Annotated in this window: 16 protein-coding genes; 7 read left to right on the top strand and 9 right to left on the bottom strand. The window is 72.7% G+C overall.

Features of this window, described 5'->3' with window-relative positions; genetic code table 11:
- From ACFCV8_RS10645 to ACFCV8_RS10665, 5 genes are all read right to left on the bottom strand, one after another.
- On the bottom strand, positions 1-8,222 hold an 8,222-nt coding region (locus tag ACFCV8_RS10645; protein ID WP_376684933.1), incomplete at its 3' end, for an amino acid adenylation domain-containing protein.
- Between the two features lie 210 nt (positions 8,223-8,432).
- Positions 8,433-21,218: an amino acid adenylation domain-containing protein gene (locus ACFCV8_RS10650; protein ID WP_376684934.1), complete on the bottom strand. Its 12,786-nt coding sequence runs from the start codon at positions 21,216-21,218 to the stop codon at positions 8,433-8,435.
- A 55-nt stretch (positions 21,219-21,273) separates the two neighbouring features.
- On the bottom strand, positions 21,274-38,517 hold the full coding sequence (locus tag ACFCV8_RS10655; RefSeq protein ID WP_376684935.1) for a non-ribosomal peptide synthase/polyketide synthase: 17,244 nt from the start codon (positions 38,515-38,517) through the stop codon (positions 21,274-21,276).
- A 44-nt stretch (positions 38,518-38,561) separates the two neighbouring features.
- Complete coding sequence (locus ACFCV8_RS10660; RefSeq protein WP_376684936.1) at positions 38,562-39,980, bottom strand: serine hydrolase domain-containing protein; 1,419 nt, start codon at positions 39,978-39,980, stop codon at positions 38,562-38,564.
- Between the two features lie 396 nt (positions 39,981-40,376).
- On the bottom strand, positions 40,377-41,504 hold the full coding sequence (locus ACFCV8_RS10665; RefSeq protein ID WP_376684937.1) for a DUF1648 domain-containing protein: 1,128 nt from the start codon (positions 41,502-41,504) through the stop codon (positions 40,377-40,379).
- A 213-nt stretch (positions 41,505-41,717) separates the two neighbouring features.
- On the opposite strand from ACFCV8_RS10665, the gene ACFCV8_RS10670 reads away from it, so the two are divergent.
- Positions 41,718-42,836, top strand: a complete 1,119-nt coding sequence (locus ACFCV8_RS10670; protein WP_376684938.1) for a winged helix-turn-helix domain-containing protein — start codon at positions 41,718-41,720, stop codon at positions 42,834-42,836.
- Between the two features lie 43 nt (positions 42,837-42,879).
- Here ACFCV8_RS10670 and ACFCV8_RS10675 read toward each other — a convergent pair whose 3' ends face one another.
- On the bottom strand, positions 42,880-43,275 hold the full coding sequence (locus ACFCV8_RS10675) for a GntR family transcriptional regulator (RefSeq protein ID WP_376684939.1): 396 nt from the start codon (positions 43,273-43,275) through the stop codon (positions 42,880-42,882).
- 106 nt (positions 43,276-43,381) lie between these two features.
- Between ACFCV8_RS10675 and ACFCV8_RS10680 the strand changes: the two genes are divergently transcribed.
- Genes ACFCV8_RS10680 through ACFCV8_RS10690 form a run of 3 tightly spaced genes read left to right on the top strand, consistent with a single transcriptional unit; the run spans position 43,382 to position 45,530 of the window.
- Entirely contained in the window at positions 43,382-43,753 is a 372-nt protein-coding gene (locus ACFCV8_RS10680; protein WP_376684940.1) for a hypothetical protein, read from the top strand.
- Positions 43,750-44,736 (top strand): ABC transporter ATP-binding protein, encoded by a 987-nt coding sequence (locus tag ACFCV8_RS10685; protein ID WP_376684941.1) that lies wholly within the window; start codon positions 43,750-43,752, stop codon positions 44,734-44,736. The genes ACFCV8_RS10680 and ACFCV8_RS10685 overlap by 4 nt, the downstream gene beginning before the upstream one ends.
- A complete protein-coding gene (locus ACFCV8_RS10690; protein ID WP_376684942.1) occupies positions 44,733-45,530 on the top strand; it encodes an ABC transporter permease in 798 nt (265 codons plus the stop codon). Before ACFCV8_RS10685 ends, ACFCV8_RS10690 begins: the two co-directional genes overlap by 4 nt.
- A gap of 74 nt (positions 45,531-45,604) precedes the next feature.
- On the opposite strand, the gene ACFCV8_RS10695 is transcribed toward ACFCV8_RS10690, so the two are convergent.
- From ACFCV8_RS10695 to ACFCV8_RS10705, 3 genes are all read right to left on the bottom strand, one after another.
- Entirely contained in the window at positions 45,605-45,853 is a 249-nt protein-coding gene (locus tag ACFCV8_RS10695) for an MbtH family protein (RefSeq protein ID WP_376684943.1), read from the bottom strand.
- 127 nt (positions 45,854-45,980) lie between these two features.
- On the bottom strand, positions 45,981-46,790 hold the full coding sequence (locus ACFCV8_RS10700) for an alpha/beta fold hydrolase (RefSeq protein ID WP_376684944.1): 810 nt from the start codon (positions 46,788-46,790) through the stop codon (positions 45,981-45,983).
- A gap of 59 nt (positions 46,791-46,849) precedes the next feature.
- On the bottom strand, positions 46,850-48,262 hold the full coding sequence (locus ACFCV8_RS10705; RefSeq protein ID WP_376684945.1) for an aldehyde dehydrogenase family protein: 1,413 nt from the start codon (positions 48,260-48,262) through the stop codon (positions 46,850-46,852).
- A 439-nt stretch (positions 48,263-48,701) separates the two neighbouring features.
- On the opposite strand from ACFCV8_RS10705, the gene ACFCV8_RS10710 reads away from it, so the two are divergent.
- The 3 genes from ACFCV8_RS10710 (at position 48,702) to ACFCV8_RS10720 (ending at position 51,422) form a co-directional block, all read left to right on the top strand.
- Complete coding sequence (locus ACFCV8_RS10710) at positions 48,702-49,691, top strand: ArsR/SmtB family transcription factor (protein WP_376684946.1); 990 nt, start codon at positions 48,702-48,704, stop codon at positions 49,689-49,691.
- Positions 49,692-49,770: 79 nt separating this feature from the next.
- Positions 49,771-49,947 (top strand): hypothetical protein, encoded by a 177-nt coding sequence (locus ACFCV8_RS10715; protein WP_376684947.1) that lies wholly within the window; start codon positions 49,771-49,773, stop codon positions 49,945-49,947.
- A 194-nt stretch (positions 49,948-50,141) separates the two neighbouring features.
- Positions 50,142-51,422 carry a sensor histidine kinase gene (locus ACFCV8_RS10720; RefSeq protein ID WP_376684948.1) on the top strand — a complete coding sequence of 427 codons (1,281 nt, stop codon included), beginning with the start codon at positions 50,142-50,144 and terminating at the stop codon, positions 51,420-51,422.
- Positions 51,423-51,586 lie beyond the last annotated feature (164 nt).

Below are 51,586 nucleotides of genomic sequence, written 5' to 3' on the forward strand. Positions count from 1 at the left end.
TCCCACACACCATCCACCCGGAACACAAACTGCTCCAGATACGCCGGAGAACCCGGCTCCGCAAGCGCATGGAACAACATCCCCGCCTGAAGCGGCGTCAACGGATACACATCCTCCACACCACGACCATCCCCCACCAACCGATCAACCTCCGCCTGCCCCAGACCCACCAACGGGAAGTCCGACGGAGTACAACCACCCGCCCCCTCACCCACACAATGCGCCACACACGCCACCAACTCAGCAGCAAACGCCTCCGCCAACCCCCGCACCACACCCTCACCATGCACATCCACCGAGTACGCCCAGGAGAACACCAGGCGGCCGTCGGCGAGGCCGGCAGTGACGTCGATCAGGCTGGTGCGGCGCTCGTCGGGGCTGTGCTCGCCACCGGGGTTGAGGGCGGCGGAGCGGAACCAGCCGGCGTCCGCGTCCCCGCCGTCGGCGGTCGCCATGTCCAGGCGCCCGAGGTAGTTGAAGGTGATCTGCGGGTCGCCGTGAGCGGGCGCGGCCAGGCCGCCGCCGAGATAACGCAGCGCACCGTAACCGACACCCCGATCGGGAACCGCCCGCAACTGCTCCTTGACCGCCTTCAGATCACGGCCCCACGCATCAACCCCACCCAACACGTCACCCGACAGCCCCAGAGCCACCGGATACACCGACGTGAACCAACCCACCGTCCGCGTCAGATCCACACCCGCGAACAACTCCTCACGACCATGCCCCTCCAACAACACCGGCACACGATCACGACCAGTCCACCCACGCAACACACGCGCCAACGCCGTCAACAACACATCATTCACCTGCGTCCGATACACCCCCGGCACCCGCTGCAACAGAGCCTCGGTGTCAGCAACCGACAGGGAGCCGGACACGGCCCGGACCGAGCCGACCGTGTTCTCGTCGTCGCGGCCGTCGGCGGTCCTCGGCGCGAGGTCGCGCGGCAGGGCGGGGTCCGTCCCGTCGAGGACGGAGGTCCAGTAGCCGAGCTGGTCGTCGAAGCCGCCGTCCGCGGTGTGCGCGGCGAGGGTGTCGGCCCACTGGCGCACCGAGGTCGTCTTGGGGCCGAGGTCCGGGGTGCCGCCGGCGGCGGCCTGCTCGTACGCCGTGCGCAGGTCGTCGAGGAGGATGCGCCAGGTCACGCCGTCGACGAGCAGGTGGTGGGCGACGACGAGGAGCCGCAGGTGCCGGTCCGTGCCGCAGGAGCCCGCGAGGAAGTGGACCAGGGGGCCCTGTTCCAGGTCGAGGTTCGCCTGGGCCTCGGCGGTCAGGGCCGCCCAGGCGGCGTCCTGGTCGGCGGCGGCGGTCAGGTCGTGCACCGTGAAGCAGCGGTCGGTGTCGGCGCTCTCCGCGATCGTGCCGGTCCAGCCGTTCGTGTCGTCGGCCCGGCGGGCGAAGGTGGAACGCAGCGCGTCGTGCTGGGCCAGAACCGCGGCGACGGCGCGGCGCAGGACGGCGAGGTCGGTGGCGGCCGGCAGCTCGAGGTCCATGGCCATGTTGAAGTGGCCCGGGGCGACGGTGTGGGAGTCGAAGAACCAGGAGCGGATCGGCGTGGTGCCGACCTCGCCGGACACCGTGCCCTGCTCGGCGGCGCCGCCGTCGGCCGTGGTGCCGGTGGCGTCCGCGTGGGCGGCGAGGGCGGCGACGGTCTGCCGGGTGAAGATGTCGCGGGACGTGAGGTCGAGACCGGCCTGGCGGGCGCGGGTGACGACCTGGATGCTCAGGATGGAGTCCCCGCCGAGCGCGAAGAAGTTGTCCTCCACACCGACCTGCTCGATGCGGAGCACGTCGGCCCAGATGCCGCAGAGCACCCGCTCGGTGTCGGTGCGGGCCTCGACGTGACCGGTGTCGGGCCCGGCGTCGGGAGCCGGTAGCGCGCGGCGGTCGACCTTGCCACTGGAGTTGACCGGCATGTGGTCGAGGACGACGAAAGCCGACGGCACCATGTACGCCGGCAGTTCGGCGGCCGTGTGGGCGCGCAGGGCCTTGATGTCCAGGGCCTGCGGGCGCGGGGCGGCGTCGTCGGGCGTCAGGCCCGTGCCCGCTGCGTCCCCGTCCGTCGCGGGCGTCACGTAGGCGACGATCCGCTGGGCTCCCGGGCGGTCCTCGCGGACCATGGCAGTGGCCTGACCGACCTGCGGCGAACGGGCCAGAACCGCCTCGATCTCACCCAGCTCGATCCGCAGACCACGCAACTTCACCTGATCATCCGCCCGGCCCTGATACACCAACTGCCCATCAGCCCGCCAGGAAACCAGATCCCCCGTCCGGTACAACCGCCCACCCGACCCGGACGAATCCGCCACAAAACGCTCAGCCGTCAACCCCGCCCTACCGTGATAACCACGCGCAAGACCCGGACCCGACACATACAACTCACCCACCACACCCACCGGCACCGGACGCAGCCAACCATCCAGAACCACCACCCGCGCATCCGCGACCGGCTCACCGATCGGCGGCACACCCACACCCACAACCCCAGCATCCAGAGCCCGACTCATCGACGCCGCAATGGTCACCTCCGTCGGCCCGTACGCATTCACCATCCGCCGACCCGGCGCCCAACGCGCCACCAACTCCGCACCACACGCCTCACCACCCGTCGACACCACCCGCAGATCCGGCAACTCACCCACCGGCATCGTCCCCAGCACCGTCGGCGGAATCAACGTATGACTGATCCGCCGACCCACGAAGAACCGATACAGATCCTCACCCACCAACCCCCCCGACACCTCAGGAACCACCAACGCACCCCCACCACCGAAGGCCATCAGCACCTCCATCACCGACGCATCGAACCCCGCCGACGCCAACTGCACCACCCGCGCCCCCGACCCCACCTCAAGACGCTCCGCAACAGCAGCCGCAAAACCCGCAACACCACGATGCGACACCACAACACCCTTGGGACGCCCCGTCGAACCCGACGTATAAATCACATACGCAGCCGCATCGAGGGGGAGCCCCGGGCGGACCGGGTCAAAGGCCCCGCCGGTCCGGCCGGGGGTCTCGTCGAGTCGGACGACAGGGATGCCGCTGAGGCTGAGGACGTCGTCCGCGGAGCGGCCGTCCGGGCCGGGCTCGGCGGCGTCGTCCGCGACGGCGCGGAGCACGAGGCGGGCGTCGCAGTCCTGGAGGACGAACTCCAGGCGTTGCGCGGGCCAGGTCAGGTCCACGGGTACGTACACGCCGCCGGCGCGCATCACGCCGAGCAGGGCGGCGATCCAGTCGGCGGAGCGGGGCACCGCCACGGCGACGCGCGTCTCGGGGCGGACGCCGTGGGCGGTGAGGAGGGCGGCGACGCGGGCGGATGCGGCGTCGAGTTCGGCGTACGTGAGGGCGCTGTCGCCGTACTCGACGGCGAGGGCGTCCGGGGCCTCGGCGACACGCGCCGCGAACAGCGCGGGCAGCGTGGCCGGGGCGACACCGGCGCCGACGGTGGAGGTGCCCCAGGTGTCGGTGATGCGGCGCAGTTCGTCGTCCGCGACGTGCTGGACGGCCGCGAGGGTGCGGTGGGGGGCGTCGCACACGAGGCGGGCGAGGTCGAGCCACTGGCGGCAGAGGCGTTCGACGGTGGTGGAGTCGAACAGGTCGGTGCTGTACTCGGCGCCGGCGAGGAGCCTGCCGTCCTGCTCGGCGAAGGAGAAGGTGAGGTCGAACTGGGCGGAGTTGCGGACCGACTCGACGGCCTCGGCGCGCAGGCCGGGCAGGTCGAAGGCGGAGCGCGGGGTGTTCTGCAGGACGATCATGGCCTGGACGAGCGGAGTGCGGGAAGGGTCGCGCTCGGGGGCCAGCTCTTCGATGAGACGGCTGAAGGGGACGTCCTGGTGGGCGAAGGCGTCCAGGACGGTGCCGCGGGTCCGGTCCAGGAGCTGGGCGAAGGTCTCGCGCTCGTCGATCCGGTCGCGCAGGACGAGGGTGTTGACGAAGAACCCGACGAGGTCCTCGACCTGGGGCGACTGGCGGCCGGAGACACCGGTGCCGAGAGCGATGTCGGTCTGGCCGCTCTGCCGGGCGAGGAGGAGCTGGGTGACGGCGGTGAGGGCCATGAAGAGGCTCGCGCCGCGGTCCTGGCCGGTGCGGGCGAGGCGGGCGGTGAGGTCGGCGGGGACGTCGAAGGTGTGGAGGGCGCCGGCGGAGGTGCGAACGGCCGGCCTGGGCCGGTCGGTGGGGAGCTCCAGCGGCTCCAGGCCGTCGAGGCGCTCGCGCCAGTGACGGAGCTGGCCGTCCAGGGCGTCGCCGGCCAGGTGGGCGCGCTGGCTGACGGCGAAGTCCGGGTACTGGACAGCGAGTTCGGGCAGGTCGGCGGGAACGCCGCGTACGGCGGCGGTGTAGAAGGCGCTCAGTTCGCGGGTGATCACACCCATGGACCAGCCGTCGGTGACGATGTGGTGCATCGACAGGACGAGGACGTGCTCGTCGTCGGCGAGCCGGGCGAGCAGCACGCGCAGCAGCGGGCCGGTGCGCAGATCGAAGGCGGTGGCGGACTCGGCGGCGAGGAGCGTGTCGAGTTCTGCGGGGTGGTCGACGCGCACGGCACGGATCGGGACATGGGTGTCGGCGGCGGTGTGGACGTGCTGGACGCCGCGTCCGTCGACGGTGTCGAAGGTGGTGCGCAGCGATTCGTGGCGGGCGACGAGTCCGTCGACGGCGGTGCGCAGGGCCGTGGTGTCGAGGTCGCCGGTGAGGCGCAGGGTGCCGCTGACGTTGTACTCGACGGATCCGGGGGCGAAGTCCTCGAGGAACCAGAGGCGTTCCTGGGCGTAGGACAGCGGCAGCGGTCCGGTCCGGGGGGCCGGGGTGACGCGCAGGTCGGGGCCGGCGGGGACGTCGCCGCCGGCACGGGCGGTCAGGGCGGCGGCGTCGACGGCTGCCGCGAGGCCGGACAGGCGGGGGGTGTCGAACAGGTCCCGGACGGCGAGGGGGACGCCGAGCCGTTCGCGGACGCGGCTGACGACGCGGGTGGCGAGCAGGGAGTGGCCGCCGAGGGCGAAGAAGTCGTCGTCGGCGCCGACGCGTTCGATGCCGAGCACTTCGCACCACAGGGCGGCCAGGGCCTCCTCGGTGGGGGTGCGCGGGGCGACATAGGCGGCGGTCTCGGCCCAGACGGGGGTGGGCAGGGCGCGGCGGTCGAGCTTGCCGCTGGAGGTGGTGGGCAGCGCGTCGAGGACGACGAACACCGACGGCACCATGTAGTCGGGCAGGGTCTGCCGGACGAGGTCGCGCAGGGCTGCCGGGTCCGGGACGGTGCGGCCGGGGGCGGGCACGAGGTAGCCGGCGAGGCGGGGGGTGCCCTGGTGGTCGTCGCGGACGATCACGGCGGCGTCGGCGACGTCGGGGTGGCTGCGCAGGGCGGCGGTGATTTCGCCGGGTTCGATGCGGAAGCCGCGGACCTTCACCTGGTCGTCGGCGCGCCCGAGGTGTTCGAGGACGCCGTCGGCGGTCCAGCGGGCGAGGTCGCCGGTGCGGAAGAGGCGGCCGCCGCCCGAGGGGTCGGCGACGAAGCGCTCGGCGGTGAGGGCGGGGCGGTCGTCGTAGCCGCGGGCGAGGCCGGCGCCGGAGATGTACAGCTCGCCGCTGACGCCCTGCGGGACGGGGCGGAGCCGTTCGTCGAGGACATGGGCGCCGTTGTTCCACAGCGGGGCGCCGATGCGGGCGCCGGCCGGATCGGCGGCGCCGTCGGCGACGGCGACGGCGGCGACGCTGTCGGCGCTGATCTCGGAGGAGCCGTACAGGTTGAGCAGGGTGGCGTGCGGGAGCCGTTCGGCGAAGCGGGCGGCGAGGGCGCGGCTGAGGGGCTCGCCGCTGCTGATCCAGCAGTGGCAGGAGGCCAGCAGGGCCGGGTCGGCCTCGTCGAGAAGGACGGAGAGCAGGCTGGGTACGAGGGTGAGTCGCTCGACCCGGTGCCCGGCGACGAGGGCGGCGAGCGCCAGCGGGTCCTTGGCCTGCACGTCGTCGGCGAGGACGACCCGACCGCCGTGCAGGAGGGTGCCGAGGATCTCGGTGGCGCTGTCGAGGAAGCCGACGGAACTCTTCGCGCAGACGACGGACGCCCGCCACTTCGGGTAGGTCTCGGCGAACCAGGCCCAGCGGCCGAGGAGTCCGGCGTGCAGGCCCTGGACACCCTTGGGGCGACCGGTGGACCCGGAGGTGTAGATGACGTACGCGACGTTGTCGGGGCGCAGCGCGGCGACGGCGGCGGGCGCGGTGGCGGGGAGGACGGCGACGCGGTCGGTCACGTGGGGGTCGTCGACGACGACGGTGGCGACGGCGCGGTCGCCGAGGTCGGCTGCGCCGGTGACGAGGCCGACGAGGGACTGTTCGGTGACGGCCGTGCGCACGCGGCTCTCGCGGAGCATCCAGGAGACTCGGCTCGCGGGCAGGGCCGGGTCGACGGGCAGGTAGGTGCCGCCGGCCTTGAGGACGGCGAGGACGGCGACGACGAGCTCCGCACGGCGGGTGAGGCAGACGGCGACGGGTTCTTCGGTACGGATGCCGGAGGCGATCAGGTGGTGGGCCAGCCGGTTGGCGCGGGCGTCGAGTTCGCCGTACGTCAGGGTGCGGCCGCCGCTGGTGAGGGCGGGGGCGTCGGGGGTCCGGGCGGCCTGGACGGCGAACCGGGCGGGGATGGTGCCGTCGGCGGCGTCGGGGCGGTGCGCGCCGGTGCCGAGGGCGGTGACGGTGGCGCGCTCGTCGGCGTCGAGGAGGTCGTGTGCCGCGAGCGGGGTGTCGGGGGCGGCGGTGACGGCGCGGGCGAGAACGACGAGGTGACGGCCGAGGCGTTCGATCGTGGCCGGTTCGAAGAGGTCGGCGTCGTATTCGATCGCGCAGTGCAGGCCGGGACGCGGGCTGCCGGATTCCCGGCCGTCCGGCCGCTCCTGGAATTCCTCGAATTCCTCGAATTCCCAGCTGATGTCGTACGGGGCCTGGCGGCGGGCGAGGTTTCCGCGGGTGACGCGGAGTCCTTCGAATTCGACGGATTCGGCCGGGGTGTTCTGCAGGACGACCATGGACTGGATGAGCGGAGTGCGGGAGGTGTCCCGTTCCGGGGCGAGAATCTCCACGAGCCGCTCGAAAGGCACGTCCTGGTGCTCGAAGGCTTCCAGTACGTTTTCCCGGACGTGGTCGAGAAACGTGCCGAAGGAGGCGTTCGGGTCGACCGTGGAACGCAGGACGAGAATGTTGATGAAGAATCCGACGAGGTTCTCGACCTCGGCGCGTTCGCGTCCGGGTACGGCGGTGCCGACGGCGATGTCGTCCTGCCTGCTGTAGCGGGCGAGCAGCAGCTGCACGAGGCCGGTCAGGGAGACGAAGAGGCTGGTGGACCGGGCCCGGGAGAGGTCGTGCAGGGCGGCGGTGACGTCGGCGGGCAGCGTGAAGGTGTGCAGGGCGCCGACACCCCGGCGTACGGCGGGCCTGGGCCGGTCGGTGGGCAGCGCGAGCGGCTCGAGGCCGGCGAGGCGGCCGCGCCAGTGGTCGAGGTGGCGGGTGAAGGACGGGTCGGCGTGGCGGGCGCGCTGCCAGGCGGCGTAGTCGGCGTACTGGACGGGGAGCGGCGGGAGTTCGGCGTGCCCGCCGTGCAGGGCGGCGGCGTAGCCGAGCCGCAGTTCGCGGACGACGACCTCCATGGAGGCGCCGTCGGTGACGATGTGGTGCATCGCGAGGAGCAGCTGGTGCTCGTCCGGAGCGGTGCGGACGAGCAGGACGCGGAGGAGGGGGCCGGTACGCAGGTCGTAGAGCTCGTCCATGGCCTCGGCGAACAGCCGGTCGCAGGCGGCCTGCGGGTTCTGCTCACCGGTGTCGGTGGTGAGGTCGACGCGGCGGAAGGGGACGCGGGCGAGGGCGTCCGCGGCCGGCAGGACGATCTGCCGGGCGACGCCGTCCTCCGTGTCGAACACCGTCCGCAGCGTCTCGTGGCGGACGACGAGCGCGTCCACGGCGGTCTTCAGCGCGGCCGTGTCGAGGGGACCGGTGAGGCGGAGGGCGAGGCCGGAGTGGTTCTCGGTGGAGTCGGGTTCGTACTCCCCCTGGAACCAGAGCCGCTGCTGCGCGAAGGACAGCGGCAGCGGGCGGCCTTCGGCGCGGTCGACGGGCTCGATGCCCGTACGGCGGGTGGTGCCGGCGCGTCCGGCGAGCCGTTGCCGCAGCTTCTCCTGCAGGTGCTCCGGCAGCGAACCGATGCGACCCTCGCGCGACGACCCGGCGTCCATGGAAAGCTCCCTCATTCACGTCAAGCGTTGACAAAATGACATGCGAAATCCCGGCTTCTGGGCAGGGAGAGGTGCGTGTGCGCGACCGTCCGGATGAGGCGCTCGCTCGCCCGGTCGGCCGCGCACACGTGCCGCATGTGTCGTGGTGTTCCGTCCGCCGTCACGCCGGTGCGCGTGACGGCTTCTTTTTCTTACTGGGCCGTGCCCGGACTATTCCGGGTCGCCGCCCGCGTAGCCGGTGTCCCGTTCCTCCATGGCCATCGCTTCCTCGATCTCCGCGATGATCGTCTCCTCGATCTGGCGGGCGAGTTGCGCGATGGTCGGATGGTCGAACATGACACGGGCCGAGGGGTTGATGTCGAACACGGTTCGGACCTTAGCAACGACGCGAAGACTCAGAACCGAGTTTCCGCCCAGGCCGAAGAAGTCGTCCTCGACGCCGACTCGTTCGAGTCCGAGGACCTCCGACCAGATCTCGGCGAGCACCTCCTCCGTGGGGGTGCGCGGCGCGACGTGACCGGCCCGGCTGCCGTACTCGGGGGCCGGCAGCGCCCGGCGGTCGAGCTTGCCGTTGACGGTCAGCGGCAGCCGGCCGAGGGCGACGAACGCGGACGGGACCATGTAGTCGGGCAGCGCGGCGCCCAGGGCCTCGCGCAGCGGCCGGTCGTCGAACGTCGCCGGGTCCGGGGACGTGCCGGCCGCGGCGCCCGGGACGACGTAGGCGACGAGGCGGCGGTCGCCGGGCCGGTCCTCGCGGACGACGACGGCGCCCTGCGCGACCAGCGGGTGGCGCACGACCTGGGCCTCGATCTCGCCGAGTTCGATGCGGAAGCCGCGGATCTTCACCTGGTCGTCGCTGCGGCCCAGGTACTCCAGCATCCCGGCCGCGTTCCAGCGGGCCGTGTCACCGGTCCGGTACATGCGCAGCCCGGGAGTCGCGCCGTGCGGGTCGGCGACGAACCGCACCGCGCTGAGCCCGCGCCGCTCCAGGTAGCCGCGGGCCAGTCCGCCGCCGGCGATGTACAGCTCGCCGCGGACGCCGGTGGGCACGGGCCGCAGCGCGTCGTCCAGGACGTAGGCGCGCAGGTGCGGCATGGCCCGGCCGATGACGCTGCCGAAGCCCCCGCGGGCGAACGCGGCCTCGGCGGGCCGGCTGGTGACGTGCACGGTCGTCTCGGTGATGCCGTACATGTTGACCAGCCGGGGCCCGTCGACGCCGGAGCGTTCCGCCCAGGAGCCGATCCGTGTCCAGTCGAGCGCCTCCCCGCCGAATACGACGGTGCGCAGGGCCAGTCGCTCTCTCAGCCCGCCGCCGATCCGGTCGATCTCCTCGGCGAGCCGGTAGAACGCGGACGGCGTCTGGTTGAGGACGGTCACCCGTTCGCGGTCGAGGAGCCGGGCGAAGTCACCGGGCGAGCGGGCCACGTCCTTGTCGACGACGACGAGCCGGCCACCGTGCACGAGTGCGCCCCACAGTTCCCAGACGGTGAAGTCGAAGGCGTAGGAGTGGAACATCGTCCACACGTCGTCGGCGCCGAAGGCGAAGTCCTCGCGGGCGGCGGACATCAGGCGGGCCACGTTGCCGTGGGTGACGACGACGCCCTTGGGCCGGCCGGTGGAGCCGGAGGTGTAGATGACGTACGCGGCGGACTCGGGCGACAGCGGCCCGGCGGAACGGGCGGACGCGGCGGTGTCCGGTCCCTCGGCGTCGTCACCGAGGACCAGCAGTGGCCGGCCCGCGTCGGCGGGCAGCACGTCGCGGACGGCGGGGGCCGTGACGACGAGCTGCGCGGCGCTGTCCTCCATGATGTAGGCGATCCGGTCGGCCGGGGCCGCCGGGTCCACGGGCACATACGCGCCGCCCGCCTTCAGTACCGCCAGCACCGCCACGACCAGGTCGGCCGAACGCGGCAGCACCAGGCCGACCCGCGACTCGGGCCCGACGCCCAGGCCGACGAGCCGGGCGGCGAGCCGCTCGGCGCGGGCGTCCAGTTCCCCGTAGCCGATGGTGGTGTCCCCAAAGGTGACCGCCGGCGCGTCCGGTACGGCCCGGGCCCGCTCCTCGAACAGGCTGAGCGGGGACGGGGCGGGGACCCCGGGATCGCCGGTCTCGTTCCAGGTGTCGAGCAGCAGGAGCCGCTCGGCTTCGTCCAGGGGGTCGTGAGCGCGCAGCGACGCCTCGGGCCGGGCGGTGAGCCCCTCGGCGAGGGCCAGCCATCGGGCGGCCAGGCGGCGCGCGGTGGCCTGGTCGAAGAGGTCGCTGTGCACGAGGACGGCCTCCAGCCCGCCGTCCCGGCCCGGCTGGAACTCCAGGTGGAGGTCGAACTGGGCGGTGTCGCGCGGCGGCGCCAGCTCCGAGACACGCACTCCCGGCAGCGCGAGATCGGTCCGCGGGCCGTTCTGCAGGACCAGCATGGCCTGGACGAGCGGGGTGCGGGAGGTGTCGCGTTCGGGGGCCAGCTCCTCGATGAGCCGGCTGAACGGCACGTCCTGGTGGGCGAAGGCGTCGAGGACGGTGCCGCGCACGTCGGTGAGCAGGTCGTCGAAGCTCCGGCTCTCGTCGATCACCGTACGCAGGACGAGGGTGTTGGCGAAGAAGCCGACGAGGTGCTCCAGTTCGGCCCGTTCCCGTCCGGAGACGACGGTGCCGAGCGCGACGTCCCGGCGGCCGGCGAACCTGGACAGCAGGAGCTGGGTGACGGCGGTCAGCGCCATGAACAGGCTGGCCCCGCGCCGCTGCCCGGCCCGCGTGAGCCGTTCGGCCAGTCCGGCAGGGACGTCGAACGCGTGCAGGGCGCCGCCCGTGCCGCGGACCGCGGGCCGCGGCCGGTCGGTCGGCAGCTCCAGCGGCTCCAGTCCGTCGAGCCGGGTCTTCCAGTGGGCGAGGTCCTCGTCGAGGGCGCCGTCCGCCCCGAGGCGCTCCCGCTGCCAGACCGCGAAGTCCGGGTACTGCACCGGAGGCACGGGCAGGGCGGCGTCCTCGCCGCGTACGGCGGCGGTGTAGAGGGCGCTCAGTTCACGGGTGATCACGCCCATGGACCAGCCGTCGGTGACGATGTGGTGCATCGACAGGACGAGGACGTGCTCGTCGTCGGCGAGCCGGGCGAGCAGGACCCGGACCAGCGGGCCGGTGCCGAGGTCGAACGGTACGGACACGGCCCGGCGGAAGGCGTCGTCCAGGTCGGTCTCATGTACGGAGATCGGCAGGGCGCCCGGGGCGTGGACGATCTGGATGCCTCGGCCGTCGGCGGAGTCGAAGGTGGTGCGCAGCGCCTCGTGCCGGGTGACGAGCCCGTCGACGGCGGTCCGCAGCGCCGCGGTGTCGAGGTCGCCGGCGAGGCGGAGCGCGGTGACGACGTTGTATTCGACGCCGTCGCGGTCGTAGTCGTGCAGGAACCAGAGGCGTTCCTGGGCGAAGGACAGCGGCAGCGGTCCGGTGCGCGGGACCGGGACCACGCCCGTCTCGGCGGCCGGCTCATCGACGGTGACTTGCCCGGCGAGGGCGGCGACGGTCGGGTGGTCGAACAGGGCCCGCGGAGACAGCCCCGTGCCCAGCACGCCCCGGATACGGGAGACGACCTTCAAACTGGAGATCGAGTCACCGCCCAGCGCGAAAAAGTCGTCATGCACGCCGACCTGTTCGACGCCGAGAACATCGGCCCAGATACCGGCCAGGGCCTCCTCCACCGCCGTACGCGGAGCGACGTACTCCTCCACGGCCTCAACCTCGGGAGCCGGCAGCGCCCTGCGGTCCACCTTGCCGTTCACCGTCAGCGGCAGCTCGTCCAGCACGACGAACGCCGACGGAACCATGTACTCCGGCAGCAACGCAGCCGCGTGCTCCCGCAGAGCACCCAGATCCGTCTCCGCACCCTGCGTGGGAACCAGGTAGGCCACGAGGCGCTTCGTTCCGGGCCGGTCCTCACGGACCTGCACCGACACCACACCCACGGAAGCGTGACGGGCGAGAACGGTCTCGATCTCCGCGACCTCGATCCGGAAACCCCGGACCTTCACCTGACCATCACCCCGGCCCAGGAAGTCCAGCCGGCCGTCCGCACGCCACCGCACCAGGTCACCCGTGCGATAGAGGCGTCCGCCCCGTCCGAACGGATCGGCCACGAACCGCTCCGCCGTCAGATCAGCACGCCCGTCATAACCACGCGCCAGACCCGAACCACCCAGATACAACTCACCCGCAACACCCACACCCACCGGACGCATTGCCGCATCTAGAACATACGCACGGGTGTTGTCCATCACCTCACCCAACGGAACCCCGCCACCGGACACGTCCTGTCCGGCCAGCGGCCCGCACACGGCGAAGGTGGTGGACTCGGTCGGTCCGTAGCCGTTGACGAGGACCACACCGGGGCAGGTCTCCAACAAACGCTGAGCCGCCGCGGCGGGGACGGCGTCGCCGCCGGTCCAGACCTCGCGCAGACCCGCGAAACACCCCGGGTCCTCCTCGACCAGGACACCGAACAACGCAGCGGTCACCCACAACGCCGTCACACCCGACGCCACGGCATCCCGCACCACCGACGCACTCAACTCCGCCTCGGCAACCACCACCGTGCCACCGTTCAACAGCGGCACCCACACCTCGTACGTCGCCGCATCGAACGAATGCGGCGAATGGAACAACACCGAACCATGCGCACCCGACCGCCACCGACGATCGGACACCAGCGCCACGATGTCGTCATGCGTGACCGCCACACCCTTCGGCACACCCGTCGACCCCGACGTGAACATCACGTAGGCGAGCGCTTCGGCCGGGGCGGCCGGTGGCAGCGTCACGTCGTGCGCCGCCTCGTCCACGCATACGACCGGCACTCCGGCGAGCGCGGCGCGGTCCTTCGTCGCCGGGTCGCTCACGACGACTCGCGCGCCGCACTGGCCCAGCACCCGGCGCAGCCGCTCCTCCGGGTACGAGGAGTGCAGCGGGACGTACACACCGCCGGCCTTGAGTACGGCCAGCATCGCCACGACCACGTCCGCCGACCGCTCCAGGAGCAGCCCGACGCGGGACTCGGCCACGACACCGCGCGCGACCAGGGCGCACGCCAGCCGGTCGGAGGCGGCGTCCAGCTCGGCGTACGTCAGGGCGGTTCCGCCGCACCGGACGGCGACCGCGCGGGGGGCGGTACGGGCGCGCTCCGCGAAGGCGGCGGTCACCGAGCCGGGTACGGGGGCGGTGCCACCGCCGTCGCTCCACTCGTCGAGGACACGGCGCAGTTCGTCGTCGGAGTGCACCGCGAGGTCGCCGAGCCGGGTGTCGGGGTGCGAGCCGGTGAGCGCGTCGAGCAGGTGTTCCAGGTGGGCGGCGAGGCGCTCGGCGGTGTTCGCGTCGAAGCGGCCCGGGTCGTAGCCGAGGTCGAAGCTGAGCAGGTCGGCGGCGTAGGCGGTGAGGACGAGGGGGTAGGTGGTGGTCTCGGTGACCTGGATGTCGTGCAGGGCGAGGCCGAAGCGGCGGACGCCGTCGGTGTCGACGGGGTAGTTCTCGAAGACCAGCAGGCTCTCGAAGAGCGGTGCTCCCGCCGGGAGTTCGGTCGGAATGTCGCTGAGCGGGACGTCCTCGTGGCGGCGGGCCTCGGCGTGGGCGGCCTGGAGGGCGGTGAGCCAGGGGACGATCGCGCGGTCGTGGTCGATGCCGGCCCGGACCGGCTGGGTGTTGATGAAGAGGCCGAGGATGTCCTCGGCACCCGGCAGGTCGGCCGGGCGGCCGGACACGGTGGTGCCGAAGACGACGTCGCGGGTGCCCGCGTACTGGGAGAGGAGCAGGGCCCAGGCGCCCTGGACGACGGCGTTGACCGTGAGGTGGTGCCGCCGGGCGAAGGCTGTGACCTGCGCGGACAGCGGCCGGGAGGCGTCGCGGACGACGTGCGCGGTGGATCGGCCGTGACCGGTGGGGTGTTGCGGGGTCCGGTCGTGGGGAAGTGCGGTCGGCTCGGTGAACCCGGCGAGGGCGGCGCGCCAGTGGTCGAGGCCCGCGGCTCGCTGATCGGCCTTTCGGTGCAGGTGGGCGAGGTGGTCGCGGAACGGCGGCCGGGAAGTGACGGCGCCGGTGGCGTAGTGGGCGATGACGTCGTCGAGGAGGGCGGCGGTGCTCCAGCCGTCGAGGAGCAGGTGGTGGAAGGTCCACACGACGCGCACCTGATGCGGGGCGCAGCGGGCGAGGGTGAGCCGCATGAGCGGCGGGGCGGTCAGGTCGATGCCCCGGGCCCGGTCGGCGGCGAGCAGGTCGCGCAGGGCTTCGGTGCGACGCTGTTCGGCGTCGTCCGGCGTCTCACCCGCGGCATCGGTCCAGTCGAGGACGGTGACGGGCAGGGTGGCGTGTTCGTGGACGACCTGGACGGGGTGACGCGGTCCGTCCCAGACGGGGACGGCGCGCAGGGCGTCGGACCGGTCGACGGCGTGCTGCCAGGCGTCGGCGAGCGCGGTGGTGTCGACGGTGCGGCCGGCGGTTTCCTCCAGGAGGAAGGTGAACTGTTCGAGGTAGGCGGGCGAGTCGGGTTCGGCGAGGGCGTGGAAGACCATGCCTGCCTGGAGGGGGGTGAGGGGCAGGATCTCGGCGACGCCGGTGCGGCCGTTGCCTGCGATCCGGTCGACCTCCGCCTGGTCGAGTCCGGCGAGGGGGTGGTCGGAGGGGGTGTGTCCGCCGTGCGCGGGGTCGGCGCAGTGGCGGAGGTAGCCGCGCAGGTCGTCGGCGAGGGCGTGGGCGAGATCTGCGACCGTGGCGCGGTGGTGGCGGCCGGCGGAGTAGGTCCAGGTGAGGACGAGGCGGCCGTCGCGCACCTCTCCGATGACGTCGAGCTCGTGGGGGCGGGCTTCGTCGGGGGCGAACTCGCCGCCGGGGTTGAGGCGGGTGGACCGGATCCAGTCCTGATCGCTGCCGGCCGTGTCCATGCGGCCGAGGTAGTTGAAGCTGATCCGTGGGGCGGGCTGCCCGGTGAGGCGGGGGTCGGCGGCGAGGTGGCGCAGCGCGCCGTAGCCGATGCCGCGGTCCGGGACGGCGCGCAGCTGCTCCTTGACGGCCTTCACCGCGGCCCCGTGGTCGTCGCCCTCGGGCAGGGCGAGCGCGAGGGGGTGGATGGAGGTGAACCAGCCGACGGTCCGGGTCAGGTCGAGGTCCGCGAAGAGGTCCTCGCGTCCGTGGCCCTCGTAGTCGATCGCGGTGCGTTCGTGGCCCGTCCAGGTCCGCAGCACCCGGGCGAGGGAGGTGAGCAGGATGTCGTCGACGCGCGTGCGGTAGACGGACGGGACGCTGTGGAGCAGGGCGTCGGTCTCGTCGGCGTCGAGGGCGACGGTGACGGTCCGCTGCTGGGCGACGGTGTCGGTGCCGTCAGGGGTGTCGGCGGGGAGTGGTCCGGTGTGTGCGCCGGTGAGAACGGCGTCCCAGTACGCGCGTTGGTCGTCGAAGCCGCCGGCGGCGGTGTGGGCGGCGAGGCGGTCGGCCCACTGGCGCACGGAGCTGGTCCGGGCGCCGAGGCCGGCGGGATGTCCCTCGTCGATGCGGGCGTATGCGGTGGTGAGGTCGTCCAGGAGGATCTGCCAGGAGACGCCGTCCATGACGAGGTGGTGGGCGACGACGAGGACCCGGGTGATCTCGCTGTCGGGTTCTTCGCCGCGAACGGCGGCGAGGATGCGGACGAGCGGGCCGGCGTCGAGATCGAGGCCGCTCTGCGCGTGCCGGGTGAGGTCGGCCCAGGCGGTGTCGCCGGCGTGGCCGTCCGGAATCCGGTGGACGGTGTGGACGGCGGCGACGTCGGCGGCCGGTGCGATGCGGGCGTGCCGGGTACCGTCCGCGCCGCGCGGGAAGACCGACCGGAGGGCGTCGTGCTGGGCGAGGACGGCGGCGACGGCGGCTCGCAGGGGGGCCGGGCGGGTGCCCGGGGCGGGGGTGAACTCCATCGCCATGTTGAAGTGGTGGGGGGCGGCAGGGTGGGTGGCGAAGAACCATTCCCGGATGGGGGTGGTGCCGATCTCACCCACGACGGGGCCCTGTTCGGCCTGCACCGCGGGTGCCGTGGTGCCGGTGGCGTCCGCGTGGGCGGCGAGGGCGGCGACGGTCTGCCGGGTGAAGATGTCGCGGGACGTGAGGTCGAGACCGGCCTGGCGGGCACGGGTGACGACCTGGATGCTCAGGATGGAGTCCCCGCCCAGCGCGAAGAAGTTGTCCTCCACACCGACCTGCTCGATGCGGAGCACGTCGGCCCAGATGCCGCAGAGCACCCGCTCGGTGTCGGTGCGCGGGGCGACGTGGGCGGTCCTGCCGTCGGTGTCGGGGGCCGGTAGGGCGCGGCGGTCGACCTTGCCGCTGGAGTTGGCCGGCATGCGGTCGAGGGCGACGAAAGCCGACGGCACCATGTATGCGGGCAGTTCGGCGGCGGCATGGGCACGCAGGACATCCGGGTCCGGGTGCACGCCGGGGCGTACGGGCGTCGTGTAGGCGACGATCATGGGATGGCCCGGGCGGTCCTCGCGGACCATGGCAGTGGCCTGACCGACCTGCGGCGAACGGGCCAGAACCGCCTCGATCTCACCCAGCTCGATCCGCAGACCACGCAACTTCACCTGATCATCCGCCCGGCCCTGATACACCAACTGCCCATCAGCCCGCCAGGAAACCAGATCCCCCGTCCGGTACAACCGCCCACCCGACCCGGACGAATCCGCCACAAAACGCTCAGCCGTCAACCCCGCCCTACCGTGATAACCACGCGCAAGACCCGGACCCGACACATACAACTCACCCACCACACCCACCGGCACCGGACGCAGCCAACCATCCAGAACCACCACCCGCGCATCCGCGACCGGCTCACCGATCGGCGGCACACCCGAACCCACAACCCCAGCATCCAGAGCCCGACTCATCGACGCCGCAATGGTCACCTCCGTCGGCCCGTACGCATTCACCATCCGCCGACCCGGCGCCCAACGCGCCACCAACTCCGCACCACACGCCTCACCACCCGTCGACACCACCCGCAGATCCGGCAACTCACCCACCGGCATCGTCCCCAGCACCGTCGGCGGAATCAACGTATGACTGATCCGCCGACCCACGAAGAACCCAAACAGATCCTCACCCACCAACCCCCCCGACACCTCAGGAACCACCAACGCACCCCCACCACCGAAGGCCATCAGCACCTCCATCACCGACGCATCAAACCCCGCCGACGCCAACTGCACCACCCGCGCCCCCGACCCCACCTCAAGACGCTCGACAACAGCAGCCGCAAAACCCGCAACACCACGATGCGACACCACAACACCCTTGGGACGCCCCGTCGAACCCGACGTATAAATCACATACGCAGCCGCATCGAGGGGGATGCGTATGTCGGGTGCGGTGGCGGTCCGGGCGGCGGTCTCGCGGCGGACCGCGGGGGTGTCCAGGTCGAGCACCGGCAGGCCGTGCGGCCGGGCTCCGTGCGGGTCGCCGGCGCGGAGCACCAGCCGGGCCCCGCAGTCCCGCAGGACGTGGGCGAGGCGCTGCGCGGGCCACTCGGGGTCGACGGGGACGTAGACGCCGCCGGCGCGGACGACGGCGAGGAGGCTGATCAGCCAGTCGGCGGAGCGGGGCTGGAGGACGGCGACACGGGTCTCGTGGCCGACGCCGCGGGCGCGCAGCACGTGGGCCAGCCGGGCGGATGCGGCGTCGAGTTCGGCGTACGTGAGGGCGGTGTCGCCGTACTCGACGGCAAGGGCGTCCGGGGCCTCGGCGACACGCGCCGCGAACAGCGCGGGCAGCGTGAGTGGCGGGGTCCCGGCGCCGACGGTGGAGGTGCCCCACGTGTCGACGACGAGGTGGTGCTCGTCGGCGTCGAGGTGGCCGACGGCGGCGGTGGGCCGCTCGGGGGCCGTGGTGACGGCCCGGGCGAGGGCGGTCCACTGTTGGCCGAGCCGCTCCATGGTGGGGGCTTCGAACAGGTCGGTGCTGTATTCGAGTTCGACGTCGAGGCCGCCGTCGCGCGCCGCGAACTCGAGGGTGAGGTCGAAGCGGGCGGACTCGCGCGGCACAAGGACGCGGGCGGCGGGCTGTCCGGCGAAGCGGGTGAGCGTGTCGGCGTCGCCGAACGCGTTCTGCAGGACGAGCGCGGCCTGTACGAGCGGGGTGCGGGAGGGGTCCCGTTCGGGGGCGAGGGCCTCCACGAGACGGTCGAAGGGGACGTCCTGGTGGGCGAAGGCGTCCAGGACGGTGCCGCGGGCGTGGTCGAGCAGGTCGCGGAAGGAGCCGGTCTCGTCGACGACGGTGCGCAGCACGAGGGTGTTGACGAAGAAGCCGAGGAGTTCCGCGGTGTCCTGGTGCTCGCGGCCGGAGGTGACGGTGCCCAGGGCGATGTCACGGCGGCCGCTGTGGCGGGCGAACAGCAGCTGGGTCACGGCGGTGAGGGCCATGAAGAGGCTGGCGTGCTGTTCCCGGGCGAGCCGGGTGAGGCGGTCGGTGACGTCGGCGGGCACGTGGAAGGTGTGCAGGGCGCCGGCCGTCGTGCGGACCGCGGGGCGGGGCCGGTCGGTGGGCAGGTCCAGCGGCTCGAGGCCGTCGAGGCGCTCGCGCCAGTGGTCGAGCTGGGCGGCGAGGGCGTCGTCGCCGGCGCGGGAGCGCTGCCAGGCGGCGTAGTCGCCGTACTGGACGGGGAGCGTGGGCAGTCCGGCGTCGGCGGCGTCGTCGCGGCGGGCGGTGTAGAGGGCGTCGAGGTCGCGGACGAGTACGCCGACGGACCAGCCGTCGGTGACGATGTGGTGCTGGGTGAGCTGGACGACGTACTCGTCGGGGCCGACGGCGACGACCAGGACCCGCAGCAGGGGCCCGGTGCGCAGGTCGAAGGGGATGGACTGCTCGGCGAGCAGCGCCCGGTCGAGCGCCGGGCCGGCCTCTTCGCCTTCGGTGCCGGTGAGGTCGACGGTTCGCACGGGGACCGGGAGTTCGGGGAGCACGAGCTGGACGGGGCGGCCGTCACGGGTCTCGAAGACGGTGCGCAGGGACTCGTGCCGGGCGACGAGGTCGCCGACGGCGCCGCGCAGCGCGGCGAGGTCGAGCGGGCCGGTGATCCGCAGGGCGGCGGAGGTGTTGTACTCGACGCCGGCGGGGTCGAACTCGTGCAGGAGCCAGAGGCGTTGCTGGGCGGGCGCGAGGGGCAGCGGTCCGGTGCGGTCGGCGAGGAAGGGGATGCGGTCCGGTGCGCCGTCCGTACGGTCGGGGGTGGTCCCGGCGAGCTCGGCGAGTGCGGCCGGGGTCGGGTGGTCGAAGAGCGCGCGCCAGGTGAGCGCGGCGCCGAGTTCGTCCCGGAGCCGGGTGACGATCTGCAGGGCGAGCATGGAGTCGCCGCCGAGGTGGAAGAAGTCGTCGTCGGCACCGACCTCCGGCACGCCGAGGACGTCGGACCAGATGGCGCAGACGGCGGCCTCGGCCGGGGTCCGCGGTGCGGTGCGGACGTGGTCGGTTTCCTGCTCGGGGGCGGGCAGTGCGCGCCTGTCGAGCTTGCCGTTGGCGGTGAGCGGCAGCGCGTCGAGGACGACGTACGCGGACGGGGCCATGGCCTCGGGCAGAGCGCCGGCGGCGTGCGCGCGAACGTCGGCGACGGCGGGGCGGGCACCTGCGTGGCCGACGAGGTAGGCGACGAGGCGCTTGACGCCGGGCCGGTCCTCGCGGGCGACGACGACCGCGCTGCCGACGTCCGGATGACCGGCGAGAACGGCCTCGATCTCGCCGGGCTCGATGCGCAGGCCGCGGATCTTGACCTGGTCGTCGGTGCGGCCGCCGTACTCCAGGTCGCCGTTGGGACGGCGGCGCACCAGGTCGCCGGTGCGGTAGAGCCGGTCGCCGGGCCGCTCGGCGTACGGGTCGGCGACGAACCGGCCGGAGGTCAGGCCGGCGCGCCGGTGGTAGCCGCGGGCGAGTGGACCGCCGAGGTACAGCTCGCCCCACTCTCCGTCGGCGACGGGGCTCAGGCGGGCGTCGAGGACGTGGGCGCGGGCGCCGTCGATGGGCGGCCCGATGGGGTGGGGGCCGGTGCCGTCGGCAGGCAGGGGTGCGGAGAGGGTGGTGCAGACGGTGGCCTCGGTGGGGCCGTAGGCGTTGATGATGCGGCGGCCGTCGACGGCCCAGCGGGCGATGAGGTCGTCGGGGCAGGTCTCGCCGCCGACGACGACGGTGCGCAGCGCGGGCAGGTCGGCGTGCGGCACGGTGCCGAGGACGACCGGCGGCAGCATGACGTGGGTGACGCGGCGGTCGCGGAGGAGCCGCAGCAGGTCGTCGCCGAGCGGGCGTCCGGGGGCGAGGACGAGGGTGGCGCCCGCGGTGAGGGTCATCACCATGTCGGCCATGGCGACGTCGAAACTGGGCGACACGAACTGCAGGACGCGGTCGCCGGTCCGCAGGTCGAGCGCGGTGCGGTGGGCGGCGGCGAGGCCCGGGAGTCCGGCGTGCGGTACGGCGACGCCCTTGGGGCGGCCGGTGGAGCCCGACGTGTAGATCATGTAGGCGGCGCGGGAGGACGGACCGGGCGCCGTGGGGGCGGTGGTCCGGCAGGTGCGCAGATCGGCTCCGGCCAGGTCCAGGGCGATCACGCGGGGGCCGTCCGGCGCTCCGGCGGCCGCGACGGGCAGACCGGTGCGGGTGAGGAGCAGTTGCGGGGCGGCGTCCTCGACCATGTAGTCGAGGCGGTCGGCCGGGTAGTCGGGGTCGAGGGGCACGTACACGCCGCCCGCCCGCAGCACGGCGAGCAGCGAGACGACGAGGTCCGGGGAGCGGTCCAGGCAGACGGCGACCCGGTCCTCGGCGCGCAGCCCGAACCGGCGCAGCAGGTGGGCGAGCCGGTTGGCCCGCTCGTCCAGCTCCCGGTAGGTCAGGGTGGTGGTGCCGTGCTCGACGGCGGTGTGGTCCGGGGTGCGGGCGGCCCAGTGGGCGACCGCCTCCAGGACGCCGGCGGCCGCCGGTACCGCGTCGGACTTCCAGTTCGGCGTGGCCGCCGTGTTCATGAAACCCCCTGGGGTCGTGCTGGGTGGATGCGCTTGGGTGCGGTCGATGACGGGCTCAGCCCTGCATCGACTCTTCGAGCTCCTGGAGGATGCGTTCCTCCACCGCGTCCGCGAGCGCGGCGACGGTCGGGGCGTCGTGGACGGCCCGGACGGTCAGGGACACCCCGAACCGGTTCCGGATCCGGGCGGTGACCTGGAGTGTGAGGATCGAGTCGCCGCCGAGGTCGAAGAAGTCGTCCTCGGCGCCGACTCGTTCGAGCCCCAGCACTTCCTGCCAGATGGCGGCGACGAGTTCCTCGCCGGGGGTGCGGGGGGCGACGTACTCCGTTCCCGTCCGCATGGCGGCCGGGTCGGGGGCGGGCAGCGCGCGCCGGTCGACCTTGCCGTTGGCGTTGAGCGGCAGGGCGTCGAGGGCGACGAACGCGGCCGGGACCATGTAGGGCGGCACGAGCGTCCTGAGATGGGCGCGCAGCGTGTCCGGGTCGCAGGTGCCGCCGTCGTGGGCCACGGTGTAGCCGACGAGCTGCGGGGCGCCGCCGTGGTCCGGGCGGGCGACGACGACGGCGCGGGCGACCGCCGGGTGCTTGCGCAGGGCCGCCTCGATCTCGCCGGGCTCGATGCGGAAGCCGCGGATCTTGGTCTGCTCGTCGGCGCGGCCGGCGAACTCGATGTCGCCGCCGGGCAGATGGCGGGCGCGGTCGCCGGTGCGGTAGAGCCGGTCACCGGGCCGGTCGCCGTACGGGTCGGCGACGAACCTCTCGGAGGTGAGCGCGGGCCGGTCGAGGTAGCCGCGGCCGACGCTGGGGCCGCCGAGGTACAGCTCGCCGGTGACGCCGACCGGTGCGGGGCGCAGCGCCTCGTCGAGGACGTACATGCGGATGCCCGGGTTGGGGCGGCCGATGGGGACGCTCGCCCCGTCCGGCAGAGTGTCGGCGCGCACCGGGTACAGGCAGGACTCGACGGTCGCCTCGGTCACGCCGTAGGTGTTGAGGACGGTCGTGCGGGTGGTGTCGGTCCGGTCGAGGAGCCGGCGGCAGTCGTCGGTGCGCCACAGGTCGGCGCCGACGGCGAGGACCCGTAGCGGGGGAAGCGGCTCGCCGCGCCGGGCGGCCTCGTCGGCGAGAGCGGTGGCCAGGGCGGGCACGGTGTCCAGATGGGTGACGTCCGCGGAGCGGACGAGGTCGAGCAGGCGCGCCGGGTCGGTGACGGTGTCGGACGGGGCGACGACGAGGGCGCCGCCGTGGCACAGGGCGTGCACCAGATCGGAGACGAACACGTCGAAGGACATGCTGGCGACGTTGAGCTGGCGCACCGGCCGGCCGTCGGTGAACCCGTAGGCGGCGTTCCAGGACGCGGCGCCGTGGCTGACGCTGCGGTGCTCGATCTGGACGCCCTTGGGCCGGCCGGTGGACCCGGACGTGTAGATGACGTACGCCAGGTCCCGGGGCCGGACCCGGGTCACGGGCGCGGTCGCGGGCCGCCGTTCGACGGCGCGGCGCAGCGGCTCGGAGTCCAGGGCGAGGACGGGCGCGTCGCCGGGCGGCAGCAGCGGGAGCAGCGACCGCTGGCTGAGGACGGTCCGGGCGCGGCTGTCGTTGAGCACGTGGGCGAGACGGTCGGCCGGGTGGGCCGGGTCGAGGGGCACGTACGCGGCGCCGGCCTTGAGGACGGCGAGGAGGGCGACGACCGTCCGTGTGCCGCGCTCCAGGCAGATGGCGACGACGTCCCCGGGCCGGACGCCGCGCTCGACGAGTTCGTGTGCGAGCCGGTTGGCGCGGGTGTCGAGCGCCGCGTACGACAGCACCTCGTCGCCGCTCAGCACGGCGTCGGCGTCCGGGGTGCGGCGGGCCTGCGCGGCGATCAGTTCGTGCAGGCAGGCGCCGTCCTCGTACGGCACGGCCTCGCCGCTCCAGCCGCCGGGCGCGACGAGCCGGGCGTGCTCCTCGTCGGGCAGCATCGACAGCGCGGCCGGGCGGACGTCCGGGCGTTCCGCCATGTCCCGCAGCAGATGGGCGAGTTGGGCCGCCAGTCGGGCGACGCGGTCGTGGTCGAAGAGAGCGGGGTCGTACGACAGGTGCAGGGCGAGGCGGTCGGCGTCCGTGTACGCGGTCAGGTCGAGCGGGTAGCTGGTGGTGTCGACGGCGCTCACGTCGGTGACGCGGAGCCCGTGCGCGGCGGCCGCTTCCTCGTTGCCGGGGTAGTTCTCGAACACGACGAGGCTTTCGAACAGCTCACTGCCCTGGGGGAGTTCGTCCGCGCACTCGCGTACGGTGCGCAGCGCCAGGTGCTCGTGGCGGCGGGCCTCCAGCTGTTCGTCCTGCAGTCCGCGCAGCCATTCGGCCACACTCGCGCTCCCGCCGACGTCGGTGCGGACCGGGAGGGTGTTGAGGAAGTTGCCGACGGTCGCCTCGACGCCGGGCAGGTCGGCCGGGCGTCCGGAGACGGTCGCGCCGAAGCACACGTCGGTCTCGCCGGCGTACCGGGCGAGGAGCAGCGCCCACGCGCCCTGCACGACCGTGTTGAGGGTCAGACCGTGGTCGCGGGCCATCCGTGCGACCGCCGCCGTCCCGGCGGGTGCGAGGGCGGTCCGCAGCCGCTCGGCCGCGTGCGCCCGGTGGCCCGGCGCGGGTGTCCGGTCGACGGGCAGTGGCGTCGGCGCGCGGAACCCGGCGAGCACGCGCCGCCAGTGCGCCTCGGCCGCCCGCGGGTCCTGCCGGTCCAGCCAGGCGACGTAGTCGGCGAACGGCGGGGCCGCCGGGACGGGGGCCTGCGTCCCGCGGGTCAGCGCCGTGTACTGCGCGAACACGTCCGCGAGGATCCGGGAGGTGCTCCAGCCGTCGAGCACGAGGTGGTGGAACGTCCACACGACGCGGACGGCGCCGGGGCGTTCGGTCAGCAGCGCGAGCCGCATCAGGGGCCCGGAGGCGAGGTCGATGCCGGCGGCGAGCTCCTGCGCCGCGAGCGCGGCGGCGTCCGTGCCGGGCGGCGCGTGCCGGACGGAGAGCGCGGCCCGCCGCCGGACGACCTGGAGGGGCCGCGGCACGTGCTCCCACACCAGGTGGGTGCGGAGCGCCGGGGTGGCGTCGACGACGCGCTGCCACGCCTCGGTGAGGGCGTACGGGTCGTCGCCGCCCTCCAGCGAGAAGGACACCTGGTCCAGGTAGACGCCCGGGTCGGCCAGGGTGTGGAAGAGCATGCCGCTCTGCAGCGGGGTCAGCGGGTACACGTCCTCGGTGTCCCGGGCCTGCGGGCCGGAGCCGACGAGGGCGTCCACCGCGGGCTGGTCGAGCCGGGCCAGCGGGAAGTCGGAGGGTGTCCGCCCGCCGGCTTCGGGTGCGGTGCAGTGCCGGACGAAGTCGGCGACCTGCGCGGCGAGGTCCTGGGCGAGCCGTTCGACGGTGTCCCGGCGGTGCCGTTCGGTCGAGTACGTCCAGGTGAACGTGAGCCGCCCGTCGGTGATGACGCCGATCACGTCCAGTTCGTGGGCGCGCCGCTCGTCGGGGTGGTGGTCGCCGCCGGGCGCCGGCAGCATGCGGCCGAGCAGTCCGCCGTCCTGCGCGGCGGAGGTGTCGAATCGGCCGTGGAAGTTGAAGCTGATCCGTGGGGCGGGCTGCCCGGTGAGGCGGGGGTCGGCGGCGAGGTGGCGCAGCGCGCCGTAGCCGATGCCGCGGTCCGGGACGGCGCGCAGCTGCTCCTTGACGGCCTTCACCGCGGCCCCGTGGTCGTCGCCCTCGGGCAGGACGGGAGCGAAGGGGTGGATGGAGGTGAACCAGCCGACCGTGCGGGTCAGGTCTACGTCGGCGAACAACTCCTCGCGTCCGTGGCCCTCGTAGTCGACGGTCGTCCGCTCTCGGCCCGTCCAGGAGCGGAGCACCCGGGCGAGGCCGGCGAGCAGGACGTCCTCGGTTCGGGTGCGGTAGACGTCCGGTGTGCGTGTCAGGAGCGCAGCCGTCGTCCCGGCGTCGAGGGTGACCTCCACGGTGGACTGGACGGCCATGGTGTCGCGGCCGTCGGGGAAGTCGACGGGCAGGGTGACACAGTCCGGGGCGACGGCCGCGCTCCAGTAGGACGCCTGGTCGTCGAAGCCGCCGTCGGCGGTGTGCCGGGCGAGCCGCTCCGCCCAGTCGCGCACGGACGAGGTCCGCGCGTCGAGCCGCACCGGCCCGCCGGAACGGGCCTGCGCATAGGCCGTCTCCAGATCCTCCAGGAGGATGCGCCAGGAGACGCCGTCGACGAGCAGGTGGTGTGCCACCAGCGCGAGGAGCGCGGGGCGGTCCGGACCGCGGTCGCCGACGAGCACGCGGAACAGCGGCCCCGAGGCGAGGTCCATCCCGGCCTGTGCGTCGGTGACGTGTGCGTGCCAGGTGTCGGACCCTCCGGCCTCGTCCGCGCCGTCGCCGGCGTGGACGGTGAGGACGACGTCCACGGGGACCTCGGCGACGGGCGCGATCACGGCCGTCCACGCGCCGTCGTCGGCGCGATGGAACATGGAGCGCAGTCCGTCGTGCCGGTCGACGAGCGCGGCCACGGCCGTCCGCAGCGCCACCACGTCGACCGTGCCGGCCGACTCGAACGCCATCGACATCGCGAAGTGGTGCGGCGCCACGGGATGGTGGGCGAAGAACCACTCCCGGACCGGGGTCGGCCCGACCGGGCCGGTCACGGCGGGACGCACCGCGTCGGCGGCCGTGCCGGAGGCGTGCAGGGACGCGGCGAGATCCGCGACGTTCGGCCGCCGGAAGACGTCCCGCGAGGTCAGGGACATCCCGGCCCGGCGGGCCCGCGAGACGACCTGGAGGCTGGAGATCGAGTCGCCGCCGAGCGCGAAGAAGTCGTCGTGGACACCTACCTGTTCGAGGCCCAGGACATCGGCCCAGATACCGGCCAGGGTCTCCTCCTGCGCCGTGCGCGGGGCGACGTACTCTTCCGCGGCATCCGTCTCGGGGGCGGGCAGGGCCTTGCGGTCCACCTTGCCGTTGGCGTTCAGCGGTAGCGCGTCGAGGACGACGAACGCCGACGGAACCATGTACTCCGGCAGCAACGCAGCCGCATGGGCGCGCACCGCTCCCATGTCCAGGTCTCCCCCGTCCGCCGCCACGAGGTAGGCCACGAGGCGCTTCACCCCGGGCCGGTCCTCACGGACCTGCACCGACACCCGGCCGACCGACGTGTGCCGAGCCAGGACCGCCTCGACCTCCGCGACCTCGATCCGGAAACCACGGATCTTCACCTGACCGTCCCCACGCCCGAGGAAGTCGAGCCGGCCGTCCTCCCGCCACCGCACCAGGTCGCCCGTGCGGTAGAGCCGCTCACCGCTGCCGAACGGATCGGCCACGAACCGCTCCGCCGTCAGATCCGCACGCCCGTCATAACCACGCACCAGACCCGAACCACCCAGATACAACTCACCCACAACACCCACACCCACCGGACGCATCGCCGCATCCAGGACGTACGCACAGGTGTTGTCCATCACCGCACCCAACGGCACTACGGACGCCCGGGTGTCCCCCACCCCGACAGGACCACACACCGCGAACGTGGTCGACTCCGTCGGACCGTAGACATGAACCAGCCGGGTGTCCGGGCAGTGCTCCAGCATCCGCCCCATCGCCGCACCCGACGCCGCCTCACCACCCGTCCACACCTCGCGCAGACCCGCGAAACACCCCGGATCCTCACCCGCCAGCAAATCGAACAACGCCTTCGTCATGAACACCGAAGAAACACCGGACACCACGGCATCCCGCACCACCGACGCACTCAGCTCCGCCTCGGCAACGACCACCGTGCCACCGTTCAGCAACGGCACCCACACCTCGTACGTCGCCGCGTCGAACGAATGCGGCGAATGGAACAACACCACATCATGCGCACCCGACCGCCACCGGCCATCAGCCACAAGCGCCACAATGTCACGGTGCGTGACCGCCACACCCTTCGGTACACCCGTCGACCCCGACGTGAACATCACATACGCCAAGGAGTACGCCGGAACCCGCTGCGGCAGCGCCACCACACCCGACGGAGCGGACCCGACAGCAAGCGCAGAAACCCCGCCGACCTCGACAGCGTCCCGGTCCGTCAGCACCACACAGACCCCGGCCTGCGCCAGCACCTGCCGCAACCGCTCCTCCGGATACGAGGCATGCAGCGGAACGTACACACCGCCCGCCTTCAGCACCGCCAGCATCGCCACGACCACGTCCGCCGACCGCTCCAGCAGCAGACCGACCCGGGACTCGGCCACGACACCACGCTCGACCAGAACACCCGCCAGACGGTCGGAGGCGGCGTCCAGCTCCGCATACGTCAGCGCAGCACTGCCGCAGCGCACCGCCACCGCCTCAGGGGCAACGGCCACACGACGCGCGAACACATCCACCACCGAAGCAGCCCCGTCGAACGAAGCCACCGCACCCCGCCCCGACTCCCGCACCCGAGCAGACTCACCCACACCCCACATCGGCACCTCGCCCAGCACCGCACCCGAAGCCACACTCGCCACCAGCCCCTCGGCCAGCCCAAGCCAATGCCCCGCCATCCGCTCCACGGTCACCGCATCGAACAGATCGGTGCTGTAGGTGACGGCGGCGAACAGACCTTCCCCGTCAGTGGGTTCGAACTCCATGTTGAGATCGAACGGGCTGGCCTCGACAGGTGGCAGGGCCTCCTCGACGACGAGTCCGGGCAGGGCGAACGTCTCGCGGGGCGCGTTCTGCAGGGTGACCGCCGCCTGCACGAGCGGGGTGCGGCTGGGGTCACGCTCCGGAGCCAGTTCCTCCACGAGCCGGCTGAACGGGACCGCCTGGTGCTCGAAGGCCGCGAGGGTGGTCTCACGCACGTCGGCGAGCAGCGCGCCGAAGCCGGCGCGGGCGTCGACTCGGGTGCGCAGCACGAGCGTGTTCACGAAGAACCCGACGAGCGGCTCCAGTTCGGTTCGCTCACGCCCGGAGACGGCCGTTCCGACGGCGATGTCGTCCTGGCCGCTGTAGCGCGCGAGCAGCAGCTGGGTGACCGCGGTCAGCGCCATGGACAGGGTTACGCCCTGGGCGCGGGCCGCGTCCGTCAGCGCCGTGGCGAGCCGCTCGGGCACCCGGAAGGAGTGCAGGGCGCCGCGCCCGGTGCGGACCGCGGGGCGGGGCCGGTCGGTGGGGAGCTCCAGCGGCTCGAGCCCCGCCAGTCGCGTGCGCCAGTGGTCGATGTGCGGCGCGAGCGCGGCGTCGGTGAGACGCTCCCGCTGCCAGACGGCGAAGTCCGGGTACTGCAAGGGGAGTTCGGGCAGTGCGGCATCGGCGGCCGACCCGTCCACCGCCGCCGCGTACAGGGCGCTCAGCTCCCGGGTGACGACACCCATGGACCAGCCGTCCGTGACGATGTGGTGCATCGTCAGCATGAGGGTCGAGGTGTCCGGAGCCGGTCCTTCCACCAGGAGGACGCGGAGCAGGGGTCCGGTGCTCAGGTCGAACGGCGCGGCGGCCTCGGCGCGCAGGGCGCGGTGGTGCTCCTCCAGGTCCGCGGCGTACAGGGTGCGCACCGGCACGGCGGCGGTGGCGTGGACGCGCTGCGTGCCGCCGCGCCCGTCGGCAGAGCCGAAGGTCGTGCGCAGGGCCTCGTGGCGGGCGACGAGGGCGGCGACGGCCGCGCGCAGGGCGTCGGTGTCGAGGGCGCCGAGCAGTCGCAGGGTGGTGACGACGTTGTACTCGTTGCCGCCCGGGGTGAAGGCGTCGAGGAACCAGAGGCGTTCCTGCGCGTACGAAAGGGGGAGCGGATCGGCGCCGCGGGGCGCCGGGGCGAGGGCGGCGTCCGTCCGGACGTCTGCCGCCGCGGCGCATGCGGTCGCGAGGGACGCGACCGTGGGGTGGTCGAACAGGGTTCGGGGCGAAAGGTCGGCCCCGAGCGCGGCACGCAGTCGGGAGGCGGCCTTGAGGCTGGTGATGGAGTCCCCGCCGAGGGCGAAGAAGTCGTCGTGGCGACCGATGCGTACGGTGCCGAGCAGCTCGCCCCAGACCGCTGCGATCCGCTCCTCGGCCCCTGCCCGCGGAGGCTCGTGGTCGAGCGTGGTTTCGGGTCCGGGCACCGGCAGGGCGCGCCGGTCGACCTTGCCGCTGGAGTTCAGGGGCAGGGCGTCCAGGACGACGAACGCGGACGGGACCATGTACGACGGGAGCAGCTCCCGCGCCTGTTCCCGGACCCGGGGGACGTCGATCCCGGCGGGGTCCGATGCCGTTACGGCGGCGGCGTCGCCGGCCGTACCGGCGGCGTCCTGCTGCACCGCCGCGGGCACGAGGTAGGCGACCAGGCGCTTCGCGGAGCCGTCCGGGCCCGCGGCCAGGGCCTGGACACTGACCCGGCCGACGCCGGCGCAGCGGCCCAGAGCCGCCTCGATCTCGGCGAGTTCGATCCGGAAGCCCCGGATCTTCACCTGTCCGTCGCCCCGGCCCAGGAAGGCGAGGCGGCCGTCGGGCAGTCGGCGCACGAGGTCGCCGGTGCGGTAGAGACGCCCGCCGGCCGGGCCGTACGGGTCGGCGACGAAGCGTTCGGCGGTGAGCCCGGGGCGGCCGTCGTAGCCGCGTGCCAGGCCGGGTCCGCCGAGGTACAGCTCGCCCGGCTGCCCGGTGCCCACCGGGCGCAGGGCCGCGTCCAGGACGTACGCGAGGGTGTTGTCCATGGGGAGGCCGAGAGGCACGGCCGCGCCGTCGGCGAGGTCCGCCGTGTCGAGGACGCCGCACACCGCGAAGGCGGTGGCCTCGGTGGGGCCGTACACGTGGACGAGGCGGGTGTCGGAGCAGTGCTCCCGCACGCGCCGCATCGCGGGGCGGGAGGCGGCCTCGCCGCCGGTCCACACCTCGCCGAGACCGGCGAAGCAGGCCGGGTCCTCGTCGGCGAGCGCGCCGAAGAGCGCGGTGGTCACGAACAGGGCCGTCACACCGTGCTCGGCGACGGCGCGCCGCACCGCGTCGGCCGTGAGGTCGCCGTCGGCGACCACGACGCGGCCGCCGTTCAGGAGCGGGGCCCACACCTCGTAGGTGGCCGCGTCGAAGGAGTGCGAGGAGTGGAACAGCACGCAGTGCTGCGTGCGGCGGGTCCAGCGGCGGTCCGCGGCGAGGGCGACGATGTCGCGGTGGGTCACGGCGACGCCCTTCGGCTCGCCCGTCGATCCGGAGGTGTACATGACGTACGCGTCGGCGTCGGGGGCGACCGGACCGGCCGCCGCGGGAGCGACGCCGGGGACGCCGGGTTCGGGGACCGCGCCGGTGCCGAGGACCTCGGCAAGGTCGAGCGTCGGGACGGCGGGCGGTGCCGTGAAGACGCCGTCGGTGAGGAGGAGCAGCGCGCCGCTGCGCTCCAGCATGGCACGCATGCGGTCCGCCGGGTGCCCGGAGTGCAGGGGGACGTATGCGGCGCCGGTGCGCAGCACGGCGAGCATCGCGACCACCACATCGGCCGAGCGGTCGAGGAGCAGGCCGATCCGGGCCCCCGGGCCGACGCCGCGCGACCGCAGCGCGGCTGCCAGGCGCTCCGCGCGGGCGTCGAGCTCCCGGCGGGTGAGCGTGCCGCCGGCGCCGACCACGGCGACCGCGTCGGGGGCCTCGGCGACCAGACGGGCGTACTGCTCCGGAAGCGAGATCGCGGGCACGGCGTCCGCGTCGAGCGTGCCGCTCCACTCACCGCCGAGGACGCGGGCGCGCTCGTCGGCGGCCAGCAGCGGGAGCGATCCGGTGGTGGCCCCGTCACCGGACTCCGCCAGCGCCTCCAGGACGCGGGCGTACCGGGCGGCGAGCAGCCGAACCGTCCCGGCGTCGAAGAGCTCGGGGTCGAAGCCGAAGGTGAGCAGGAACTCCCCGGCGGGACGGGCGGTCAGGGTGAGCGGGTAGTTGGTCGACTCGACGGCCTCCAGCCCGGACACGGTGACGCCGCGGTCCGCCGCGACGGCGTGGACGGGGTAGTTCTCGACGACGACGAGGCTGTCGAACAGCGGCGTCCCGGAGGGCAGTCCGGGCGTGTCGATCTCGTGCAGCGGGACCTGCTCGTGGGCACGGGCCTCGGCCTGGGCGTCGCCGATGCGACGCAGCCAGGCGCCGACCGGCTCGTCCGGCTCGGTGACGACGCGGACGGGCACGGTGTTGATGAACAGTCCGACCGTCGACTCGGCCCCGGGCAGATCCTCCGGCCGACCGGAGACCGTCGTGCCGAAGACGACGTCGTGCCGTCCGGCGTACTGGCCGAGCAGCAGCGCCCACGCACCCTGCACGACCGCTCCGACGGTGACCCGGTTGCGGCGGGCGAAGTCCGCGACGGCGCGGGCGGCACCCTCGGCCAGGCCCAGGGTGACGCGTTCGCCCGAGCATGCCTGGTGCGCGGCCTGCGGGGACCGGTCGTACGGCAGGGGTGTCCGCTCCTCGAACCCGGCGAGGCGGCCGGACCAGAAGGCGTGGCCGACGGCCTCGTCGCGGCCGGCGAGCCGGCTCAGGTGGTCGCGGAACGGCTCCCGGCGCGGGAGGGGCTCGCCGGCGCAGAGCGCGGCCACGTCGGAGAGGACGGCGGCGGCGCTCCAGCCGTCCATCAGCAGGTGGTGGAAGGACCACACCACGCGTACGGCGTCGTCGGCGACCCGCACGAGGGTGAGCCGCATCAGGGGCGCGTCGAGGCCGATGGCCCCGGCCCGGTCCGCGGCGAGCAGGTCCGCGAGCAACCGTTCCCGCTCCTCGGCGGTGCGGCCGGTCCAGTCGGCGTACACGATCGGCAGCGGGCGGGCGCCCGCGCGGTGCACGATCTGGACGGGCTCGGCGACACCCTCCCAGACGACGGAGACGCGCAGTGCGTCCGACGCGTCGACGACGGCCTGCCAGGCCCGCGCCACGGTCTCCACGTCGCTGGCACCCTCCAGCAGGAAGGTGAACTGTTCCAGGTAGAACGGGGAACCGGGCGCGCCGAGGGTGTGGAAGAGCATGCCGGACTGCAGCGGGGTCAGCGGCAGCACGTCCTCGACGGCGCGGGCGTCGCCGACGCGCGCGACGAGCGCGTCGACCTCGTGCTGCGCGAGGCGGACGAGGGGGAAGTCGGACGGCGTGCAACCGGCGGGCCGTCCGGGGGCGGCGCAGTGCGCGATCAGGGAGCGCAGCGCGTCCGCGTACCGACGGGCGAGGGTCTCGACGGTCTCCCGGTCGTGCACGTTCGCGGAGTAGGACCAGGTGAAGGTGAGGACGCCGTCCTGGACCGCGCCGACCACCTCGACGAGGTGCGGGCGCTGCTCGGCCGGGTGGTGCTCGCCTCCGGGGTTGAGCACGAGCGAACGGTGCAGACCGCCGGTCCCCTCGTCGAACTGGCCGAGGTAGTTGAAGGCCAGGTCGGGGGTGCTGCCGAGGTCCGTGGCACCCGCCAGGTAGCGCAGGGCCCCGTAGCCGATCCCCTGGTCAGGTATCGCCCGCAGTAGCTCCTTGACCGTGGATACCGTGCCGGCCCAGTCGTCGTCGGCCGGGACGGGCAGGGCGACCGGGTGGATGGCGGTGAACCAGCCGACGGTCCGGGTGAGATCGACGTCGTCGAACAGCTCGCCCCGGCCGTGCGCCTCCAGGTTCACGGCCCACCGCGGGGCCGGACCGGCGGCGCCGTCGCCGTCGCCGTCGACCGGCAGTGTGCCGCCGGTCGCCCAGGGGCCGACGGCACGGGTGAGCGCCGCGAGCAGCACGTCGTTGGGACGGGTGCGGTACGCGCCGGGCACGTCGAACAGCAGAGCCCGGGTCTCCTGCGCGGTCAGGCCGACCGAGACGGTCCGCTCGGAGGCGACGATGTTGTCGCCCCCGGGGTGGTCGACGGGGATGCGCACGGCGGCAGCGGCCGCCTCGCGCCAGTGGTCCAGCTGGTCGTCGAAGCCGCCCTCCCGTACGTACGCGGTGAGCCGGTCGGCCCACTGGCGCACGGACGTGCCCTTCGGGCCGAGGTCCGGGGTCCGCCCGGCCCGCGCCTGCTCGTACGCGGTGGCCAGGTCCTCCAGCAGGATGCGCCAGGAGACGCCGTCCATGACCAGGTGGTGCGCCACGACGACCACGCGCACCGGCCCGTCCGTACCGGTCCGGACCAGCACCCGCACCAGAGGCCCGGCGGCCAGGTCGAGCCCGGCCTGGGCGTCGCGGACCACAACGTCCCAGGCGTTGTCGCCCGCGTCACCGTCGGGGAGCTCGTGCAGGGTCAGCACCGCGTCGGGGTCGGTCCCCGCTGTGAGGCGACCGGTCCACGTGCCGTCGTCCTCGCGAGCGAACGTGGAGCGCAGGGCGTCGTGCTGCGTCGTCAGAGCGGCGACGGCAGTGCGCAGTGCGTCCAGGTCCATGCCGTCGGGAAGCGCGAAGGACGCGGCCATGTTGAAGTGGCCGGGCGCGACGGGGTGCGTCTCGAAGAACCACTCCCGGACGGGTGTGGTCGCGACCGCACCGCTGACCGTGCCGGCCTCCACGAGCCGCGTACGGGTCCCGGCTTCCTCGGCGACCGGGCGCGCGTGCGTGGCGAGGGCGGCGATGGTGGGGTGTTGGAAGACATCCCTGGAGGACAGCGTGAGTCCGGCGCGGCGGGCGCGTGAGACGACCTGGAGGCTGATGATCGAGTCGCCGCCGAGGTCGAAGAAGTTGTCGTGCACGCCCACGTCCTGAAGGCCCAGGACCTCGCCCCAGACCGACGCCAGAACACGCTCCGTGTCCGTCCGCGGAGCAACACGGGCATCGTGGTCAGCGGTGAACTCGGGCGCGGGCAGAGCCTTGCGGTCGAGCTTCCCGTTCGCGTTCAACGGCAACTCCTCCAGCACCACGAACGCAGACGGAACCATGTACTCCGGCAGTGCCGCAGCCACATGCTCACGCACAGCCCCCATGTCCACATAGGGGCCGTCGGTCACCAGGTAGGCGGCGAGGCGCTTGACGCCCGGCCGGTCCTCACGCGCCACGACCACCGCCCGCGTCACCGAACCGTGACCACACAGCACACTCTCGATCTCACCGAGCTCGATCCGGAAGCCACGCACCTTCACCTGGTCGTCACCACGACCCGCGTACTCCAGAGTGCCGTCCGCACCACGACGCACCACATCCCCCGTCCGGTAGAGCCGGCCACCGGCATGGAACGGATCCGCGACGAACCGCTCAGACGTCAGCCCCGCCCTGCCGTGATACCCACGCGCCAGACCACCAGCGAGATACAACTCACCCCACACACCCACCGGAACCGGACGCAGCCGCGCGTCCAGAACGTAAACACCCTTGCCCGCGACACTCCGCCCGATCGGCACCATCGCACCGGTCGGCCCAGAATCCGTCTGCGAGAACCATCCCGTCGCATACACGGTCGCCTCGGTCGGACCATACAGATTCGCCACACCAGCACCCGGCATGACCTCCCCGATCCGCTCCCGCAACCCTGACGGGAACGCCTCGCCCGCCAGGACCACCAGACCCGCATCCACCCGCGCGTCCTGCTCCAGGACCGCGGCGAACGCGGACGGCACCGCCGACACCAACGACCCCGACCACGACTCCCGCTCCGCCAGGACCAGCACGTCCCGCACGACCTCCAACGTCCCACCCGACGCCAACGTCCCGAACAGCTCGAACACCGACACGTCAAAATTCAACGACGTCGAGAACAACACCCGCCCGAACCGCTCCACACCCAACGACACCGCCCACTCCACCAGCCCCGCCACCGAACCATGCGGAATCACCACACCCTTCGGACGACCCGTCGAACCCGACGTATAAATCACATACGCCGCCGAACCCAGAGACAGCCCATCAACCTCGGGCAGCAGCCCACCAGTCACCGGTGGACCTGCGAGCAGTGCCTCGTCGATCACCACCCGCACATCACTGTCCCCACGCATGAACTCCAACCGGTCCGCCGGATACTGCGGATCCAGCGGCACATACGCACCACCCGCCCGCAACACCGCAAGCACCGCCACCACCAGATCAGCAGACCTCGGCAACGACACCCCGACCCGCGACTCCACCCCCACCCCCAGCGCCACCAGACGCCCGGCCAGCACCTCCACACGAGCCCACAACTCGCCATACGTCAACGACACATCCCCACACACCACCGCCACCGCACCCGGCACCGCACCCACACGCTCAGCAACCAACTCCACCACCGAACGACCACCCGAACCCACACCCGGCCCCGCCCACTCCCCCAGGGCAAGATCCCGCTCACGCGAATCCAGAAGAACAACCCGGGACAACGACTCCTCAGGAGCAGCAGCAACAACCCCAGCCAGGAACAACCAATGCCGACACATCCGCTCAACAGTCACCGCATCAAACAGATCGGTGTTGTATTCCAGCTCGGCGGCCAGGCCGCCTCCTTGCTCCTCCCAGAACTCCCACGAGAGGTCGAACTTCGCTGCCGTGCGCGGCACGTGGGTCCGGCGGGCGGGGAGGCCGGCGAACGAGCCGTCGAGGCCGAGGGAGTTCTGCAGTACGACGAGCGCCTGGAACAGCGGGCTCCGGCTGGGGTCGCGCTCAGGCTCGACGGCGTCCACGACCCGGTCGAAGGGCACGTCCTGGTGCGCGAACGCGTCGAGCGTCGTCTCCCGAACCGCCGACAGCAGCGCACCGAAGCCCTGCGCCTCGTCCACATGGGTCCGGAGCACCAGGGTGTTGACGAAGAAGCCGACCAGATCGGCCAGTTCCGGGCGTTCACGTCCCGAAGTGACTGTCCCGACCGCGATGTCCTGGCGGCCGGTGTACCGGGACAGCAGCAGCTGGGTCACCGCGGTCAGGGCCATGAACAGGCTCGCGCCGCGTTCCCGCCCCGCCACCTTCAACCGGTCGGCGAGGACGGCCGGGATCTCGAAGGTGTGCAGCGCGCCCGCCGAGGTACGGACCGCTGGCCGCGGCCGGTCCGTCGGCAGCTCCAACGGCTCCAGGCCAGTCAGCGCCTCGCGCCAGTGCCGCACGCCCTCCTCGTACACCCCGCTCTCGGATCGCGCGCGCTGCCAGGTTGCGAAGTCTGCATAGTCCAGGGTGATTTCTGGAAGATTGTGCTGCTCACCGCGGAGCGCCGCGGTGTAGAGCGCGCCCAGCTCGCGCACCATCACGCCCATGGACCAGCCGTCGGTGACAATGTGGTGCAGCGACAGGGCGAGGACGTGCTCGTCCGGGCCGAGGCGGACAGTGAGTACCCGGACGAGCGGCCCTCGGGAGAGGTCGAACGGGGCCGCCTGCTCGTCCTGGAGGATTCGGCGCAGCGTCTCGTCCCGCGTCGCGGCCGGCTCCGCCGTGAGGTCCGCCGTCCGTACAGGCACGGGGATGTCGTCGTGAACGTGCTGGTGGTGTCCGTCGAACGTGGTGCGCAAGGCTTCGTGGCGGGCGACGAGACCGGTCAGCGCGGTGCGCAGGGCCAGGTGGTCGAGGTCTCCGGCGATCCGCAGGGCGAGGCCGGTGTTGTACGACGTGTCGTCGGGCGCGAAGTCGGCCAGGAAGGCCAGACGTTCCTGCCCGGGAGAGAGCGGCAGGAGTCCGTCGCGGTCGGCGCGCGTGATCACCGGCTCGGCGTTCCCGCCGGGTGTTCCGGCGCCGGACGACGGGGCGAGTGCCGTTGCCAGTCGCTCGACGGTCGGGTGGTCGAAGAGTGTGCGCGAGGACAGGTCGCCGCCGAGGACGGCCCGAACACGGCCGATGGCACGCAGGGCGGCTATCGAGTCGCCGCCGAGCGCGAAGAAGTCGTCGTGCACACCGACCTGTTCGAGGCCCAGGACATCGGCCCAGATACCGGCCAGGGTCTCCTCCGCCGCCGTGCGCGGGGCGACGTACTCCTCGGCCGCCTCCGACGCCGGGGCGGGCAGGGCCTTGCGGTCCACCTTGCCGTTCACCGTCAGCGGCAGCGCGTCCAGCACGACGAACGCCGACGGAACCATGTACTCCGGCAGCAGAGCGGACGCGTGGGCGCGCACCGCTCCGCTGTCCAGGTCTCCCCCGTCCGCCGCCACGAGGTAGGCCACGAGGCGCTTCGTGCCGGGCCGGTCCTCACGGACCTGCACCGACACCCGGCCGACCGACGTGTGCCGAGCCAGGACCGCCTCGATCTCCGCGACCTCGATCCGGAAACCCCGGATCTTCACCTGACCGTCCCCTCGGCCCAGGAACTCCAGCCGGCCGTCCTCCCGCCAACGGACGAGGTCACCGGTGCGGTAGAGGCGTCCGCCCCGGCCGAACGGATCGGCGACGAACCGCTCCGCCGTCAGATCGGCACGTCCGTCGTAGCCACGCGCCAGACCCGAGCCACCCAGATACAGCTCACCCGTGACGCCCACGCCGACCTGCCGCAGCGACGTGTCCAGGACGTACGCCGTCGTGTCGTCCATAGCGGTGCCCAGAGGAACCGTCGCTGCGGCCGTGTCGGTCGGGTCGAGCGCGCCGCAGACGGCAAAGGTGGTCGTCTCCGTGGGGCCGTAGACATGGACGAGCCGGGTGTCCGGGCAGTGCTCCAGCATCCGTCCCATCGCCGCACCCGACGCCGCCTCACCACCGGTCCAGACCTCCCCGAGGCCCGCGAAGCATCCCGGGTCCTCACCCGCCAGCAAGTCGAACAACGCCTTCGTCATGAACACCGAGGACACACCGGACGCCACGGCATCCCGCACCACTGGCCCACTCAACTCCGCCTCGGCAACCACCACCGTGCCACCGTTCAACAGCGGCACCCACACCTCGTACGTAGCCGCATCGAACGAATGCGGCGAATGGAACAACACCGAACCATGCGCACCCGACCGCCACCGACGATCGGACACGAGCGCCACGATGTCGTCATGCGTGACCGCCACACCCTTCGGCACACCCGTCGACCCCGACGTGAACATCACATACGCCAACGACTGCACCGGAACCCGCCCCGGCAGCGCCACCACGCCCGACGGAGCGGACCCGACAGCAAGCACGGGAACCCCGCCGACCTCGACAGCGTCCCGGTCCGTCAGCACCACACAGACCCCGGCCTGCGCCAGCACCTGCCGCAAACGCTCCTCGGGGTACGAGACATGCACGGGCACATAGGCCCCGCCGGCCTTCAGCACGGCCAGCATCGCGACGACGACGTCCGTCGACCGCTCCAGGAGCAGACCAACCCGCGACTCCGCACCCACGCCACGCTCGACGAGGGCGCACGCCAGCCGGTCGGAGGCGGCGTCCAGCTCCGCGTACGACAACGACCGCCCACCACATCGCACCGCCACCGCACCCGGCGCGGACACCACCCACCGGGTGAATGCATCCACGACCGACGTCATCGACTGCTCGTGCTCGAACATCGTTGTTTTCCCCTGAGTGTCTGATGTGGCGTGCGGTGGTGGCGTCAGAGTCGCTGGAGGGCGCGTCCGCCGTACTGGAGCAGGGCGATCGGACCGCCGGGGTGTTCGCGGACGAAGCGGCCGACGATCGGCAGGCCGTCGTGCTCGCGGTCCCGGGCGACGAAGCGGTCGTCGGTGTGGATGGTGAGGAGGTAGTCGGCGTAGTCCTCGCGCGTGAGGTACAGCTCGCCGTCCGGGCCGGTCATGACGACGAGGTGCAGGTCGCCATTGGCGTACGTGCCGAAGTAGGCGCCCGGCTCCGTGACGCGCGGGGCCTCGGGGTCGGGCAGGCGGTAGTGGCCGAGATCGAGGCCGATGGCGCGGAGCTCGGAGACGAGGGCCTCCCACAGGCGGGGCCCGGCGGTGGAGTTGGCGGTGAGGGCGAGGGCGGTGCTGCTGCCCGGGTGGAGCCGGAGGTTGCAGCTGGCACCGCCGACGGCTCCGTCGTGGCCGTACCAGACGCCGCGCTCGCCTCGGTGGCTCATGAGGCCGAGGCCCCAGGCGTCGGCCAGGCCGAACGGCTCGGCGCCGGGGACGGGTTCACGCATGAGGCGTGCCTCGTCCTCGGGGAGCAGGTGGTGGTGGGCGAAGGCGGCGCGGTCGTCGAGGTGGAGGCGGGCGGCGGTGACGAGGTCGACGGCGCTGCCGGTGAGGCCTCCGGCCGCGGCGAGCGACAGGTCGGTCATGTGGTCGACGACCTCGGCGGGGGCCCCGTCCGGGCGGACGGCGTGGCCGTCGGCGAGGGCGCGGGCGGGCCGGCCGCTGCCGGGGCGCGGGTCGTGCAGGTAGGCGGGGGTGATCCCGAGGGGGTCGAGGAGGCAGCTGTCCATGGCGGTCCACCAGTCCATGCCGGCGGCGGCCTCGACGACCGCGCCGAGGAGGCAGTAGCCGGTGTTGGCATAGGAGAACGCGAGACCGGGGGTGTGGAGGGCGGGCGCCTGGGCGCACGCGGCCACGAAGCGCCGGTAGGAGGGGCCGCGCAGGTCCGTGCCGTCGATGCTGTCCGGGAGCCCTGCGGTGTGGCTGAGGAGCTGGCGGACGGTGGCGCTGCCGAGGCCTGAGCCGCCCGGGGCGTTGCGGAGTTCCGGAAGGAGGCCGGTGAGGGGTTCGTCGAGGTCGATGTCGCCGTCGGACACGAACTGCATGACGAGGGTGGCGGTGAAGAACTTCGTCACGGAGCCGAAGGGGAAGGCGGTGTCCCGGGTGACGGGCGCGCCGGTGCGGACGGACTCCGTTCCGTAGGCGTGCGCGTGAAGGGTCCCGTCGTGGTAGAGCGCGAGTTGGGCGCCGGTGACGCGGTGCTCGCGGGCGAGCTTCTCGAAGAGGCTCGGCAGGGCATCCGTCAGGCCGCGGGGCAGTACGCCGTCAGGGGCCTCGGACGGGGCGTCGCCGACAGGCCCGGCGGGTCCCGTCGTCGCGTCCACGGTACCGGCGGGTCCCGCCGTCGCGTTCACGGTTCCAACAGGTCCGGTTGTTGCGGAGGCCGGGCTTCCGGCCGTTTCCGCGACCGGCTGTCCGGCCGTCCGCGCGAGCGTTTCCGGGACCGTCACCACGACCACTCTCCTGTTCTCGGGGTCTCTCCGCCGCCGTCGGCGGCCGGCCACCATGGGGCCGTGGCCGCGCCGGAGCGGCGCGAGGGCGTGGTGGCGAACACGGCGGGGCAGCACGGCGGTTCGGACCTGCCGCGCTCTTCGACCCTCAGGCTCTCCCGCGTTCCGGGGTGCTCGCAATCTTCTTCGAGTGCGGTGAAAACAGCTGCACGAAAGGCCCGTTCCGGGGAGAGCCGGATCCGGGCCTTCGACGTGCGGGGAGGGGCGGTGTCACATGGCGACCGCCGCGACGACGCCGGCACCTGCGGCGAGGGCGACGAATACCGCGAGGAGGACGAGGAATCGGAGGTTGCCGAGGTTGACGGTCCAGCCGAGGCCGACGCGGCGGGCCACCATGATCGCCGGGTCGTCGGTGTTGACGTAGATCAGGCCGCCGCCGTGCCAGAAGCGGTCGTCGTCGCGGGGTACGAGGCCGCTGTCGGGTTCGGCGACGGTGTCGGGGAGTCGGCTGCCGCCGGGGCCGACGCGCAGGACGAGATGGGCGACCATGCCGAGGACGGCGAGGAGGGGGACGCCCACGACGAGGCCGATGACGGCCTGGGAGCGGTTGTCGGCCCACATCATCCCGGCGAGGCCGAACAGCATGAGGTCGATGAGGGCCGCCATGCCGAGGACGGAGCGGGACATCGCGGCGAGGTAGCGGCGGTACCGGGTGGCGCTGGTGCGGGGACGGCTCACGTCGAGGTCGGCTCGGGCGCGCAGCAGCCCGGCGACGGAGCCGGCCATGGTGGCGGTGACGGCGATCTGAGTGAGGACGAGGGCGAACGCGGTCCAGACAGTGGTCGCGTACTCGCGGTAGACGGTGCCGCTGGGGGACTTCTGGGGCAGGGCCATGTGGTCGGGCAGGTCCGGGTAGACGACGGCGCCGACCACAGCGGTCACGGCGACGATCACGAATGCGGGGATCGCCCAGGCCCAGGGGAAACGGACCGGGTCCGTGCGCAGCGAGGTGTCCGTGAAGGCGCCCTGCCGGGTCTGCTCGTACCAGCCGCCCTGCTCCTTGGCCCGGGCGACGGCCCGGTGTGCGCGGACCCACAGGACGGCGGAGGCCACGGTCAGCAGCACGCTGCCGCCGACGGCGCAGACGGCGCCTGCGGCGAGGCTGTCGAAGGCGGCTCCGGCGGCGAGGGCGAACACCGCGACACCTGCGGACGCGCCGAGGAAGAGATTGCGGTAGCGCCGCCGCTGGACGGCGACTTCCGGCGCGTCCGCCTTGTCCGGTGGGACACGCACGCCGAAGGGGACGGACGGCGGGTTGAGAAGGGGGCTGGGGGCGAGGACGAGGGCGGCGCTGACGGCCGCGAGAATGCCGAGGTTGAGAAGAGCGTTGTACAGCACGGAGTTAACTCATTTCGTGTTCAGGATTTCCCGGTGGGGGCGGGATGTCGTCGTGTCGGCACACTGCACGACATTCCAGGTTCCCGCGCGGCTCATCCGCCCGGCAACCACCTTTGGGCGTTGATGAAACTCGCAGCTGGGGGCTGCTTCAACAGCCTTTCCCACAGGCCTTTTCACTGCTCTCCCGAAGGAGTGTCCGGCATGATGGGGGGCATGCGCGAGGAGGATCACGGAAGGGCCGCGAAAGGGATTCCGCGGCGGCCGCCGGGCAACAGACTCACCATTCGTTTCACGTTCGACGACGTGATGAACGTACGCCTGCTGAAGACCGCCGGTCCGGCGACGGAATCCCTCTTCGCGCTGGCTTCGCTGGCCACGGTCGGGAACCGCGGGGAGGCGGAGGACGCCTTCGCGCAGTGGCGCCGAACGGTGGTGTTCCGTCCGGACCGGCGGCACAGCCGGCACCTTCCGCTGCTGACGCGGATGGCGCAGGCGCTCGCCGCGTCGCCGGAGCTGATGTCGGTGGTCCGTTCGCCCACCGGTCGGATCACGGCGTGGATGGAGCATCCCGCCGGTGCGGCAGGCGTCGCGGCGGGGCGCGGGATGGCGGCGAACCACCGGCTGGCGGTGGCGCTGCGGGCGTTCGCGGAGTCGGCGGTGCAGCCGTACTGGCCGCGGATCCGCAGTCGCCTGGAGCACGAGTGCGAGGCGAACGGACGGGCGATGGCGACGGGCGGGGTGGAGGGTCTGTTCGGCGCGATCGGATCGGCCGGACTGCACCGGAACCCTCCGGTGCTCAGCGTGCCGAGCGAACACCCGGGCGAGGTACGGCTGTCGGGGAGCGGGCTGCTGCTCGCCCCGTCGCTGTTCCTGACCGGCGCGCCGCGTCTCTTCGTGGACGAGCGGAAGCCGGAGAACGCGCCGATCCTGGTCCATCCGGCCCGGACGGCCGTGACGACGGCCGCCCTGCTCCGGGGTGGAGCCGGGCAGGAAACGGACCGGATGGCCGGACGGTACGGGGCGAGGTCCGCCGGTTCCGTACCGTCCGGGTCGGGTGCGGGCGAGCCGCAGCCGCTCGGCTCGCTGGTGGGCAGCACGCGGGCGGCGGTCCTGCAGGCGCTCACAGTGGACCTGACCACGAGCGAGCTGGCCCGGCACGTCGGGGTGACGCCCGGTTCGGCCAGTCAGCACGCGAGCGTGCTGCGGCGGGCGGGGCTGGTGTCGACGACGCGGACGCACACGTCGGCCGTCCACACGCTCACCCCGCTCGGGGCCGCCCTGCTGCGGGCGCCCTGGCTGCCGCCGGGACTGGACGACGACGTCCGCGCGTAAGGGGGCAGCGCGGCCTGCCGCACCCCGGTCCGCGGGCGACGGTCTAGCCGTCGTCGCGGCCGGGGAAGCCGTCCAGTGTCGCTTCGACATATGCCATCACCTCCTCCTTGGGGATGCCGCGCACGTCCAGTTCGGCGAGGAACGTGCGCATGCGGGCCCAGTCGACCCCGCCGCGCAGGTCGTCCGCGGACGACTGCTTGACGTCGGGGCGGACGGCCGCGCCGCTCTTGCGGTTGATCCGGATGATCCCCTCGCGCCGGAGGAGGTCGTAGGCCTTGTTCACGGTGTGGAAGTTGATCGTCAGGTCGACGGCCAGCTGCCGGGTGGACGGGAGGCCGGTACCGGGCGCCAGCGCGCCTTCCGCGATGGCTTCCACCACCCGGTCCCGGATCTGTTGATAGATCGGTACCTCACTGTCGAGGTCGAGTACGAGATGCACATGCGCACTCTATCTGATATACATCTACTAGAACAGACGCTCATGGCAGTGGATCCGCTTCTCCGGCCCCTTCCGGAGGAGCGGACCCGAGGGAGGGATGGGTCCCATGGCACTGATGAAGGTCTCCGGCGACCGGCTCGTGGTCGAGTTCGAAGGACGGGAGCGGATGTGGCTGCGCCGTGACGGGCTGACGGTCCCGCTGGCCGCCGTCCGCCAGGTCGTCCCGGTCGGCCAGCCGCTGCGGGAAGCGCACGGCACCCGCAAGGGCCTGCAGATCTCCGGGGCCACCAAGATCGGCACCTGGGGCCTGGTGCTGGGTCCGCGTCAGCTCGTCGCGGCCTACCGGGGCAAGCCCGGACTGCGCGTGGTGCTCGACCGCGCCGCCTCCGGCGAGGAGTTCGACGAGCTGGTCCTCTCCCTCGACGACGCCGACCGGCTCGCGGGCCTCATCGGCGCCCACCTGGAGCAGAACCGATGAACCGACAGCACGACTCCGCCGGGCCACGCATCGAAGTGACGGGCCTCACCAAGCGGTTCGGTGCGGTGACCGCGGTCGAGGACCTGAGCTTCCAGGTCGAACCCGGTGTCGTGACCGGCTTCCTCGGCCCCAACGGGGCCGGGAAGTCCACGACCATGCGGATGATCCTCGGCCTGGTCGCCCCGACGGCGGGCACCGCGACCATCGGCGGCCAGCGCTACGTGGAGCTCGAGCACCCCTCGGCGACCGTCGGCGCCGCCCTCGACGCGACCGCGCTCCACCCCCGCCACACGGCCCGTGACCACCTGCGCATCTACTGCACCATGGGCGGTCATCCGGCGTCCCGCGTCGACCGGCTCATCGAGGAGCTGGGGCTCACGCAGCTCGCCGACCGCCGCACCCGCACCTTCTCCACCGGCCAGCGCCAGCGCCTCACGCTGGCCACCGCCCTGCTGGGCGACCCGCGTGTGCTCCTCCTCGACGAGCCGAGCAACGGCCTGGACCCGGAGGGCATCGCCTGGCTGCGGCACTTCCTGCGCGGCCTGGCGGCCGAGGGGCGCACCGTCCTCGTCTCCAGCCACGTACTGAGCGAGGTCCAGCAGATCATCGACGACGTCGTCATGATCAGCCGTGGCCGGCTGGTGGCGGCCGGACCGCTGGCCGAGATGGAGCGCTTCACCCCCCGGTCCGTGCTCGTCCGGTCCCCGGACGCCACGGCCCTGCGGGACGCGCTGATACGCGACGCGTCCGGCGGACAGGTCCGGGTCGAGGCCGCCCAGGACGGCTGGCTGCGGGTGTACGGGCTGACGGACTCCGCCGTCGCCGACGTGGCCGCGGCGGGCGGGCTCCGGGTCCACGGACTCGTCGTCGAGGAGGCGAGCCTGGAGCAGCTGTTCTTCCGGCTGACCGGGGACGGGGGCCGGGCGCCGGCTCCCGACGGCTCGGCGGCCCCGTACCCGACCGAAGAGGGGATCCAGCGATGAGCACACTGATCAGGGCCGAGTTCCGCAAGCTGCTGGCCACGCCGATGTGGATATGGGCCCTGCTGGTGGCCGTGGTGCTCGGCGGCGGCATGGTCGGCCTGCTCACGCTGGTGGGGCCGGAGAACTTCGACCCGCCGATGCCCGGTCTGGAGACCGAGGACGGCGTGCGCTCGGTGCTCGGCATGCTCGGGTTCACGGTGATCGTGCCGGCCGCGCTCGGCACGCTGGCGATGACCGGCGAGTACCGGCACCGCACCGCCACGTACACCTTCCTCTTCGCGCCGAAGCGGTGGCAGGTGCTGACCGCCAAGATCGCGGTCTTCGGCGTCGCCGGACTGGTCTACGGGCTGGTGCTGTCAGGCACCGCGGCCGCGGGCTTCTTCGGCGGGGTCGCGGCCCGCGGGGTGACGCCGGGCATGGCGTCCGCGGACGTCCTCCTGCTGCTCGGCCGGCTCGCCGTGACCATGGCCGTGTACACGCTGCTCGGCGTCGCCGTCGGTGCCCTGATCCGCAATCAGATCGCCGCGCTGGCGATCGTGGTGGGCTACCTGTACATGGGCGAGCTGACGCTGATGATGATCCCGGGCGTCAAGCTGCTCTACCCGCTGCTGCCGGGCGGTGCCACCGCCTCGCTCACCGGCTTCACCTACGTCGCGGACACCCTCGCCGACCAGTTGGCGACCAGTCCGGTGTCCCTGCTCTCCCCCGTGGGCGGCGCGCTGCTGCTCACCGGCTACGCTCTGGCCGCGTCGGTCGCCGCGGTGCTGGTCCCGATGCGACGGGACGTGCACTGAGGCCACCACGCGGAGCGGGTGCCCCGGACCGACATTCCGGGGCACCCGCGGGTGTTCGTGCAAGGGGACGCGAATCAGGCGGCGGCGCCGGCCGGGCTGGCCGCCTCCGCCTCCAGGCCCTCCATCTCCCGTATGAGGCTGGCGGGCCGCATGTCCGTCCAGTTCTTCTCGACGTACTCGAGGCACGCCTGGCGGGTGTCCTCGCCGAACACGACGGTCCAGCCCTTGGGAACCTCCGCGAAGGTGGGCCACAGCGAGTGCTGGTTCTCGTCGTTCACGAGTACGTAGAAGGAACCGTCCTCGTTGTCGAACGGGTTCTCCATGAAATTTCCCTCCTCAAGAGCGGGATCCGGTTGCCTCCGGCCCCGCGGAATCGTCTCCCGCCTGGTTCCGGACCGACAAGAAGATTCGTCCGGGACCGAAGCGGGCATGGTGCATGGATCGAACGGGTCAGCCGTTCCGGGCGAAGAAGTCGAGCAGAACGGCGTTCACCTGGTCGGGACGTTCCAGATAGCCGTAGTGGCCCGCGTCCCGGATCTCCGTGTAGAGCGCCCCGGGGACGACGTCGGCGACCTCCCGGCTCAGCGCCGCCGGCAGCACGAGGTCGTCCGCGAAGCCGATGACCTGGCAAGGGGTGCGGATCGCCCGGTAGGCGTCCAGCCGGCTGCCCTCGAGGTCGACGTCGAGCTGGGCCCGGTAGCCGGCCGCGTCGGTGACCGGCGCCATCTCGAAGATGTCGAGCCAGTCCTGGATCTCCTTGTCCTCCCGCAGCGTCGCGGGCGACAGGTTCTGCAGGGCGCGCAGCGTCGCCGCGTACAGCGGCGTCAGCCGGCCGCCGCTGTCATGGAACTCCCGCTCCGCCCGGGCGTGCGCGCGGCGCATCACGTCGGTGCGGCCCCGGGTCGCCATCAGCACCACCTGGGACACCAGGTCGGGCCGGGCCAGGCACAGTTCCTGGGCCACGTGCGCGCCGAGCGAGGTCCCCACCAGCCGGCAGGGGCCGGCGTCGAGGTGTTCGATCAGCGCGGCGGTGTCGGCGACGAGGTCGTCGACGGTGAAGCCTCCCGTGCCGGAGCCGGAGTGGCCGATGCCCCGGTTGTCGAAGGTGATCGCCCGGTAGCCGTGGCGCACCAGCGCCGGCACCTGGTGCAGGTGCCACGCCCTGCCTCCGGCTCCGGAGCCCATGACCAGCACGACGGGCTCCCCCCGCCCGGTCGTCTCGTAGTTCAGGCTGATGCCGTTCAGTCTCGCCGTCGGCATGGGCCGACCTCCGTTCCCGCCCAGTACGGGCGAACCGTTTCGCTTGTGGCCGCGGTGCGTCAGGCAGCCTTCGGCTCCGCGCCCGTCCGCCCCGCCGCCCGGTCCCAGTACGGGGCGAACAGCCGCGCCTCGTCCGGGATCCGCTCCGGGATGGGCCGGGAGATCGTGGTGTAGTTGAGGAAGTGCCGCCAGGTGACGTTCCCGGACACGCTGGATCCGCCCCAGCTTCCGCTGGAGAGCGTGGTGGTGAAGGGGACGCCGGTGCTGAAGCCGCCGGTGTTCGTCATGGTCGACTGGTTCACCACGACCCGGCAGTGCGTGACCGCCCGGGCGAGCCGCATGACCCGGTCGGGCCGGCTCGTGTGGACGGCGCAGCTGTGCCCGATGCCGCAGCGCTCCGAGACGAGCTGCACGAGGCGGACGGCTTCCTCGAAGTCGGTGTACTCCGCGAGGGCGAGCACCGGCGCGATCTTCTCCCGCAGCAGCGGCGAGTCCGCACCGGCATCGGCGCAGTGGGCGACGAGGACGGACACCTTGTCCGGCGCCGTGATCCCGGCCGCGGCAGCGATGTCGGCGGCCGGCCGGCCGATCAGGTCACGGTCCAGGGTCCGGCCGTCGGGCCACAGCGTCGCGACGAGGGCGGCCGTCTCCTCGGCGTCGCACACGTACGCGCCGGCGCGGACCAGGCCGTCACGGAAGGCGTCGGCGACCGAGCGGTGCACGAGGACGTTGCTCTCGGAGGAGCAGGACGTGCCGTGGTTGAACCCGGCGCCGGTGTGGATGTGGTGCAGCGCCTCGTCCAGGTCCGCTGTCTCGTCCACGACGACGGTGGGGTTGCCCACCCCGGCCCCGATGGCGGGCGTGCCGCTGCGGTAGGCGCGGCGCACGGTGTTGGAGCCGCCGATGGCGACGACGAAGTCGGCGGCGGCCATGAGGCGTTCGCCGGCGTCCCGGCCGGTGACCGGCAAGCACTGGAACAGGTCCGGGGGGACGCCGACCTCGGCGAGCGCGGCGCGCATGACCTCGATGGTGGCCTGCGCGGTGCGGTGCGCGCGGGGGTTGGGGCTGAAGATCACGGCGTTGCGGGTCTTCAGCATGGGCAGCGCGTTGCAGATGATGCCCGGAGCGGGCGCGGTGGCCGGGCTGGCCACGGCGATCACTCCGAGCGGCTTGGCCAGAGTGACGAGGCCCCGCTCGGGTTGTTCGTCGACGACGCCGACCGTTCGGACGCCGTGCAGGTCGTTCAGGATGCCGAGCACCCGTCTGCGCTGAAGCGCGTACATGGCCTCGGCGTCGCCGAGACCGGTCTCCTTCTGGCTGAGCCGCGCGAGACGGCGCGCGGTCTCCTCCCGATAACAGTGCCAGCCGACGGCCGCGACGGCCTCGTCGATTCCGGCCTGCGGCCATGACGCCGCTTCCGCCTCCGCCACGCGGGCGCGGCGTACCGCTTCGTCCACGGATTCGCTGATCACAGCTGCTCCCCTGGGGCGATCACTTGGGGCGCGAGCTCGGGCCCCCTTGTCGGCGCAAGGTAGCCGCGCCCCTCAGCCGTTCTCCACAGTTTCTGCCGACGGCAAATCCCCCTCCGCGCGGTGCCCGGCAGGGAGGCGGGAGTTCGTCAGATTTCGGCCAATCGCGCAGTTCCCTCTGGCGCACCTGAATAATTCATGATCCACGTGCTGAGGCGGTCATGCGTGTTCAGGGAACGGCGCACTACCGGCCCCCACCCCCTCATGACACGGTCGTTCATGTTCCGACCACCCCCCAAGGCAGGACGGGCGGCGCCCTCCGGGCGCCGGTCCGGCGGGTCCGGGGCGGCGGCCGGCCGAGGCACCGCCTGTCGTGCCCGGGCGGGAGTCGGGCCGCCGGAGCCGGGCAGCCGGGTCCGTCACGACACAGGGGGACTGTTCGATGCAGAGAATCCACTTCACCGCCGCCGATCTCGCACGCACCCGGATGCAGAGCACGCTCGGTCCGGTCGCCGAGGGCGTGTTCGCCCTGGGCGCGCTCACCAGATCACGCAGCGCCGACCTCGCCGGCTGGCGCAGCGAGGTCACCGGCCGACTGAGGGAGAGCTGTTCCCTGCGCCGGCCGCTCGGTCCCCTGCTGCAGTCCCTGCAAGCCCCCGACGACCTGCTGTTCCTCCTGGACTCCTCGCCCGACGCGGACGCCTCCGCGCTGGCCGCGCTCTCACTGACGCGGACCGAGGCGGTGCGGCTGGCCGTCGATGTCTGGCGGGCCGGAGTGGCCCCGCTGTGGGACGTGGTTCAACAGCGGCTGGACACCGAGTGCGACGCGCACGGCCGGATCGCGATGACCGGCGGGGTGGAACGGCTGCTGTCTACGCTGCACCCGCGGATCGTGTGGCGGCCGCCGGTCCTGGAGATCCACGACCGGTTGAACCGGGACGTGTATCTGGAGGGCCGGGGGCTGTTGCTGGTGCCGTCGGTGTTCCTGACGGGCGCCGCGGGGCGGGTGATCGGCACCGAACGGGACAGCGGCCAGGCCGCCCTGGTCGTCGGGATGCCGCCGGACGTCTCCTCGCTGTTCTCGCTGGCGTCGCAGGACGACGAGGAGGCAGGCGGCGAGCAGGCGCTGAGCGCGCTGGTCGGGCAGACCCGCGCGGCAGCGCTGCGACAGCTGACCGACACCTGCACGACGAGCCAACTGGCCTCCCGGCTCGGCATCTCGCCCGGCACCGCGAGCCAGCACGCCTCCGTGCTGCGGGAGTCGGGGCTCATCACCACCCGCCGGGTGCGCAACTGCGCCCTGCACACCGTGACCGCACTCGGCATGGCCCTGCTCGACGGACGGCTGCGGAACCGGCCGGCACCGGCACGGACGGCCGTCGGCGCGCAGCCGCCGGAGGTACGGCCGTACGGTCCGCTGCCGGTCCCCTGACGTCGACAGGAACGTCCGCGAGGGCCCGGCCCACGATCAAGCACCACACCAGCATCCACCATTCAAGGAAGGAACCCCGATGAACCTCTTCGACAGCCGCGCGCCCCGCACCGAGGTGTCCGCCGGACCGCTCCGTGGTACGGACGGCTCCCTGGTGATCGAGAACCTGGAGAACGTGGCGACCGACGCCGTCGCACTGTTCACCGTCTGTATCCGCAGCGTTCCCGCGGGCGGGGCCGAGGCCGTCGCCCCGTAGCGGAAAGGGTGTCCGACCTGTGCCACTTCAGGGGACGGCCGACGTGAAGTCGCGTGCGATCGCGTACTGACGTCGGTCGCCCCGTCGTGGTCCACCGCCTATCATCACCGCATGTGCACTGGAGTTCGACGGCTTCGACGGAGAAGCCACCGAAGATCGCAGACCGCGCAGGGGGGCCTCGGGTGATGTGGGGGTTGGGACGCCGGTCCGCCACCGGCCGCGTGCACGAGGACGGGCACGAGGGGGAGGCGGACGGCATTCACGGGGAAGGCGCCGACGGTGTCGGGCGTACCGCGCGGAAGACCTCGCCGCTGCCGGATCTGCCGGCGCCGAGGCTGGCCCGCACGATCCTAGAGGTCGTTCTGCTCGGCTACATGAGCATCACCCTGATCAACCTCGCGGGCATGCCTCACACGGATCTGTCGCTCGGCACCTCCGTCCTGGCGCTGATCCTCATCTACCTGCTGCAGCGGCATCATTCCAGCGCGCACGTCCATCTGGCGCCGGGCCGGCAGAAGGCGCTGACGCTCGGCGCGCAGGCGGTGCTGACCTATCTGCCGCTCGCGCTGTTCGGTTCCCAGTGGGGCGCGATGGCCGGTTTCCTCGCCGGCTCCCTGCTGCTGCTCCTGCCACCGCGGGCGGCCTGGCCGGCGTACGGGCTGGTGGGCGTCTCGATGCTGCTGCCGCCGCTGCTGGACCGCTTCCCGCTGCAGGAGTCGTTCTACCTGTCGCTGTCGACGCTGCTGACCGGCCTGGTGGTGTTCGGGCTGTCGCGGCTGTCGTCGCTGATCCACGCCCTGCACGACACCCGGCTGGAGCTGAGCCGGCTCGCGGTGACGCAGGAACGGCTGCGGTTCGCCCGGGACCTGCACGACCTTCTCGGCTACAGCCTGTCCGCGATCACGCTGAAGAGCGAGCTGATCCACCGTCTGGTGCCCACGAATCCGCGTCGGGCGATGGACGAGGTCAGCGAACTCCTGGAGATCTCACGGCAGTCGCTGGCGGACGTGCGGGCGGTGGCCAGCGGACTGCGGGCGATGTCGCTGAAGCAGGAACTGGGTTCGGCCCGGTCACTGCTGGAAGCCGCCGACGTGCGGGTGGAGACGGACGTCCGGATGGGGACGATCGACCAGCAGGTCGACACGGTACTCGCGGCCGTGCTGCGGGAGGCCGTGACGAACCTCCTGCGCCACACCCGGGCGACCTCCTGCCGGATGGAGGCGGTGCAGGAGAACGACCTGGTCCGGCTGTCCATGACCAACGACGGCGTGGACCCGGCCTACCGGGACACCTCCCCGCACAGCGGCAGCGGCCTGGGGAACCTCGCCGTGCGGCTGCGGGCGGTCTCCGGAACGCTCGACGTCGAACGCCGTCCGGACGGGACGTTCCAGCTGGTGGCCCAGGCGCCCGCCAGGCTGCTGCGACCGCTCCCTGACCTGGACGACGACACGTACGCCGAGGACTCCGTCGCCTGACCCGCGGACGCCGTGAGCGGGCCGCGACGGGCCGGGCCGGGGGCGTCCGGCCGACGGATCGCCCCGGCCCCGGGCCCCCGCCATGTGAAGAGTTCACTTCCTGCGGATGACGGGTGCACTGTCTGTTCCCGGCCACGCCTCGCAGAATCGTTCGAGCGTGGCCG

Origin of the sequence: Streptomyces sp. NPDC056347, assembly GCF_042262625.1 — a bacterium.
Taxonomy (GTDB): domain Bacteria; phylum Actinomycetota; class Actinomycetes; order Streptomycetales; family Streptomycetaceae; genus Streptomyces.

Bases quoted from the DNA above. Each gene is read 5' to 3' on its own strand.
- ACFCV8_RS10650 (WP_376684934.1), bottom strand. From the start codon at position 21,218: ATGAACACGGCGGCCACGCCGAACTGGAAGTCCGACGCGGTACCGGCG.
- ACFCV8_RS10655 (WP_376684935.1), bottom strand. From the start codon at position 38,517: ATGTTCGAGCACGAGCAGTCGATGACGTCGGTCGTGGATGCATTCACC.
- ACFCV8_RS10670 (WP_376684938.1), top strand. From the start codon at position 41,718: ATGCGCGAGGAGGATCACGGAAGGGCCGCGAAAGGGATTCCGCGGCGG.
- ACFCV8_RS10680 (WP_376684940.1), top strand. From the start codon at position 43,382: ATGGCACTGATGAAGGTCTCCGGCGACCGGCTCGTGGTCGAGTTCGAA.
- ACFCV8_RS10685 (WP_376684941.1), top strand. From the start codon at position 43,750: ATGAACCGACAGCACGACTCCGCCGGGCCACGCATCGAAGTGACGGGC.
- ACFCV8_RS10690 (WP_376684942.1), top strand. From the start codon at position 44,733: ATGAGCACACTGATCAGGGCCGAGTTCCGCAAGCTGCTGGCCACGCCG.
- ACFCV8_RS10695 (WP_376684943.1), bottom strand. From the start codon at position 45,853: ATGGAGAACCCGTTCGACAACGAGGACGGTTCCTTCTACGTACTCGTG.
- ACFCV8_RS10700 (WP_376684944.1), bottom strand. From the start codon at position 46,790: ATGCCGACGGCGAGACTGAACGGCATCAGCCTGAACTACGAGACGACC.
- ACFCV8_RS10710 (WP_376684946.1), top strand. From the start codon at position 48,702: ATGCAGAGAATCCACTTCACCGCCGCCGATCTCGCACGCACCCGGATG.
- ACFCV8_RS10715 (WP_376684947.1), top strand. From the start codon at position 49,771: ATGAACCTCTTCGACAGCCGCGCGCCCCGCACCGAGGTGTCCGCCGGA.